Source organism: Microvirga arvi (genome assembly GCF_016892765.1).
Taxonomy (GTDB): Bacteria; Pseudomonadota; Alphaproteobacteria; order Rhizobiales; family Beijerinckiaceae; genus Microvirga; species Microvirga arvi.
The window spans coordinates 57672-114101 of record NZ_JAFEMD010000012.1 but is presented as its reverse complement, the minus strand read 5'-3'; the positions used below and the strand labels follow the sequence as shown (position 1 = coordinate 114101).

The 56430-nt window shown below is 63.7% G+C and carries 55 protein-coding genes (1 of these 55 cut by a window edge); 31 read left to right on the top strand and 24 right to left on the bottom strand.

The genetic code is table 11. From position 1 onward, the window contains the following. Together ILT44_RS09940 and ILT44_RS09935 are read left to right on the top strand one after the other, a co-directional pair. Positions 1-44, top strand: the 3' portion of a protein-coding gene (locus ILT44_RS09940) for a vWA domain-containing protein (protein ID WP_204239410.1). The gene continues 1132 nt to the left of window position 1, outside the view; 44 of the gene's 1176 nt are visible here — the last part of the coding sequence; its start codon lies beyond the left edge, outside the window; its stop codon occupies positions 42-44. Between the two features lie 61 nt (positions 45-105). Continuing rightward, entirely contained in the window at positions 106-675 is a 570-nt protein-coding gene (locus tag ILT44_RS09935) for a hypothetical protein (protein ID WP_204239409.1), read from the top strand. A gap of 117 nt (positions 676-792) precedes the next feature. On the opposite strand, the gene ILT44_RS09930 is transcribed toward ILT44_RS09935, so the two are convergent. Both ILT44_RS09930 and ILT44_RS09925 read right to left on the bottom strand, forming a co-directional pair. After that, positions 793-1218, bottom strand: coding sequence for a universal stress protein (locus tag ILT44_RS09930; RefSeq protein ID WP_204239408.1), 426 nt, complete (start codon positions 1216-1218; stop codon positions 793-795). A 15-nt stretch (positions 1219-1233) separates the two neighbouring features. Continuing rightward, positions 1234-1554 (bottom strand): 2Fe-2S iron-sulfur cluster-binding protein, encoded by a 321-nt coding sequence (locus tag ILT44_RS09925; protein ID WP_204239407.1) that lies wholly within the window; start codon positions 1552-1554, stop codon positions 1234-1236. A 317-nt stretch (positions 1555-1871) separates the two neighbouring features. Here ILT44_RS09925 and ILT44_RS31615 point away from each other — a divergent pair, with 317 nt between their 5' ends. After that, complete coding sequence (locus tag ILT44_RS31615; protein WP_204239406.1) at positions 1872-6614, top strand: apolipoprotein A-IV repeat region-like domain-containing protein; 4743 nt, start codon at positions 1872-1874, stop codon at positions 6612-6614. Positions 6615-6956: 342 nt separating this feature from the next. Here the strand turns inward: ILT44_RS31615 and ILT44_RS09915 are convergent, their stop codons facing one another. Genes ILT44_RS09915 through ILT44_RS09900 form a run of 4 tightly spaced genes read right to left on the bottom strand, consistent with a single transcriptional unit; the run spans position 6957 to position 11180 of the window. Beyond that, complete coding sequence (locus ILT44_RS09915) at positions 6957-7616, bottom strand: ABC-type transport auxiliary lipoprotein family protein (protein WP_204239405.1); 660 nt, start codon at positions 7614-7616, stop codon at positions 6957-6959. Positions 7617-7640: 24 nt separating this feature from the next. Beyond that, positions 7641-9218 carry an MlaD family protein gene (locus ILT44_RS09910; protein WP_204239404.1) on the bottom strand — a complete coding sequence of 526 codons (1578 nt, stop codon included), beginning with the start codon at positions 9216-9218 and terminating at the stop codon, positions 7641-7643. 2 nt (positions 9219-9220) lie between these two features. After that, positions 9221-10027: an ABC transporter ATP-binding protein gene (locus ILT44_RS09905; RefSeq protein WP_204239424.1), complete on the bottom strand. Its 807-nt coding sequence runs from the start codon at positions 10025-10027 to the stop codon at positions 9221-9223. A gap of 4 nt (positions 10028-10031) precedes the next feature. Continuing rightward, positions 10032-11180: an ABC transporter permease gene (locus ILT44_RS09900; RefSeq protein WP_372441147.1), complete on the bottom strand. Its 1149-nt coding sequence runs from the start codon at positions 11178-11180 to the stop codon at positions 10032-10034. Between the two features lie 81 nt (positions 11181-11261). Here ILT44_RS09900 and dgcA point away from each other — a divergent pair, with 81 nt between their 5' ends. Next, positions 11262-12245, top strand: coding sequence for an N-acetyl-D-Glu racemase DgcA (dgcA, locus tag ILT44_RS09895; protein WP_204239402.1), 984 nt, complete (start codon positions 11262-11264; stop codon positions 12243-12245). On the opposite strand, the gene ILT44_RS09890 is transcribed toward dgcA, so the two are convergent. Next, positions 12215-13399 carry an MFS transporter gene (locus ILT44_RS09890; protein ID WP_204239401.1) on the bottom strand — a complete coding sequence of 395 codons (1185 nt, stop codon included), beginning with the start codon at positions 13397-13399 and terminating at the stop codon, positions 12215-12217. The genes dgcA and ILT44_RS09890 overlap by 31 nt on opposite strands. Positions 13400-13513: 114 nt before the next feature. Between ILT44_RS09890 and ILT44_RS09885 the strand changes: the two genes are divergently transcribed. The 4 genes from ILT44_RS09885 to ILT44_RS09870 all read left to right on the top strand — a co-directional run bounded on the left by ILT44_RS09885 (position 13514) and on the right by ILT44_RS09870 (position 16239). After that, entirely contained in the window at positions 13514-14059 is a 546-nt protein-coding gene (locus ILT44_RS09885) for a hypothetical protein (protein ID WP_204239400.1), read from the top strand. A gap of 116 nt (positions 14060-14175) precedes the next feature. Then, on the top strand, positions 14176-14427 hold the full coding sequence (locus tag ILT44_RS09880; protein WP_204239399.1) for a CBU_0592 family membrane protein: 252 nt from the start codon (positions 14176-14178) through the stop codon (positions 14425-14427). A gap of 145 nt (positions 14428-14572) precedes the next feature. After that, a complete protein-coding gene (locus ILT44_RS09875) occupies positions 14573-15505 on the top strand; it encodes a DMT family transporter (protein ID WP_204239398.1) in 933 nt (310 codons plus the stop codon). A 116-nt stretch (positions 15506-15621) separates the two neighbouring features. Next, a complete protein-coding gene (locus ILT44_RS09870; protein ID WP_204239397.1) occupies positions 15622-16239 on the top strand; it encodes a helix-turn-helix domain-containing protein in 618 nt (205 codons plus the stop codon). A gap of 36 nt (positions 16240-16275) precedes the next feature. On the opposite strand, the gene ILT44_RS09865 is transcribed toward ILT44_RS09870, so the two are convergent. The 6 genes from ILT44_RS09865 to uraH all read right to left on the bottom strand — a co-directional run bounded on the left by ILT44_RS09865 (position 16276) and on the right by uraH (position 20645). Next, positions 16276-17208 carry a c-type cytochrome gene (locus ILT44_RS09865; RefSeq protein WP_204239396.1) on the bottom strand — a complete coding sequence of 311 codons (933 nt, stop codon included), beginning with the start codon at positions 17206-17208 and terminating at the stop codon, positions 16276-16278. A 60-nt stretch (positions 17209-17268) separates the two neighbouring features. Continuing rightward, complete coding sequence (locus tag ILT44_RS09860; protein WP_204239395.1) at positions 17269-17706, bottom strand: c-type cytochrome; 438 nt, start codon at positions 17704-17706, stop codon at positions 17269-17271. Between the two features lie 138 nt (positions 17707-17844). Further along, on the bottom strand, positions 17845-18162 hold the full coding sequence (locus tag ILT44_RS09855; RefSeq protein WP_204239394.1) for a rhodanese-like domain-containing protein: 318 nt from the start codon (positions 18160-18162) through the stop codon (positions 17845-17847). A gap of 66 nt (positions 18163-18228) precedes the next feature. Further along, positions 18229-18675: a peptidoglycan-binding protein LysM gene (lysM, locus tag ILT44_RS09850; RefSeq protein ID WP_204239393.1), complete on the bottom strand. Its 447-nt coding sequence runs from the start codon at positions 18673-18675 to the stop codon at positions 18229-18231. 78 nt (positions 18676-18753) lie between these two features. Then, positions 18754-20193 carry an allantoinase PuuE gene (gene puuE / locus ILT44_RS30755; protein ID WP_239468043.1) on the bottom strand — a complete coding sequence of 480 codons (1440 nt, stop codon included), beginning with the start codon at positions 20191-20193 and terminating at the stop codon, positions 18754-18756. 2 nt (positions 20194-20195) lie between these two features. Further along, on the bottom strand, positions 20196-20645 hold the full coding sequence (gene uraH, locus ILT44_RS09835; protein WP_307826402.1) for a hydroxyisourate hydrolase: 450 nt from the start codon (positions 20643-20645) through the stop codon (positions 20196-20198). 109 nt (positions 20646-20754) lie between these two features. Between uraH and ILT44_RS09830 the strand changes: the two genes are divergently transcribed. The 7 genes from ILT44_RS09830 to ligD all read left to right on the top strand — a co-directional run bounded on the left by ILT44_RS09830 (position 20755) and on the right by ligD (position 29725). Beyond that, positions 20755-21981 carry a urate hydroxylase PuuD gene (locus ILT44_RS09830; RefSeq protein ID WP_204239392.1) on the top strand — a complete coding sequence of 409 codons (1227 nt, stop codon included), beginning with the start codon at positions 20755-20757 and terminating at the stop codon, positions 21979-21981. 44 nt (positions 21982-22025) lie between these two features. Then, a complete protein-coding gene (locus ILT44_RS09825) occupies positions 22026-22460 on the top strand; it encodes a GlcG/HbpS family heme-binding protein (protein WP_204239391.1) in 435 nt (144 codons plus the stop codon). A 170-nt stretch (positions 22461-22630) separates the two neighbouring features. Continuing rightward, on the top strand, positions 22631-24223 hold the full coding sequence (locus ILT44_RS09820; RefSeq protein WP_204239390.1) for a peptide ABC transporter substrate-binding protein: 1593 nt from the start codon (positions 22631-22633) through the stop codon (positions 24221-24223). A 111-nt stretch (positions 24224-24334) separates the two neighbouring features. Then, positions 24335-25255, top strand: a complete 921-nt coding sequence (locus ILT44_RS09815) for an ABC transporter permease subunit (RefSeq protein WP_204239389.1) — start codon at positions 24335-24337, stop codon at positions 25253-25255. Positions 25256-25264: 9 nt separating this feature from the next. After that, positions 25265-26407 carry an ABC transporter permease subunit gene (locus tag ILT44_RS09810; protein WP_204239388.1) on the top strand — a complete coding sequence of 381 codons (1143 nt, stop codon included), beginning with the start codon at positions 25265-25267 and terminating at the stop codon, positions 26405-26407. Position 26408: 1 nt separating this feature from the next. Next, on the top strand, positions 26409-28043 hold the full coding sequence (locus ILT44_RS09805; RefSeq protein WP_204239387.1) for an ABC transporter ATP-binding protein: 1635 nt from the start codon (positions 26409-26411) through the stop codon (positions 28041-28043). Positions 28044-28141: 98 nt separating this feature from the next. Then, the gene (gene ligD / locus ILT44_RS09800) at positions 28142-29725 is read left to right on the top strand and encodes a non-homologous end-joining DNA ligase (RefSeq protein ID WP_204239386.1); all 1584 of its coding nucleotides are present in this window, start codon (positions 28142-28144) and stop codon (positions 29723-29725) included. 3 nt (positions 29726-29728) lie between these two features. On the opposite strand, the gene ILT44_RS09795 is transcribed toward ligD, so the two are convergent. Beyond that, the gene (locus tag ILT44_RS09795) at positions 29729-30364 is read right to left on the bottom strand and encodes a glutathione S-transferase family protein (RefSeq protein WP_204239385.1); all 636 of its coding nucleotides are present in this window, start codon (positions 30362-30364) and stop codon (positions 29729-29731) included. Between the two features lie 138 nt (positions 30365-30502). On the opposite strand from ILT44_RS09795, the gene ILT44_RS09790 reads away from it, so the two are divergent. From ILT44_RS09790 to ILT44_RS09780, 3 genes are all read left to right on the top strand, one after another. Then, positions 30503-31327, top strand: coding sequence for a polyphosphate kinase 2 family protein (locus tag ILT44_RS09790; RefSeq protein WP_204239384.1), 825 nt, complete (start codon positions 30503-30505; stop codon positions 31325-31327). Between the two features lie 96 nt (positions 31328-31423). Then, positions 31424-32260 (top strand): universal stress protein, encoded by an 837-nt coding sequence (locus tag ILT44_RS09785; RefSeq protein WP_204239383.1) that lies wholly within the window; start codon positions 31424-31426, stop codon positions 32258-32260. Between the two features lie 18 nt (positions 32261-32278). Further along, entirely contained in the window at positions 32279-33193 is a 915-nt protein-coding gene (locus tag ILT44_RS09780) for an SMP-30/gluconolactonase/LRE family protein (protein WP_204239382.1), read from the top strand. Positions 33194-33241: 48 nt separating this feature from the next. Here the strand turns inward: ILT44_RS09780 and ILT44_RS09775 are convergent, their stop codons facing one another. Beyond that, the gene (locus ILT44_RS09775) at positions 33242-33697 is read right to left on the bottom strand and encodes a PaaI family thioesterase (protein WP_204239381.1); all 456 of its coding nucleotides are present in this window, start codon (positions 33695-33697) and stop codon (positions 33242-33244) included. A gap of 83 nt (positions 33698-33780) precedes the next feature. Here ILT44_RS09775 and ILT44_RS09770 point away from each other — a divergent pair, with 83 nt between their 5' ends. The 7 genes from ILT44_RS09770 (at position 33781) to greA (ending at position 40195) form a co-directional block, all read left to right on the top strand. Further along, positions 33781-34716 carry a DMT family transporter gene (locus ILT44_RS09770; protein ID WP_204239380.1) on the top strand — a complete coding sequence of 312 codons (936 nt, stop codon included), beginning with the start codon at positions 33781-33783 and terminating at the stop codon, positions 34714-34716. A 108-nt stretch (positions 34717-34824) separates the two neighbouring features. After that, entirely contained in the window at positions 34825-36015 is a 1191-nt protein-coding gene (locus tag ILT44_RS09765) for a substrate-binding domain-containing protein (RefSeq protein ID WP_204239379.1), read from the top strand. Positions 36016-36043: 28 nt separating this feature from the next. Then, on the top strand, positions 36044-36811 hold the full coding sequence (locus ILT44_RS09760) for an ABC transporter ATP-binding protein (protein WP_204239378.1): 768 nt from the start codon (positions 36044-36046) through the stop codon (positions 36809-36811). Further along, positions 36804-37529, top strand: a complete 726-nt coding sequence (locus ILT44_RS09755) for an ABC transporter ATP-binding protein (protein ID WP_204239377.1) — start codon at positions 36804-36806, stop codon at positions 37527-37529. The genes ILT44_RS09760 and ILT44_RS09755 overlap by 8 nt, the downstream gene beginning before the upstream one ends. Next, on the top strand, positions 37526-38548 hold the full coding sequence (locus tag ILT44_RS09750; RefSeq protein ID WP_204239376.1) for a branched-chain amino acid ABC transporter permease: 1023 nt from the start codon (positions 37526-37528) through the stop codon (positions 38546-38548). Before ILT44_RS09755 ends, ILT44_RS09750 begins: the two co-directional genes overlap by 4 nt. Then, positions 38545-39684, top strand: a complete 1140-nt coding sequence (locus ILT44_RS09745) for a branched-chain amino acid ABC transporter permease (protein ID WP_204239375.1) — start codon at positions 38545-38547, stop codon at positions 39682-39684. Before ILT44_RS09750 ends, ILT44_RS09745 begins: the two co-directional genes overlap by 4 nt. A 40-nt stretch (positions 39685-39724) precedes the next feature. Next, complete coding sequence (greA, locus tag ILT44_RS09740; RefSeq protein WP_204239374.1) at positions 39725-40195, top strand: transcription elongation factor GreA; 471 nt, start codon at positions 39725-39727, stop codon at positions 40193-40195. An 18-nt stretch (positions 40196-40213) separates the two neighbouring features. On the opposite strand, the gene ILT44_RS09735 is transcribed toward greA, so the two are convergent. The 8 genes from ILT44_RS09735 to ILT44_RS09700 form a co-directional block, all read right to left on the bottom strand. Then, on the bottom strand, positions 40214-41950 hold the full coding sequence (locus tag ILT44_RS09735; protein WP_204239373.1) for a mechanosensitive ion channel family protein: 1737 nt from the start codon (positions 41948-41950) through the stop codon (positions 40214-40216). Positions 41951-42086: 136 nt separating this feature from the next. Then, the gene (locus ILT44_RS09730; RefSeq protein ID WP_204239372.1) at positions 42087-42530 is read right to left on the bottom strand and encodes a RidA family protein; all 444 of its coding nucleotides are present in this window, start codon (positions 42528-42530) and stop codon (positions 42087-42089) included. A gap of 13 nt (positions 42531-42543) precedes the next feature. Further along, on the bottom strand, positions 42544-43728 hold the full coding sequence (locus ILT44_RS09725) for an acyl-CoA dehydrogenase family protein (protein ID WP_204239371.1): 1185 nt from the start codon (positions 43726-43728) through the stop codon (positions 42544-42546). A 1-nt stretch (position 43729) separates the two neighbouring features. Beyond that, on the bottom strand, positions 43730-44566 hold the full coding sequence (locus ILT44_RS09720) for an enoyl-CoA hydratase family protein (RefSeq protein WP_204239370.1): 837 nt from the start codon (positions 44564-44566) through the stop codon (positions 43730-43732). Further along, positions 44563-45072 (bottom strand): MarR family winged helix-turn-helix transcriptional regulator, encoded by a 510-nt coding sequence (locus ILT44_RS09715; protein ID WP_204239369.1) that lies wholly within the window; start codon positions 45070-45072, stop codon positions 44563-44565. The genes ILT44_RS09720 and ILT44_RS09715 overlap by 4 nt, the downstream gene beginning before the upstream one ends. Position 45073: 1 nt before the next feature. Beyond that, positions 45074-45835 (bottom strand): SDR family NAD(P)-dependent oxidoreductase, encoded by a 762-nt coding sequence (locus ILT44_RS09710; RefSeq protein WP_204239368.1) that lies wholly within the window; start codon positions 45833-45835, stop codon positions 45074-45076. Positions 45836-45842: 7 nt separating this feature from the next. After that, a complete protein-coding gene (locus tag ILT44_RS09705; RefSeq protein ID WP_204239367.1) occupies positions 45843-48197 on the bottom strand; it encodes a bifunctional salicylyl-CoA 5-hydroxylase/oxidoreductase in 2355 nt (784 codons plus the stop codon). Between the two features lie 81 nt (positions 48198-48278). Then, entirely contained in the window at positions 48279-49928 is a 1650-nt protein-coding gene (locus tag ILT44_RS09700; protein ID WP_204239366.1) for a benzoate-CoA ligase family protein, read from the bottom strand. A 377-nt stretch (positions 49929-50305) separates the two neighbouring features. Here ILT44_RS09700 and ILT44_RS09695 point away from each other — a divergent pair, with 377 nt between their 5' ends. The 6 genes from ILT44_RS09695 to ILT44_RS09670 all read left to right on the top strand — a co-directional run bounded on the left by ILT44_RS09695 (position 50306) and on the right by ILT44_RS09670 (position 55861). Further along, entirely contained in the window at positions 50306-51481 is a 1176-nt protein-coding gene (locus tag ILT44_RS09695) for an ABC transporter substrate-binding protein (protein ID WP_204239365.1), read from the top strand. 138 nt (positions 51482-51619) lie between these two features. Beyond that, on the top strand, positions 51620-52540 hold the full coding sequence (locus ILT44_RS09690; RefSeq protein WP_204239364.1) for a branched-chain amino acid ABC transporter permease: 921 nt from the start codon (positions 51620-51622) through the stop codon (positions 52538-52540). 10 nt (positions 52541-52550) lie between these two features. Continuing rightward, positions 52551-53582, top strand: a complete 1032-nt coding sequence (locus ILT44_RS09685; protein WP_204239363.1) for a branched-chain amino acid ABC transporter permease — start codon at positions 52551-52553, stop codon at positions 53580-53582. Continuing rightward, positions 53575-54330 (top strand): ABC transporter ATP-binding protein, encoded by a 756-nt coding sequence (locus ILT44_RS09680; protein WP_204239362.1) that lies wholly within the window; start codon positions 53575-53577, stop codon positions 54328-54330. Before ILT44_RS09685 ends, ILT44_RS09680 begins: the two co-directional genes overlap by 8 nt. Further along, entirely contained in the window at positions 54330-55028 is a 699-nt protein-coding gene (locus tag ILT44_RS09675; protein ID WP_204239361.1) for an ABC transporter ATP-binding protein, read from the top strand. The genes ILT44_RS09680 and ILT44_RS09675 overlap by 1 nt, the downstream gene beginning before the upstream one ends. Positions 55029-55039: 11 nt before the next feature. After that, on the top strand, positions 55040-55861 hold the full coding sequence (locus ILT44_RS09670) for an alpha/beta hydrolase (protein ID WP_204239360.1): 822 nt from the start codon (positions 55040-55042) through the stop codon (positions 55859-55861). Between the two features lie 18 nt (positions 55862-55879). Here ILT44_RS09670 and ILT44_RS09665 read toward each other — a convergent pair whose 3' ends face one another. Continuing rightward, a complete protein-coding gene (locus ILT44_RS09665; RefSeq protein ID WP_204239359.1) occupies positions 55880-56419 on the bottom strand; it encodes a transglutaminase-like cysteine peptidase in 540 nt (179 codons plus the stop codon). Positions 56420-56430: the final 11 nt, after the last annotated feature.

Here is a 56430-nt window from a genome sequence, read left to right as displayed (position 1 = left end):
ATCTCGAAGGCATAGACCACGCGATGCGCGAACTGGTACGGTGAGCATCATCCGGCAAAGTGAGAGCCGGTTTGCCGAAAAGATGATGCGTAGATAAGAAGCCTCATGTCCCAGACCTATACTCACAGCCCCAAGCCCTTCGGTGGGCCGATTTCCTTCACTCTGAAGGGCAGCACGCTCACGGTGGATTCGGGCCGCAAGGTGCATGAGGTCCAGCTCGGCGCCGTCGACACGGTGCGCATGACCTTCGAACCTGGACGGCTGGCCCAGAAATCCTTCCGCACGAAGGTGATCATGAAGGACGGCAAGTCCTTCACCTTCCATTCGCTTGACTGGAAGAGCCTCGTGGAGGCGCAGGAGATGACGCGGGAATACCGCGCCTTCGTGAAATCCCTCTGCGACGCCATCATTCGCGCCAATCCCGAGGCTAGGTTTGTCGCTGGAAAGCCGATGGGCCTGTGGCTTCCGAGTTCGGCCCTCGCCGGTGCATCCCTCCTGGCCATGGCCTATCTGATCTGGCAGGCGTTCCAGATGGGGGCCACCCCAGTCGCGTTGCTGGGAATTCTCCTCGCCATCGTCGGCTTCTGGCAGATCGAGCCCATGATCCGTCTCAACAAGCCCCGCCCCTTCCACTCGGAGGCGTTGCCGGAAGAACTGCTGCCGAAGGCATCTTAAGCCTTAAACGTCCCTATTCCCCGTCATGCCCGCACTTGTTGCGGGCATCCACGTCTTCAGCCACTTGAAGACGTGGATGGCCGGGACGAGCCCGGCCATGACGACTCAGAAATGGAATTAAGCCCTTACCACCAGGACCGAACACCGGGCGTGGCGTACGATGGTAGAGGCGTTGGAGCCGAGCAGGTACGTCGCCATGGTGGGCCGGTGCGAGCCGACCACCACAAGATCGGCGCCGGTCTTCTCTGCCTCGTCCAGAACCTCGGCATAGACGGAGCCAAGGCGGACAACTGCGGAGACACGCTCGGCCGGAAGAGCAACGCCCGCTGCAACATCGGCGAGCTTGTCCTCCGCCTCGCCCTGCTGCTCCTCATCGAAGGCCGGTGGCATGAACTCCATGTAGGTCACCGGCACGATGGCCCGCACATAGATCAGGCGAAGGGCTCCGCCCGAGGTGCTGGCGAGCTCGACGGCCTTGTCGATGGCGGGCTTGGCGGCTTCGACCTCACCGAGATCCACGGGGACGAGAATCGTCTTGAACATGGGGCTTCCTCCGGATCAGCCCTGGCGGGTCGGGGTGTGGACGACGAGGCCGTCGAGCTCCGGTCGAACCCGGATTTGGCAGGACAGCCGGGAGTTCGGGCGCACGTCGTAGGCGAAGTCGAGCATGTCCTCCTCCATCGGCTGCGGCTGGCCGGTCGCAGCCTCCCACTCCTCCGCGACATAGACGTGGCAGGTCGCGCAGGAACAGGCGCCGCCGCACTCGGCCTCGATCCCCGGAACGCCGTTGCGGATGGCGGTTTCCATGACGGTAGCGCCCTCCTCCGCTTCGACGGTGCGGGCTGTCCCTTCGGCATCGATGAACGTGATCTGGATCATTGCGGACCTCTGCTTGTCGGCGCATACTTATGACAGACTGCGCCGGAAGACGAGAGACAGGCGCGTTGCATGCCGTCTTTTTGCCACATTGCGCCCGGTAGAGCAGGTTACTAAGCCGTTAACGACGTTCACAAGTGATAGGGGACATCTGGTTTCCTTGTTTCAGATCGGCCGCTAGACTTGCTTGGTAAATGACAGATTACCGTGCGGAAATACCTTCAATGGTTAATCCGTCGCGCTGAGGCCATGCATTCACCTTTCTTTTCGTGAATCGAGTGCGGCTTCAGGCATCATCAGTTGCGTCACGAGGGCGGATCATGGCGACCGAGAACAAGAAGATGAAAGACCCGGCTGAGGCAGCCCTGACGGCTGTGGAGCAGGCGCTCAACCTTGACGAGACTTTCGTGATCCACACCCCGCCGCGCCCCGGCGACAGGTCCTTCGGCGACGAGCCCAAGCTTCCGGATATCGACGATCACGACTTCACCAAGGGCCCTTTCGGCCTTGGATCCGATTCACTCTCCGCTCATGCGGACGACCATGATCCCAGGCTCGACGACATGGTCCGTTCCGGCTTCATCGCCCCCAACCGGAACGCCGTCGCCAACGATGACCGCCAGAATGTCGGCGTGATGCTGCAGGCCCTTCAGGCTCGCCCCTCCCGCCGGGCTTACGTGCTGGCGACGCTCGCCTCCCTGCTCTGGGTCGGCGGCATAGGCGCCCTCGTCTATACGCAGGGGATCACCACACCCGAGCAGTTGTTCGCCACCTTCTCGACCTCGCAGCTGGCATTGGGCGCCTTAGGCCTCCTAGGCCCGGTCTTCCTGTTTTTCATCGTCGCCATGCTCACCGTCCGATCGCAGGAGATGAAGATGGTGGCCCGGGCGATCAGCGAAGTGGCCGTGCGTCTGGCCCAGCCCGAGAGCTTCTCCACCGATGCGGTCCTCTCCGTCTCTCAGGCCGTGCGCCGTGAGGTGGCGGCCGTCGGCGACGGCGTCGAGCGGGCTCTTGCCCGCGCCGGCGAGCTTGAGACCCTGGTGCGCAGCGAAATCTCCACGCTGGAGCGCGCCTATTCCGACAACGAAATCCGCATCCGCTCGCTCATCGACGAGCTTGTGGCGCAACGCGAGGCCATCGTCTCGAATGCCGAGCGCGTGCGCGGCTCGATCACGGGTGTGCATCAGAACCTGATCCAGGATCTCGACGGCGCCAGCGAGCGCGTCGTGTCTGCCGTCAGCGGCGCGGGCGACAAGGTCACCTCCTCCCTTCAGACGCAGGGCGATCACATCACCCAGGCCCTCGGCCGCGCCGGTGAGCGCGTCGTCGAGGAGATGGCGAGCCGCGGGGTTGAGCTGGTCGATCGCCTCTCGGGCTCCAGCGAAGAGATCAAGAACGGCATCGCCGAGGTCGGCACGACGATCACCGCCGCCCTCGAAGGCAAGGCGCAGGACATCACGGGCGCCTTCGAGCGGACCGGCGATTTGCTGACCCGCCACCTGCAGGAAGGCGCGAGCCAGGTCACCCGCACCCTTGCGGAAACCGGCCGCGGCGTGATCGATGCCCTCGCCCAGCAGGGCAACGACGTGCGCGAGGCTTTCGAGCAGACCGCCCGCAGCCTGGAGGACAGCTTCGCCCAGCGCGGATCCGAGATCACCGAGAAGCTGGCGGCCACCGGCGGCGTGATCGCCGACGACATCTCGGCCCGCACCGCCGAAATGCGCGATCAGATCGCGGCGGCCGGCGCTTCCGTGAGCGAGGAGATCCTGGCCCGCGGCAAGCAGGTGCGCGAGCAGCTCTCCGAGACCGGCACCTCGCTCGTCCAGGAACTCGCCACCAGCAGCGGCAGCCTGCGTGAGGAGTTCGCCCTGACGGCTGGCTCCCTCATCGAGGAGCTTTCGACCCGCGGCAGCTCCCTGCGCGAGCAGCTCGCCAGCACGGGCACCGGGGTCGTCGACGAGATCGTGCTGCGCGGCGGCGAGGTGCGCGAGCACTTGGAGAGCGCCGTGCGGCTCGCCGACGAGTCGATCGGCACCCGCGTCGAGGATCTCGCCAGCCGTCTCGAGACCGCGAGCCAGCGTGTCAGCGAATCCGTCACGGTCCAGGGTCAGGCCCTCGAGACCAGCCTCACCCAGGCGGGCGAGCGCCTCTCGGCTCTCATGGGCACCCAGGTCGAGGAGTTCCGCGCCTCGTTCGAAAACCGTGGCCAGGAATTCTCCGAGACCCTGTCCCTGCACACCGAAGACGCGCAAAATCGGCTCGCCAGCACGGCCAAGGATATCGTGCTTGCCATCGCTTCCCAGGGCTCGCGCGTCAACGAGGCTCTCAACCGTACGGCAGAGAACCTGTCCACAACCGTCGACAGCCGCACCCGCGAGATGGAGGAGACCCTCGTCGCCCGCCTCACGGCTCTCGAGGACGTCACGACCCGCGGCAGCGAAGTGGCCGAGCGGATCTCCCGCGATGTGGGCAGCCTGACCGACACGATCACCGGCCGCCTCGAGGAAATGGACCGCCTGATTACGGTCCAGGGCCGCACCGTCGCCGAGTCCTTCACGGACCGTGCCCGCGAGGCCACCACCGCCATCGAGACGCAGCTTGCCGCCCTCGAGGAGCATGCCACCCGCCGCACCTCGGAGATCACCGCCAACTTCGATACCATCGTCGAGCGGGTCGACAGCGTTCTCGGCGCCCGCTCCACCGCCCTCAACGAGGCTCTCGTGGTGCGCACCGGCGAGATGGCCCGCGTCATGGCGGAAGGCGGACGCGACGTGGCCACGTCCCTCCAGGCCCGCGTGGACGAGATCAGCCAGGCGATCACGGCAAAGACCAATGCCATCGCCGAGACCCTGTCCTCCAGGGCCGAGCATATCAGCCAGTCCCTCGACAGCCGCATCGCCTCCATCAACGAGGTGCTTGGCAACCGCGCCGACGAGATCACCGAGACCCTCGGCACCCGCGCCTTCGAGATCAATCAGACTCTGGGAAGCCGCGCGGAGGAGATCGCCTCGACCCTCGGCAGCCGCACCGAGGAGCTTGCCGCCGCTCTCAACCAGAGCGTGACGATGCTTGAGGACCGCGTGGTCAACCGCCTGAGCGGCGTCGCCGAAACCATCGACGAGCGCGGCCAGTCGGTTCTCGGCTCGCTCACCGGCCGCATCGGCGAGATCCGCTCGATCTTCGACACCCAGGGCGCCTCTCTCGTCGAGAGCCTGGGCAGCCGCGGCGAGGTCATCGGCCGCGAGGTCGCCGCCATCAGCGACGCGACCCTGCGCAGCCTCGAAGAGCGCAGCAGCGCCGTGATCGAGAGCCTGCAGGATCGCAGCGCCACCCTCCTCTCGTCGCTCCAGGAGCGCACGATGGAGCTTACCGCCTCCTATCTGCAGTCAACACAGGCCGTGCGCAGCGCCCTCGACGAGGGCACGCAGCAGAATGTGGAGGCCCTCACCGGCGCCAACGAGCGCCTGCGGGGCGAGCTCGGCGAGGTCCTCGGCCGCCTCACCGATGCCAACCGCATGCTCCAGCAGGTAGCGGCTTCCGCCAGCAGCAATCTCGGCGCCGTCGAGGACGGGCTGGCCGGGCGCGTGCAGCATATCGAGGCGCTCCTCTCGGAGATCGCCACCCAGACGGGCCGCGCCTCCGACCAGGTCGCCGATCAGGTCGACGCCCTGCGCCACGTGTCCTCCGGCGCGATCCAGCAGGCGCTGGAACTGGCCCGGAGCCTCGAAGAGCGCGGCCAGGCGCTCACCAGCACCACCAGCGAGCAGATGCGGACCCTCACCGAGGCCGCGAGTGCCCTGGAGCATGTGGAAGCGCGTATGAACGAGGCCCTCTCCAGCCGCCAGCAGGCTCTGGACGAGCTCCTGACCCGGATCAGCGCCCGCTCGCAGGATCTCGAGTCGGTCACCCGCTCCTTCACCACCGTCGTGGAGGGCTCCCTTCAGAATGCCGAAACCAAGGCGCGCCAGATCGGCTCGGTCTTGGCCGCTGCGGCCGAGACCACCACGACCGCCATCGGCGAGCAGTTCGAGCGCATCCGCGCCACCACCGGCCAGGAGAGCGAGCGGACGGCGGAAGCCCTGCGCGCCAGCTACGAGCAGGCGACCGGTGAGATGGCCGAGGCCCTCGGGAATGCAACCGCCAAATTCCGCGAGGCCATGGGCGAGCTGCGCGGCATGACCGGGCAGATCCAGCGCGAGCTGGAGGCCACCCGCGCCGAGCTCCGCCGCGGCGTCGTCGAACTGCCGCAGGAGACGCAGGAGACGACCGCCAACATGCGCCGCGTCGTCGCCGACCAGATCAAGGCCCTCAACGAGCTGTCGGCCCTCGTATCCCGCTCGAACCGCCTCGTCGACGCGGCCCCTGCGGCCCAGCCGCGAAAGGCCGCCGTCAACGAGACCCCGGTCGCTGCGACCATGGCGGCCGTGGCCGCCGCGGTCGAGCAGCGGATCGCCCAGACACCTGTCGCCGCCCCAACACCCGCTCCGGTGGCCCGCCAAGCGGAGCCCAAGCCCGCTCCGGCTCCGGCCCCCGCTCCTGCACCCGCGCGTCAGGCTCCGCCGGCGGCCGAGCGTCCCGCACCCCGCCGGGAGGAGGCCCCTGCCCGCGAGGCCGGCGCCCGCGGCGGCTGGCTGTCGGATCTCCTGAACCGGGCCTCCCGCGAGGACAATGTGGAGCCGGCCCGCAGCACCGCAGGCCGCACAGATCGCACCCGCGTCAACAGCCTCGAGTCGCTCGACTCGATCTCGGTCGACATCGCGCGCATGATCGACCATGACGCGGCCGTGGAATTGTGGGACCGCTACCGCCGCGGCGAGAGCAACGTGTTCACCCGTCGCCTCTACACGCTGCAGGGTCAGCAGACCTTCGAGGAGATCCGCCGCAAGTACAGCCGTGACGACGAGTTCCGGCAGACGGTGGACCGGTACGTGGAAGAGTTCGAGCGCCTGCTCGCCGAGGTCTCCCGCGACGACCGTGACTCCATGCTGACGAAGACCTATCTCACCTCGGAGACCGGCAAGGTCTACACCATGCTCGCCCATGCGAGCGGCCGGTTCGACTGAGGCGGCTCAAGTTTCAGCTGAATAAAAACGCGGCCCGAGAGCCGCGTTTTTTGTTGGGTTACTCCACTGTCATTCCGGGGCGGCCAAGGGCCGAGCCCGGAATCCATAACCACTAACGGTGCAGAAAGAGACGCAGCGCTGATCGATCTTTCTTGAGGCGTCGTGTTTATGGATTCCGGGCTCTCGCTAACGCTCGCCCCGGAATGACACCGTCACCTCAGGCCGGGCCTGTCCCGGCCATCCCGATCAGGAAAAGTGTTGCACCTCTCAGAAACGAGATCACCGGCACAAGGCCGGTGATGACGAAGAGGATGCTGATCGATATTTGAATTGAATACGCGTCTAAGCCGGTGCCCGGTTTTCACCCGTCGCAGCAGTGCCCGGATCTTCGCGCCGGGGCAGATGGCTGCCGCTGACCCAGCGCACGATGTCGAGCATGACGACGGTGAGGGCTTCGTCCAGGGCACGGGCCGCGTTCGGCGCGTCGACGGCGCTGGCCGGAACGCTGGCGCGGAAAATACGGCCGTTGACGATGCGGCCGTCCCGGTCGCTGACGATCTTCACGGAAATCTCGGCGACGGCCTGATTGTCGGGGGTCGCGATCTCGAACCGCCGCAGCTCGGAGACGAGCTGAACGTCGGCCACCGCTCCACTGCTCGGCCGGGAGACTCCCCGCAATTGGGAGGAGTTTTCGAAGGTATTGATCAGGCGGGTCTGGATCAGGCGGGGCAGATTGTCGGCCCACTGCCCTCCTCCGATGAACGAGACCGAGCCGCTGGCGTCCTTCACCAGGATCTGCTGGGTGGCGAGGGTCTGCAGGGCTGCGGGCTCCGCCACCAGAACCTGAACGCCTGAGGCGCCCCTGATCCGGGAGGTGGGGGCTGAAAGGTCGTACGTGGCTGGTGCAGGTCCCGACGAACAGGCACCGGTCAGGGCAGCCATAACCGCCACCGGGGCTAGGCGCCGGAGCAGGCAGGCTCGATCGTTCAGGGGATTCAACACGGAGGATCCACGCATACTGGTTACTTAACGGCGTCCATTGTACTCGGGGAGGTTCGAACGGCCACCGAAAAGAAACTGCTGTGGATTACGCTCGATGCTGCGGACCGCCCGGCTGATGTCTCCCAGCGTCCGGCGGCCTTCGACGGCCAGAGCCTCGTACTCCCGCAGGCCTGAATCCGTGAAGCGGCCCACACCGGACAGGACACCCTGGATGCCTTCGGTGCGTTGATTGAGGTCCTCGGCAAGCTCCCGCACGGAGACTGCAGCAGCGCGGATCTCATCGAAGGCTCCCTTGCCGGCCTCACCGGAGGCCGAGCCCAGGAACTTCTCGGCCCCTGCCAGAACGCCGTCGATCCGGTCGGCGGACTTGTTGAGCTTCTCCGTGATTGTGCGGGCTTCCTGGATCGCCTTGTCCACATCCGGGCTCCGGCGGCTCAGGGTCTGAGTGAAGGTGTCGATGTTGTCGATCGTACGTCCAACCTTGGCAGGGTCGACCGCCTGCGCCAGCTCGGCGATCTCGCTGACGGCGCTGTCCAGCTTGGGCGCAGTCTGGTTGAGACGCGCGATCAAGCTCGCCGCATCCCGAAGAGCGCTGTTGATGGCTTCGCGGTTCTCGCCGAGCGACTGGGCGAACTTGTCCGTATTCTCGACGATCCGGAAGACACGCTGCGCGTCGATCGAGTTGGCCACTTCCTCGACCTTGTCGACGGTGCGGCCCACTTTGGCCGGGTCGATGGCCTTCGCGATGTTCGAAATATCGCTGACCACGCTGTCCAGTTTCGGAGCGGTTTCGTTCAGGCGGGTGACAAGGGTTTCGGCATTGCGGAAGGTATTGTCGATGGCCTGCCGGCTTTCACCCAGAGCCTGGGTGAAGCCCTCTACATTCTCGACGATCCGGGTCACGCGCTGCGGCTCCACCGCGCGGACCACAGCGTCGACATTCGTGGCGAGCGTCTCAAGCTTTTCCGCCAGAGGGCCGACTCTCTCGGCCGCTTGGCCCACCTGGGCCAGGAAGCGGTCGATGCCCTCCGCGTTCTCGCCGAGAGCCTGGGAGAAGCGCTCCACGTTCTGGATCGTCCGGCTGATGCCCGCCTCATTGTCGGTCACGACACGACCCACCCGCTCCAGCACGTCGTCGGCCCGGCGAGCAATGTTGCGAGCGGTCTCGATGAGATCCTGGAAGTCGGACCGGTCGGCGAAGATGGTCGGCATGGGCTGTCCGGGGCCTGCCACCAGCGGGGGTGCGCTGGGCTCGCCGCCCGACAGGCCGACATTCGCGACGCCGGTCAGGCCCTGGTATTCCAGGCGGGCGCGGGTGTCGGAGCGGATCGGCGTGCTGCTGTTGACCGAAGCGATGGCTACCACCCGGCGCGGATCCTCCGGCAGAAGGTCGAGGCTTGACACCTCGCCGACCCGCAGGCCGTTGAAGGACACGCTCGAGCCCTGCGAGAGCCCTGAGACGGAGCCGGAAAACACGATGCGGACGCTCTGACGGGCCTGCCCCCGCTCACCACCTGAGAACCAGTAGACAAAGCCGAAGGCGGCCGCGATCACAGCGATGGTGAAAAGGCCGATCAGGGCATAGTTTGCACGCGTTTCCATCGTTACCCTTGCGCGCCGCCGGCCATGACCGCGCGTGCCCGCTTCCCATGAAAATAAGAACGAAGCCACGGATGGTCCGAGGCCAGCATCGCCTCGATGGGACCTTCCGCGAGAATCTTGCCCTCGCCCAAAGCCGCTATCCGGTCGCAGACCGAGTAGAGGCTGTCCAGGTCATGGGTTACCATGAATACGGTCAGCCCTAAAGTCCGCTGTAACGTCGCGATAAGATCGTCGAACTCGCCGGCGCCGATGGGGTCGAGGCCCGAGGTCGGCTCGTCGAGAAAGACGATCTCTGGGTCGAGGGCGAGCGCTCGGGCGAGCGCCGCACGCTTGATCATGCCGCCCGATAGCTCGGAGGGCAGCTTGTCGGCGGCGTCCGGGTTGAGCCCCACCATCTCGATCTTGAGCATGGCCAGCTCGTCGAGCAGCCGGTCCGACAGGCGCAGGTATTCGCGCATGGGCACCTGGATGTTCTGCTTGACGGTCAGCGCCGAGAACAGCGCCCCCTGCTGAAACAGCACGCCCCAATGGCGCTCCAGCTGCCGGCGCTCGTTAGACGAAAGCTCATCGAGGTTCTGGCCCAGCACCTCGATGGTGCCCGCCCTCTTGGGCACGAGCCCGAGGATGGCGCGGGTCAGAACCGACTTGCCCTGACCGGAACCGCCGACGAACCCTAGGATCTCGCCGCGATACACGTCGAGGTCGAGCCCTTTCAGGATCGTTTTCTCGCCGAAGCCGACCTCGACACCGCGGGCGCGGATGATGATCTCGCGGTTCTTCGTCGGATCGGGGTGGCGGCGCTCGAGCATCATCTCAGTAATTGATCGCTGCGAAGAACATGGCGAAGAGGCCGTCGAGCACGATGACCATGAAGATGGACTTCACCACAGAGGAGGTCACATGGCGGCCGAGCGACTCGGCGGATCCGGCCACCGCCAGCCCTTCCAGGGTCGCGATGATGCCGATGACCACCGCCATGAAGGGCGCCTTCATGATGCCGACCAGGAAGGTGTTCATGCCGACGGCAGATCTGAGGCGCTCAAGGAAAATATCGGGGCTGATGCCGCCATAGACCCAGGTCGTCAGCCCTCCCCCCACGAGCGCCGCGATGGACGCGATGAAGGTCAGGAGCGGCAGGCCGATGATCAGGGCGAGGATGCGCGGGACGATCAGGACCTCGATGGGATCGAGGCCCATCACCCGCAGGGCATCGATCTCCTCCCGCATCTTCATGGACCCGATCTCGGCCGTGAAGGCCGAACCGGAGCGTCCGGCGACCATGATGGACGTGAGAAGCACGCCCAGCTCGCGCAGGACCAGGATGCCGATCAGATCGATGACGAAGGGCGTGGCCCCGAACTTGATCAACTGGAATATGCCCTGCTGGGAGACGATGCAGCCCACCAGGAACGAGATCAGCACGATGATCGGCACGCCCCGGTAGGCGATCTGCTCCAGCTGGTTGATCACCGCAGTGCCGCGGAAGCGCCGGGGATGAACGATCACCCGCACAAGCCCGGCGACGAGTTCGCCGAGGAAGCCGATTCCGCCGACCAGATCCTTGCCGGCGCCGGCAACGCTCTGTCCCACGTCAACGAAGAAGTCCACGGTCCGGAACAGCCGGGGTTTTGGCTTGTCCTCGAAGTCGCGATAAGCGGCCTCCTCGAGGAGGATCTTCTGCTCTGGAGACGCATTGGCGAAATCCGCCTGGCCCTTGGCCGACAGCTCGTGCTTGGTGCGGCCGAGCGTCCAGGCGCCCAGGGTGTCCAGACGCTCAACACCGCTCAGGTCGAAGCGGACGGGAAAGTGATCGGTTTCGGTTGCGATCTCGTCGACAAGAGCCTCGACCCGCTGGGCATGCGGCGCCGTCCAGGGACCGGACAGACGGATCGTCGTCTCTCCCCCGGTGCGCTCGATTGTCATGTCCGGCCCTTGAGCCAAGGTGCCCTGCGCCACGATCATCCCTTCGGCATTGATTCCGCTTGGTGATAGCGTGTCATTGCGCCACAAGTCGAGACGAAGTTCATAAGAGAAGCCAAGAGAATGCGTCAGCTCACCGTTTCCATCGACCGTTTCCCCATTGCCGGCAAGTTCACCATCGCCCGGGGCTCCCGCACCGAGGCGGTGGTCGTCACCGCAACGATTGCCGAAGACGGAGCCGTCGGCCATGGAGAATGCGTGCCCTACCCGCGCTACGGCGAGACGGTTGAAGGCGTGGCGGCGGCGATCGAGGCCATTCGGCCGCAGATCGAAGCCGGGCTGACCCGGGAAGCGCTCCAGAACCTGATGCCTGCAGGCGCGGCCCGCAACGCGGTGGACTGCGCCCTCTGGGATCTCGACGCCAAGCGTTCCGGCATCCGCGCCCATATGACGGCCGGCCTCACCCGCTGGCCGCCGGCGACCACGGCCTACACGATCAGCCTCGACACCCCCGAAGGCATGGCCGAGGCCACCGCCAAGGCCGCGCATCGGCCGATCCTCAAGGTCAAGTTCGGGGCCCCCGACGGGGACATTGAGAGGATCAAAGCCGTGCGCCGGGCGGCGCCCCAGGCGACCTTGATCGCGGACGCCAACGAGGGCTGGACCGAGGCCAACATCGAACAGCACCTCGCGGCCTGCGCCGAAGCCGGCTACGCCCTCGTGGAGCAGCCTCTGCCCGCCAAGGAGGACGGCTATTTGAGCCGGATCCCGCGTCCCGTTCCGATCCTGGCCGACGAGAGCGTGCATGACCGTGCGAGCCTCGACCGGCTGGTGGGGCTCTACGATCTCGTCAACATCAAGCTCGACAAGACGGGCGGCCTCACGGAGGCCCTGGCCCTCGCCGATGCGGCGGAGGCCAAGGGTTTTTCCCTGATGATCGGCTGCATGGTCGGGACTTCGCTTGCCATGGCCCCGGCCCTGGTGCTCGCGCCGCGTGCCCGCTTCGTCGATCTCGACGGCCCGCTTCTGCTGGCCAAGGACCGGGAACCCGGCCTCCGTTACGAGGGCAGCATCGTCTACCCGCCGGAGCCCGCGCTCTGGGGCTGATCCTTCTTCAGGCGGACGACCACCAGCATCAGCACGAAGCCGATGGCTCCCAGGGGAGCCATCGCGGCGAACACGCCCGCCCCCACCTCGCTGTAGATCATGCCGCTGACCATGGTGGAGACGGCCGTGGTCAGGGCGGCAAGGGAGCCGTAGATGCCCTGCGCCCGCCCCCTTGCCTGCATGGGAGCAAGAGCCGTTAACGCCGCCATGGTGCCGATATGGGTCGCGGCGAAGGACAGGGCATGCATGGCCTGGAGCACGAGCATGACCTCCGCTCCGGGCTGGAGGGACATGATCGTGAAGCGGATGACCGCCGCTGCCGACCCGAGCAGGATGAGGCCCACCCCCGATCCGCGCCCGACCGCCCGGCCGAGGACGATGAAGACCAGGATCTCCGCGACGACGCCTGCGGCCCAGAAATAGCCGATGACCTCGTCGGAGAAGCCGATGGAGCGCCAATAGATGCTGGCGAAGGCATTGAGCGCGCCATGGCTGCCCTGGGTCAGGGCGCCGGCGATCAGCACCAGCCACAGGACCCTGGAGAGGCGGGCCGAGGCTTTGTCCGTCTCAGGCTCGTCGTTCTGTATCGTGGTCTCGGGCTCCTCGTGCGGCACGACGATCAGTGTCGCGGTGATGCCGAGGATCGGGATGAGCGTCAGGGCGACGATCACCACATCCGCGCCGAAGGCTCCGACCAGATAGCCGCCCACGATATTGGTGATGAAGAAGGCCACGGAGCCGGCGCCCCGGATCCGGCCGTAGTTCAGGCCCGGATGGCGCTGGACCGCATTGGTCGAGACGAGGTCGTTGCCCGGGATGATGCAGGATTGTGCAACGGCGACTAGGGCTACGAGAGCGATGATCACGGCGCTGCTGTCGCTGAGCAGGAACAGGGGAAACCCGATCAGCTGCCCCAGATGGCTCGCCAGCAGCAGCCGACGCGCTCCGAAGGAGCGGTCCGCGAGGCTCAGGAGCGGCGCGGTCGCAAGGATACGGACGATGATGGGGATGGCGACCACGAACCCGATGAGCGTCGGCGACAGGTTCTTGCTCTGCAGCCAGAGCGGGAAGAACGGCAGATACATCCCATGGCTGGCGAAGCTAGCGGCCTGCAGGGCGCCAAGTCGGAATTCGAGAGCTTTGAGCGGACGCATCGAGGAGAGGGTCTTCCAGGGTCGAAAATGGCCTAAATCAACAAAAACGGCGTGCAAGACCCTATCTCTAAAGCGTTAGAGGGGTTGAGCCGGCACCCGCTTTGGACTCATCTGATGGGAGAGTGGAATCAAACCCTGGCGCAGATGGATTTCGTTACCATGCCCGATGAAGAGACAAACGTCACGTTCGGCGACCTGGATTTCGACACCATCGAAGCCGCCGTCATGGAGACCGCCCGCGGCCGCTGGTTCCTGAAGGAATATGCAAGGCGCAACCGCAATTCGGACACGCAAGCCGTGCTGGACGCCGTGAACCGCTTAAGGGAAGTGCCGCTCGACGCGACGGCGGCCGCTCCTCTCAAGGCCTATCTGGAGGACATGGCGGCCGCCATCCTGCAGACCAAAGCGGATATGCGCTCCTTCCCCGTGATCGAATCGGACGATCCCTTAAGTGCTTTGTCGGAGGCGGAGCTTCAGGAGGCCGCCGAACAGCGCATCCGGAGCATGGTCCGCACGCTTCATTTTCTGGAAAGCCGGATCCAGAACTTGATCGACCTCTGCAAGGCCGAGGCAGCCCGGACGGAAGTGCTCTTGGAGGCCGGCCCTTTCGAAGGTGAAAAGGCCCAGCGCCTCTCCCCTCATCCTGCTTTCCTGATGTAGAAGCGGCTCCCGCGCCGAGTGGGCGCTCTCCTGCCAGGTGATGGTCTCTCCAAAACCGATTCCAATACGGCCCGATTTGTCTTAGAGGCGCTGTTGCGGATCAGACGGAGACCTCGATGAGCTTGCCTGACATCATAGGGCTGGGCGGAGTTGCAGCCTATCTGGCGGCCTACGGATTGCTGCAGCTGGGTATCCTGAAGCTTGAAGATCTGCGCTATGCATTCCTGAATGCCCTCGGCGCGCTCCTGATTCTCTACTCGCTGGCATTCGACTTCAATCTGGCCTCGTTCGTCACGCAAACCGCCTGGCTGGTTCTGACCATTCTCGGCTACATCCGCTCGCGCAGCAGGCGAGCCCGGACGGTCTGAATTGCTTTGGCACCATCGGCCGGGGTCTTAAGCCCATGCGTCCGGCGCAGAGGCTGTCGATCCGAATGAGGCTTCACGCAGCCGCTTCCCCGTGGTTGTCTGCGTCCCCTCCGCCAGCGACCCCACCTATGACGATGCGCCTCCCGTGAAACCTCTCCTGGGGATATCCCTCAAAGTCCTGTCTGCCCTCGTCTTCACAATGATGTCGGCGACGCTCAAGACGATGATGATCCGCTATCCGGTCGGAGAAGTCGTCTTTTTCCGCTCTGCCTTCGCCCTCCTGCCGCTTCTGGTATGGCTGAAATGGCAAGGGGATCTCATCAATGCGGTCAGAACCCGAAACGTCATTGGCCATTTCAAGCGCGGCTTCATCGGCACAAGCGGCATGTATCTGGGCTTTGCCGCCTTGTCCTATCTGCCGCTCCACGACGCCATCGCCATCGGCTATGCCTCACCCCTGATCGTCGTGATCCTGGCAGCCCTTCTCCTCAACGAGAAGGTCCGGGCCTATCGCTGGACCGCCGTCGCCGTCGGTTTCGTAGGCGTTCTGATCATGCTCTCGCCCTATCTGAGGCTCGAGACCTTTTCCGGAGGCCTGAGCGCGGGGCCGACCCTGGGCGCCCTCTGCGCCCTGGCCGGAGCCTTCTGCTCCGCAGGCGCCATGGTGCAGGTCCGCCGCCTGACGGCGACCGAGAAGACGGGTGCCATCGTCTTCTATTTCTTCATCCTAGCTTCGACCCTTTCCCTGTGCACGATCGTCTTCGGCTGGCATATGCCCGATGCCACGGACTGGGCCCTGTTCATTGTCTCCGGCATCCTCGGCGGCATCGGGCAGATCCTGCTGACCCAGAGCTACCGCTACGCGGATACGTCGGTGATCGCACCGTTCGAATACACCACCATGATCTGGGCACTTCTGTTCGGCTGGTTCGTGTTCGGAGATCTGCCCACACCGACCGTGCTCACCGGCGCCGCTATCGTAGCCGCCACCGGCCTCTTCATCGTCTGGCGCGAGCACCAGCTCGGGCTGCTGCGCACCAAGGAGCTTCAGGCCGCCCCGCAGCGGCCAGGGGTGTGAAAACGCCAAACGGGAAAAGGAAAGGCCGCGACCCTGCCGGTGCTTGACCCGCCCTGCCGATTACCCCACAACCGTTTTGAGGAACGAGCGTACGGTTTTTCAGAACAGAGGCAGCGATGGGCGTCGAGGGCAAAGAGCGGAACCGGGAGCTGGAAACGGGCGCGCAGGTTCTCTCCGGCAATATGGGCAAGACGATTCAGCGTCTGCGCAAGGCCTACAACCTGTCCCTGTCGGAGCTTGCCGAGCAATCCGGCGTCGCGAAATCGATCATCAGCCAGATCGAGCGCAACGAGACCAACCCGACGCTCGCCACCATCTGGCGGCTGAGCCAGGCCCTCGATGTCTCGATCGAGCGCGTCCTCGCCTCGGGGGATGAGGAGCCGTTCATCGAAAAATCGTCCAAGGCCGACACGCCGATCCTCGTGTCCGAGGATGGCAAGATGCGGCTCGCCATCATCGGCTGGCTCAAGACCATCGAATGGCTGCAATGGTACGATGTGCAATCCGAGCCCGGCGGGGTGCTCGACTCCGACAGCCACCAGCGCGGCTCGGTCGAATGTCTGTCCGTCCTCGACGGCGAGTTCGAGGTCGAGGTGGGTGGGGTCGTGCAGCAGGCCAAGGCCGGCGAAAGCCTTCGCTACCGCTGCGACCGCCCGCATTCCGTGCGCTGCATCGGCAGCACCCCCGGACGGGCCACGATGGTGTGCATCCTCAAAGCCGCCGTGATGGATTGAGGTTTATCCCCAGGCTGTCCTCAGCCGGTTCCCACCTTATTCAGGCTTCTTGAAACCCTGCCTCGGCGGCAGGGACAGAAGGTATTCCGCCACAGCCTGACGGTCCGCATCGGGCAGTTGGGCCGTGTTGGCGACGACGGCGCCCATGGGACCTCCGACGGTGTCGAAGTTGGGCGTTTCCCCCGTTTTCAACAGAGTGGTGAGGTCACTCACGGTCCAGCCGCCGATTCCGGTCGCGTGCGGCGTGATGTTGGGGACGATCCCCCTGCCTTCCGGATCCGGGCCGCCGGCGAAGCGACGCTCGTCGATGACGGCACCAGCGAAACTGCGCTCGCTGTGGCACTCGGCGCAGTGCCCCGGCCCGTTCACCAGATAGGCCCCCCGGTTCAGGCTCGCCGACTTCGACGCATCCGGCGTGAAAACCTTTCCATCGAGGAAGGCCAGCTTCCAGAGGCCCACGCCGCGGCGGATATTGAACGGAAACGGCAGGTCATGACCGGGGGCTCGCCCTTCCACGGCGGGCAGCGTCTGCATGAAGGCGAAGAGGTCGGTGAGATCCTCGGGACTCATCCTCTGATAGGACGTGTAGGGGAAGGCCGGATAATAGTGGCGTCCGTCCGGAGATACTCCCTCTCGCATGGCGCGGGTGAAATCCGTGACGCTCCAGGAGCCGATGCCGTCCGTCTTGTGCGGCGAGATGTTTGGGACGTGGAACGTGCCGAACGGGGATTTTAGCGCATAGCCGCCGCCGAGCCGCAGCTTGTCGTCGTTGTTGGGCACGGCATGGCAGGAGGTGCAGCCTCCGGCGAAAAACAGGATGCGGCCGTTCTCGGCATTCGGGGCGTGACTGCCGTTCGGCGCCGGAGGCTCCCCGCGAATGAGGCGATGGGCCGACGGCGATGTCAGGGCCAGGAAGCCCAGAATGCCGAAAATCACCAGGGCGACCAGCCCTACGAGCGCTTTACGCATCGCCTGTTCTCCAAATGAAACGGGCGGCCCAAGGGCCGCCCATTACTCAGCATCGTCCGATCAGGAGGCCTTCTTGCGGAACTCGTTGTGGCAGGCGCCGCAGTTCTGAAGCACCTTTGGCATCTCGGCCTTGAAGGACGCTTCGTCCTTGATCGTCGTCATGGCGGTCTGAGCGTCTTGGCTCATTTTGTTGCCAGTCGCCTCGAACTTGGCCTTGTTCTCCCAGATCGTCGGCAGCGCCTCGGTCTTCTCCGCGTTCTTCGAGCTTTCCGGGAAAAGCGTGACGAACTTCTTGGGATTCTCGGCGAACACCTTCAAGCCAGCCTGCACCTTGGCGAGGTCGAAGGGCTCCTGGCCGCGCATCATGGCGCCGATGGGCCGGGTCTGAGCGCCCATCTCCTTCATCAGGGCCTGACGCTGCTCGACGACATTGCTCTGGGCAATGGCGGCGGTCACTCCGAGCGCCAGAAGGCTGGCGACGAACATTGTACGCTTCATCTATGGTTTTCCCTCGTGGGCGCGACGGACGATTTCCCTACGAACCATCGTCGGCGGGGCGACATTAGCGCATAAGTCGTCAAGCTTGAGCACTCTACTTTAGAACACATATATGTGATCTCGCCCCGCAAGAGGCTCTTATTCGACGGGCTCGCCGGCCGCCGCCCAATCCTTGAAGCCGCCCTTGTAGTGCTCGCGGATATCCCGACCCGAAGCCCGTGCGAATTCGATGGCCCGCACGGACCTGACGCCGGCCGCACAGGAAAAGACGATTCGCTTTCCTTCCGGCAGAGAGGAAGGATCGAAGGACGAAAGCGGGTGGGAGATGGAGCCCGGGATATGGCCTGCGGCGAACTCGTGCGGCTCCCGGACGTCGACCAGCAAGATTGAACCCTCTTGGAGCCCTTGCTTGATGACCTCGCGGTCGAGATCGATGACCTGCGGCGTTTCACTCATGAAAGATCCTCCCTGTCATCGCCATCTCATACCGGCATGACAGGGAGGGGTGCAATCCGGATGCGATCAGGAAAGCGGCGGGATGCGCAGAACCCAACCCGGCTGGATCATGTCGGGGTCTTTGACCGGCGGGGAGTTGGCTTTGACGATCTCCGTATATTTCGCGCCTTTGCCCTTGCCGTAGTGCTTTTCGGCAATTTCCCAAAGGGTATCGCCCTTCTGGACCGTGTACATGGTGGACTGGGCCGAGGGCTGCTGAACCTGGAGACCGGACGTATCGACCTCGGCGACGCCATAGGTATTGCCGAGAGAGAGGATGATCTTCTCGGCCTCTTCCTGGGTCATGGCCTGACCCGACAGCTTCACCTTGTCGCCTTCGACCTGGATTCCGAGCTTGCTCGCATCGAAGCCGTGGCCCTGCACCTCCTGCTGCAGTTTTTCGGGAGTGGCGGCGGCAGCGCTGCCGCCGAAGATCTTGGCGCCGGCTTCCTTGATGAACTTGAACAGACCCATGTCGTCCTCCTCTCGTCATGCCCGGCCTCTGGACGGCCAAGCTGAGACGAAGACGCGCGGGACTCCAAACGGTTCCGCTTAGGCTAAACTGGAGAACACATCCGCCAGCGAGGGCAGCCGGTCCTTCAGCCTGAGAAGCGCGATCAGCTCGATCTGCACGATGGCCGTTTCGAACTCCTGCTCGGGCTCATGCTCCAGCCGCTCCTCGAAGGCTGCGAGGATCTCGTCCTTCGATCGACCTTTCACCGCCATGATGAAGGGGAAGCCGAATTTTTCCTTGTAGAGGTCGTTTAGGGCCAGGAAGCGGTCGCGCTCCTCTTCCGTCAGGCTGTCGAGGCCGGCGGAGGACTGCTCGTTGCGGGAATCGTCCGTGAGGTCGGCGAGCTTGAGGCGCCCGGCGAGATCCGGATGGGCGTTGATGAGGGCGAGCTTCTGCCCCTGGCTCGCCCCCGAGAGCACATTCACCATGGCCGCATGAAGTCCCTCGGCCGTGTCCTGTCCGGTGGTGAGACCGGCGTCGAAGGCACGTTCCGCGATCCAAGGCGAATGCTCGAAGATGTCGCCGAAGATCTCCACGAACAGCACGCGGTTCATGGTGCTGGGTTTGACCCCCGCTGGGCGATGGTGCCGGATCCAATGCCGGGCGATGTCGATGCGCCTGGCGACCCAGACATTGTCATGGGCAGAAACATAATCCAGGAAGCGGGCGAGTGCCGCGGCCCGTCCGGGGCGGCCGACGAGGCGGCAATGGAGGCCGACCGACAGCATCTTCGGCACGGTCTCTCCCTCCGCATAAAGGGTGTCGAATGAGTCCTTCAGATAGGCGAAGAACTGGTCGCCCGCATTGAAGCCCTGCGGGGTCGCAAATCGCATGTCGTTGGCGTCCAGCGTATAGGGCACGATCAGCTGCTGCCGGTCGCCATGCGGCTCCCAGTAGGGGAGCTCATCGGCATAGGAATCGGCGCTGTAGAGGAAGCCACCCTCCTCCGCCACGAGGCGGTTGGTGTGCTCCGAGGTGCGGCCCGTGTACCAGCCCAGAGGGCGCTCGCCAGTGACCTCGGTATGAATGCGGGTCGCCTCCTTCATATGGGCACGCTCCTCGTCCGAGGAGAAGTCCCGGTAGTCGATCCATTTGAGTCCGTGGCTCGCAATCTCCCACCCGGCCTCCTTCATGGCGGCAACCGCCTCCGGGTTGCGCATGAGGGCGGTGGCGACGCCATAGACCGTGACCGGCATGCGGCGCTCGGTGAACATTCGCCACAGACGCCAGAAGCCGGCGCGGGAGCCATACTCGTAGACCGACTCCATGCTCATGTGCCGCTGGCCAGGCCATGCCTGAGCGCCGACGATCTCCGATAAGAACGCCTCGGAGGCGCGGTCGCCATGGAGGATGTTGTTCTCGCTGCCCTCCTCGTAGTTGATCACGAACTGCACGCAGATCCGGGCCCTGTTGGGCCAGCGCGGATGCGGCGGGTTGCGGCCATAGCCGACGAGGTCGCGGGGATAGGAGGTCGGCATGATCAGCTTCCTCGATAGGTGGAATAGCTCCAGGGGGAGGCGAGGAGCGGAACGTGGTAATGGCCGTCGGGCTCGGCGATGGTGAAGCGGATCGGCACCATGTCCAGGAAAGGCGGATCGGCCATGGCCGCGCCGAGCGCCCGGAAATAGGCGCCGATTTCGAAGACGATTTCATAGGTTCCGGTACGGAATGCATCGCCGATCATCAGCGGCGCATCCGTGCGCCCATCCGCATTGGTGACGGTGCGCAGGACGGAGCGACGCTGCTCGCCCTCGATGGCGAACAATTCGATGGCGACGCCGCGTGCGGGCTTGCCGTTGACGGTATCCAGAACGTGGGTGGACAGGCGGCCCATGAAGCCTCGCGGATGGAGAAGGAGCAGATCGAGCCCGGAATTCTTTCGGGCCTGCGCGCTCCGCGTCAAGCCGGATCGCTCGATCCTGTTGCGCAAAGGCAGGGTTTCCCGGACAGGGTTCCTGTTGAAAAAGCTGCGGACACGGCCTATCGCAAACCCGACCTCCGCCCTAGGCTAAGCATTCCTTCAATATCCAAGTGACTGCATGATCGACCCGCAAATCTCCGAATGGATCAGCCAGATCATCCGCTGGGTCCATGTGATTACGGCCATCGCCTGGATCGGCTCGTCCTTCTACTTCATTCATCTCGATCTCAGCCTGAAGAAGCGGGAGGGGCTGGCGGAAGGTGTGGGCGGCGAGGCCTGGCAGGTCCATGGCGGCGGCTTCTACAACATGCGCAAGTATCTCGTTGCGCCGCCGGAGCTGCCGAAGGAGCTGACATGGTTCAAGTGGGAGAGCTATTCGACCTGGATCAGCGGCTTCTTTCTGATCGTCTGGGTTTATTATCTTCATGCCGACCTCTACACCATCGATCCTACTGTCCGCGCCCTGGAGCCGTGGCAGGCGGCTGCCATAGGCATCGGCGGGATCATTCTGAGCTGGCTCGTGTATGAAGGCCTGTGCCGCTCACCCCTCGGCAGGAACGGGGTCGTCCTCGGCATCGTTCTCTTCGGCTATATTCTGCTGGCGGCCTTCGCCTTCACACAGGTCTTCAACGGCCGCGCCGCCTTCCTTCATACGGGCGCGATGATCGCGACCTGGATGTCGGCCAGCGTCTTCTTCGTCATCATCCCGAACCAGAAGAAGGTGGTGGCCGAGCTTCTAGCAGGCCGCTCACCCGACCCGAAGCTCGGCAAGGAGGCCAAGCTGCGGTCGACGCACAACAACTACCTTACTCTTCCCGTCATCTTCCTGATGCTGTCCAATCATTACCCGCTGGCTTGGTCGTCCGCCTATTCGGTCGGCATCGTCGGGCTGATCGTCATAGCAGGCGCGGTGATCCGGCATTTCTTCAATTCCCAGCATGCCGGCAAGGGCTCGCCCTGGTGGACCTGGGGTGTCGCCGCCGCAGCCATCGCTCTGGCGATCTGGCTTTCGATCCTCGGCAAGCCCGGCAATGCCAACATGGCTCAGGCTCCGGCAGACGCAACGCCCGAGGTCGTCACGGCATCCTTCGACGAGGCGGTGCTGGCGATCCAGTCCCGCTGCTCCATGTGCCATGCGGCGGAACCTGTCTGGGATGGAATCCCTATCGCTCCGAAAGGCGTGCGGCTCGATACGCCGGGGGAGATCGAGCGGCATGCGGAGATCATCCGCGTCCAGAGCGTGCTGACCCACGCCATGCCGCCCAACAACATCACCGAGATGACCCCGAACGAACGCAAGGCTGTGGCCGCTTGGCTGGCGGCACGGGATACCGTTACCCGTTAATTTCGTGAGCTGCGCACCAACGATCAAATCCATGGAGGAAATGAGTGACCGAACTCACACTGGAAACGGCACAGACGATTATCACCAACGCCCTCAAGGCCGCGCGGGAGAAATCATTCAAGCCCCTCGCCATCGTGGTCTATGACGCGCGCGGCGCGCTCAAGGCTCTCCTGTCGGAGGATGGAACCAGCATCAAGCGGGCCGAGATCGCCATGGGCAAGGCCTATGGTGCCCTGGCGCTCGGCGTCGGCTCGCGCGCGCTTCACAAGATGGCGACCGACCGGCCCTACTTCATCGCCTCGGCCACCCACGCGGTCGGCGGGCAGCTCGTGCCGGTTTCCGGCGGCGTCCTGATCAAGAATGGCCAGGGCGGGATTCTGGGATCCGTCGGCGTTTCCGGCGACACCTCCGACAATGACGAGATTGCTGCTGCGGCCGGCATCGAGGCGGCCGGACTGGTCTTCGACACCGGCGCCTGATCCATCTTCACAGGCCTAACCCTTTGTTATGCCAGGAATTACTTAATTTTTTGGATAGTACTGGACATAAACAGTTGATTGATCAACAAATAGGGCAAGGTTACTGCCCTACCGGCTCTAACCGAAGACATTCAAAAAACCCTGAGATAATCAGAAAGGGAACGCGTCAAATGTCATCATGGTTGAAACGTACCGCCCTCGCAGCTGCCGCAACGGTAGCTTTTTCGAGCTTCGCGGTCGCGCAAGTCGTCTATCACCGCGGCAACGATGGCGAGCCGGAGACGCTCGACGTCCATAAGACCTCCACGGTCGGTGAATCCAACGTTCTGCGCGACCTCTATGATGGCCTTGTCATCAAGAACAACAAGGGCGAGGTCGTGCCCGGCGTCGCCGAGAAGTGGGAGATGGCCGACGACGGCAAGCTTTACCGCTTCACGCTGCGCTCCAATGCCAAGTGGTCCAACGGCGACCCGGTGAAGGCATCGGACTTCGTGTTTGCCTACCGCCGGATCATGAACCCGGAAACCGGCGCCAAGTACGCCAACATCCTCTACCCGATCCTGAATGCCGAGAAGGTGAACAAGGGCCAGGCCAAGCCCGAAGAGCTCGGCGTGAAGGCGGTGGATGACCGTACCCTTGAGATCCGTCTCGAGCAGCCGACCCCTTACTTCATTGAGCAGCTGACCCACCAGACGGGCCTTCCGGTCCATCCGGCCTCCGTCGAGAAGTTCGGCAAGGACTACGTGAAGCCGGGCAACCTGGTGTCCAACGGAGCCTACACCCTGGCCGAGTTCGTGCCGAACTCGCACATCAAGGTCGTGAAGAACCCGAACTTCTATGACGCCGCGAACGTCAAGATCGATCAGGTGATGTTCTACCCGATCTCCGACCTCGCCGCGGCCGTTCGCCGCTTCCAGGCCGGCGAGCTTCACTCCACCCCGGACATCCCGGCCGACCAGGTGAAGGCTCTCAAGGAGCGGTTCAAAAATCAGGTCGTAATCGGCCCGTATCTCGGCGTTTGGTGCTTGCCGATCAACACGTCGAAGGCGCCGTTCGACGACGTGCGCGTCCGCAAAGCCCTCTCCATGGCGATCGACCGCGAGTTCATCGCCGAGCAGATCTGGGGCGGCACCATGCTGCCGGCCTATTCCTTCGTGCCGCCGGGCATCGGCAACTACGGCAAGCCGGCCCAGGCGGAGTACGCCTCCATGTCGCCCATCGAGCGCGAGGACAAGGCGAAGGCCCTGCTCAAGGAAGCCGGCTACGGTCCCGGCGGCAAGCCGCTGAAGGTTGAGATCCGCTACAACACCACCGATAACAACCGCAACACGGTTGTCGCCATCGCGGACCAGTGGAAGGCGCTCGGCGTCGAGACGTCCTTCATCAACACCGACTCCAAGACGCACTTCGCGCATCTGCGCGACGGCGGCGACTTCGACATCGCTCGCTACGGCTGGATTGGCGACTACTCGGACCCGCAGAACTTCCTGTTCCTGCTCGAGAGCGACAACAAGGGCTTCAACTACGGCAAGTGGAAGAACGCCCAGTATGACGACCTCATGAAGAACAAGGCCGCCAAGGAGACCGATCTCAAGAAGCGCGCCGACTACCTGCTCCAGGCCGAGCAGATCTTCATGAAGGAGGAGCCGTGGATCCCGCTGCTCCACTACAGCACGAAGAACCTGGTCTCGGACAAGCTCGTCGGCTTCAACCAGAACATCTCTGGGGTGTACCCGAGCCGCTTCCTGTCCCTGAAGCAGTAAGCATCCTCGATCCTGCCGGGCGGCCTCACAGCCGCCCGGCTCACAAACGACACGTCAGCCGCGAAGGCTGCTTCCCTCGCTGAGGGGTTGTTATCGAGCGGAGTCGATACCGTGATCCCCTTCGTTTTCCGCCGTCTTCTCTCGGCGATTCCCACTCTTTTCATCATCATCACGATTTCGTTCTTCCTGATCCGGCTTGCGCCCGGCGGCCCCTTCGACCTGGAGCGTCCGCTCGAGGCCAAGGTCATGGAGAACCTGCAGAAGATCTACGGCCTCGACCGGCCGCTCTTCGAGCAGTACGTGCGCTATCTCGCTGCCGTCGTGCAGGGTGATTTCGGCCCCTCCTTCATCATGCGCGATTTCAGCGTCGCTGAACTCTTCGCCAACGGCCTGCCGGTTTCCATGCGGATTGGCGGATTGGCGTTGGGCTTTGCCATCATTGTCGGCGGTACGCTCGGCTCCATCGCGGCGTTTCGCCAGAACAGCATAATCGACTACATGGTGAGCGGCCTCGGCACCTTCGGCCTGACGATCCCCACCTTCGTGATCGCCCCGGTGCTTCAGATCGTATTCGGCCTCGCCTTGGCCCTGTTGCCCGTTGCGGGCTGGGCGGGCGGCGCACCGCGCAATCTGATCCTGCCGGTCATCACCCTTTCGCTGCCACAGATCGCCATCATCGCGCGCATGACCCGCGCCGCCATGATCGAGAACCTGCGTTCGAACCACATCCGCACCCTCCGCTCGCTCGGCCTGCCGTCCTGGGTCATCGTGCGGCATGCGCTGCGTGGCGCAGCCCTGCCGGTTGTATCCTATCTTGGACCCGCCGCCGCAGCCCTGCTCACCGGCTCCGTCGTGGTGGAAACCATCTTCGCCCTGCCTGGCGTCGGTCGGTACTTCGTCGAGGCCGCGCTGAACCGCGACTACACGCTCGTGATGGGCACCGTCGTCGTGGTGGCAGTGTTCGTGCTCATCTTCAACCTGATCGTCGACATCCTCTACGCGGTGATCGACCCCCGCGTCCGTTACGAATGAGGCACCACCATGGCTGAAGGCGCCGTCATTTCCGACATTCCCGTGACCGGGACCATCTCCGGTCGCTCGCTCTGGGCCGATGCGCGGACCCGGCTCCTGCGCAACAAGGCGTCAGTCGCCAGTATGATCATCCTGGCACTGATCGCACTCGCCTGCATCTTCGGGCCATTCCTCACCGGTCATCCCTTCGATCGGGTGTACCCGGACTATGTGCGCGCACCGGCGAGCCTGACCGCCTATCCGAAAGCGGAGCAGATCATTCCGCAGGCAGAGCGCATCGGTTCCCGCGTGAGAGCCAAGCCCGAGAACATCGAGATAACCGGCGACGCCGTGCGCATGGCTCTCGTCAGCACGAGCGAGCGGCCCGTCGACGAGCGGCTGCTGGCCTATTTCGAGCGCTCGGATCTGTTCGGCACCGCAAAGGTTGTGGAACGGCAGGACGAGGGCCGCCGCCTTGTGGTCGAGGTACCTATCGATAAGCAGTACTTCTTCTTCGGCACCGAAGCCAATGGACGCGATCTTCTCACACGCACCATGAAGGCCGGACAGGTCTCGCTCGCCATCGGACTTCTGGCGACGTTCGTCGCGATCATCATCGGCGTGGTCTACGGCGCGACCTCAGGATATCTCGGCGGACGCGTCGACCTGGTGATGATGCGTATCGTCGACATCCTCTATTCGCTGCCGTTCATCTTCTTCGTCATCATGCTAGTCGTTTTCTTCGGTCGGAATTTCGTGCTGGTGTTCCTGGCGGTCGGCGCCGTCGAGTGGCTCGACATGGCGCGCATCGTCCGTGGCCAGACGCTCTCGATTAAGCGCCAGGAATATGTCCAGGCCGCCGAGGCGCTCGGCGTCGAGACGAAGGGCATCATCCGCCGCCACGTCATCCCGAACACCCTCGGCCCAGTGGTGGTCTACATGACCCTCATGGTGCCGCGCGTGATCCTGCTCGAGAGCTTCCTGTCCTTCCTCGGACTTGGTGTTCAGGAGCCCTATACCAGCCTTGGCGTTCTGATTTCGGAGGGCGCCAAGAGCATCCAGGATTCCACCTGGATGCTGATCTATCCCGCCCTGACGCTTGTCGCGATCCTGTTCTGCCTGAACTTCATTGGCGATGGTTTGCGCGATGCTCTCGACCCGAAGGATCGCTGACATGGCCGAGCCTGTTCTTTCCGTCCGCAATCTCAATGTCCGCTTCCGCACCGGCGACGGCATTCTCCATGCGGTGAAGGGCATAGACCTCGACATCAACGCGGGCGAGACCGTTGCGATCGTGGGCGAGTCCGGCTCGGGCAAGAGCCAGACCATGATGTCCGTGATGGGCCTTCTCGCCTCGAACGGCTGGGCCGAAGGCTCGGTCAAATACCGCGGCGAGGAGCTTGTGGGCCTTTCGCCCGGCAGGCTCAACCACTACCGCGGCTCCAAGCTGACGATGATTTTCCAGGAGCCGATGACATCGCTTGATCCGCTCTACCGGATCGGGGATCAGCTTAGCCTCCCGCTCACCACCCATGGGGGCATGAGCAAGGCCGACGCGCGCAAGCGCGCCATCGAGCTTTTGGAGCTCGTCCGCATCCCGGATCCTGCACGCCGCATCGATGCGTACCCGCATGAGCTGTCCGGCGGCCAGCGTCAGCGGGTGATGATCGCCATGGCGCTTGCCAACAATCCTGACGTGCTGATCGCCGACGAGCCGACCACGGCTCTCGACGTGACGGTTCAGGCCCGCATCCTCGATCTGCTCGCCGACCTGCAGAAGCGGCTCGGCATGTCGATCGTGTTCATCACGCACGACCTCGGCGTCGTGCGCCGCTTCGCTGAACGCACCTATGTGATGAGACGCGGCGAGGTCGTCGAAAGCGGCCGCACGGCCGACATCTTTGCGGCGCCCAAGCATCCCTATACCCAGATGCTCATCGATGCCGAACCGACCGGGCGCAAGGAACCTGTTGCAGCCAGCGCTCCTGTTGTCCTGGATGCACAGAATATGTCGGTCCAGTTCACCCTGGAGAAGAGCTTCTTCGGCAAGACGACCCATGTGCTTCGCGCCGTGGATAATGTGAGCCTGCGGGTTCGCACCGGCGAGACGATAGGCGTGGTGGGGGAATCCGGATCGGGCAAGTCGACGCTCGGTCGCGCCATCCTGCGCCTGCAGCCGGCTTCAGGCCTTGTTCGGTTCGAGGATCGCAACCTCATGCCCCTCGACCGCCGTGGCATGCAGCCTCTGAGGAGGCACCTGCAGCTCGTATTTCAGGATCCTTTCGGCTCCCTCTCCCCGCGCATGACGGCGGGCGAGATCGTGACCGAGGGTCTCCTCGTCCACGAGCCGAGCATCTCCCGCAAGGAGCGCGACCGGCGCGCCGCCCAGGCCTTCGACGAAGTGCAGCTCGACCCGGCGTGGCGCAACCGTTTCCCGCACGAGTTCTCCGGCGGCCAGCGCCAGCGCATCGCCATCGCCCGCGCCATGATCCTGCACCCGAAGCTCGTGGTCCTTGACGAGCCGACCTCGGCCCTCGACCGCTCGGTGCAGAAGGAGATCGTCGAACTGCTGCGCAATCTGCAGAAGGCCCATGGCCTGGCCTATGTGTTCATCAGCCACGACCTCGCGGTTGTGCGGGCGCTCTCGGACGAGATCATGGTCATGAAGAGCGGCAAGGTGGTGGAGCGCGGCACGGCCGGGGAGATCTTCGACAGGCCTCGGGAGGAATATACCCGCGACCTGATCGCGGCAGCTTTCCTTACCGGGCGCGGCACGGTCGAGACGGCTGTTCAGCCACTGGCCTCCTAAAGGCTGGAACCGGAAAGCCTGGCGCGGATTTGATCTTTGTTTGCCGCATGATCGTGCGGTGAACCGGTATCCACTTCACCGGATCAAGCTCTGGCACCATGGCAAAGCTCGCAGCCTATCGCGCCAAGCGCGACTTCACGAAAACTTCGGAGCCGGCAGGCAAGGCCTCCCGGCACCGGGGCGCCTCTTTCGTCGTGCAGAAGCACGATGCCTCTCGCCTGCACTATGACTTCCGCCTCGAACTCGAGGGTGTCCTGAAGAGCTGGGCCGTCGCCAAGGGGCCCAGCCTCGTCAAAGGCGAGAAGCGTCTGGCGGTCGAGGTTGAGGACCATCCGCTCGCCTATGGCGACTTCGAGGGCACCATCCCCGAGGACCAATATGGCGGCGGCATTGTCCTGCTGTGGGACCGGGGGACCTGGGAGCCGGAGGGCGATCCCCACGAGGGTTACGAGAAAGGCCGCCTCACCTTCCGTCTCGACGGCAAGAAGCTCAAAGGCACGTGGCATCTCGTCCGCATGGCCAAGCGCCCGCGCGAGCGCCAGACATCCTGGCTTCTGATCAAGGCCGAAGACTCATTCGCTCGGTCAGAGGACGAGCCGGATATCCTCATGGTGGCCCCATTGTCCGTGAAATCAGGGCGCTCCATCGAGGAAATCGCGCCTGCCAAAGCAGCAAGAAGCTTGTTGAAGCCGAAGGCCCCGTCCAAGAAACCCGAGAAGACGAAGGCCAAAGAAACGGCTCCAGCGTCGAAGCGTGCCCCATCGAAAAAGGGGGCAGCCGGCACTGTCGATGTCGCGGGTGTTCCCCTCACCCATCCGGATCGCGTGCTATGGGAAGATCAAGGTGTCACGAAGCGCGAACTGGCGGAGTTCTACGCCGGCATCGGCGAATGGCTCCTGCCGCATCTGATCAACCGTCCTCTGACACTCATCCGCTGCCCGGGAGGCGCAGAGAAGAAGTGCTTCGTCCAGCGCCATTCCTGGGCCGGCATGAGCGATTTCGTTCACCGCACCATGATTCCGGATAATAGCGGCGAGCAGGAGGCCCTGACCGTCACCGACGTTCGAGGCGTGATCGCCCTCGTGCAGTCCGGCGTCCTGGAGATGCATGTCTGGAGCGCAACTCTTGCCGACCTGGAGCGGCCAGACCGCCTCATCTTCGATTTCGACCCCGGCGAGGGCGTGGAATGGCCGCGTGTGATCGAAGGTGCTTTGGCGGTTCGCGAGCGAATGAAGGCCCTGGGTCTGGAAAGCTTCGTCAAGACCACGGGCGGCAAGGGCCTTCACGTGGTCGTCCCCCTGCAGCCGAAGGCGTCGTGGAAGGACGCTCTTGCCTTCACGCGGAGCATCGCCGAGGCGATGGCGGCGGACGAGCCGGATCGCTACACCACCACGTCCGTCAAGCAGGAACGCGAAGGTCGGATCTTCATCGATTACCTGCGCAACAACCGCGAGGCCTCAGCCGTCGCGCCCTATTCCACCCGTTCCCGCCCCGGTGCGCCCGTGGCGACACCGGTGGCCTGGAAAGAGTTGTCCGCCGATCTCAAGCCCAATGGCTTCACCGTCGAGAACCTTCGCAAGCGTCTCGCTGCTCTGAAGCAGGATCCCTGGGCAGACATCGGAAGAATGGATCAGGTCCTGCCGGAGCAAAAGCCTGCGAAGCGGGCTTCGCGCAGGAAGTAGGCCTCAGAAGACCGGAGCCTTGATGCCTTCGACCTCAAGGGTCTGCTGAACGGCAGGTCGCGCCAGGACCCGCTCGGCCAAGGCGTTCAGGTTCGGCAGGCTGCGCGGCGGACGCGGCATGCCCCGGCCCCAGCGGATCAGCATGAACAGGAAGAGGTCGGCAGCGGAGAAGCGGTCGCCAAGCAGCCATGGTCTGTCACCGAGCTGATCGGAAATCACATCGAACATGCGGTTGAGCCGCTCGCCGGACGCCTGCTTCACGAACGCTGCGGCGGCCTCGTCACTCACATGCTCATGCGGATAGAACCAGGCGCGGTATTCCGCCTGCGGCGTGTTCGTCAGGTGGACCATCCATTTGTAGAACTCGGCCCGCTCCTTGGTGCCGGGAGCAGGCGCAAGGCCGGCCTTCGGAAACTTGTCGGCCAGGTGAAGGGCGATCGCCGCCGTCTCGAACAGCACGACATCGCCGTCGAGGAGAACCGGGATACGGCCGTTTGGGTTGAGCCTGAGATACTCGCTGCTCTTCTGGGCATTCTGCCCCTTGTCCACGAGGCGCAGTTCGAACTCGGCCCCGATTTCCCGCAGCATCATATGCGGCAGAAGACTTGCATTGCCGGGATAGTAATAGAGAGCGAGCATCATCAGCCCCTGGAAGATTTTATTGCTCTGTCTTGGTAGATGGTGCCGGGAGCCGCGTAAAGAGCAGTCTGTCGATGATCCCGATCTTCCTTTCACGCCTTCATGCCCTATCGTCCTGAAGGCAACCGGGAGATGAAGATGACGGATCTGGCCAAGACCTTGATCAAGAAGCTGCGGGTGGATCCCGGCGAGAAGATTCGGCTTCGCGATCGTGATCCGCGCGATAAGTCGCTTTTCGGTGACGAGCAGGAGACCAAGGCGAGCACGGCAGCTCTCGCCAAGGACATCGACACGCTTCAGGACCGGCTCTATGCCGAGGGCTCGCGGGCGCTCCTCGTGATCCTCCAGGGCACGGACACGTCGGGCAAGGACGGAACCATCCGCAGCGTCTTCAATGCGACAGGTCCCTTGGGCGTCTCCGTTCATGCTTTCGGCCCGCCTTCGAAGCTCGAACTGGAACACGACTACCTCTGGCGCGTGCATGCCGTCTGCCCCCGGCGCGGCACGATCGGCATCTTCAACCGCTCCCATTACGAGGATGTCCTGATCGGGAAGGTCAAAAAACTCGCGCCGGAGAAGGTGATCGAACAGCGTTATGAGCAGATCAACGCCTTTGAAAAGATGCTGACCGAGAACGGCACGACGATCCTCAAGTTCATGCTCCATATCTCGAAGGACGAGCAGAAGGAGCGACTGCAGGACCGTCTTGAGGAGCCAGCCAAGAACTGGAAGTTCAACCCTGGGGACCTGGAGGACAGGGAGCATTGGGACGACTACCAGGATGCCTACGAGACGATGCTCCATCGCTGCTCGACCGAATGGGCGCCCTGGCACGTCATCCCGGCTGATCGCAAATGGGTCCGTAACGCCGCCGTTGCGAACATCGTGAAGGCTACTCTCGAGGAGATGGATCCCCAGTATCCGAAGGTCGCCTGGGACCCAAAGGACTACGAAGTCCGCTAGAGAACGTCCCGGTTCGGCCGGACCGGGGGCATTCGCCCATCGTCGAATGCCCCTAAGCCCTTGCCGAGGGCGGTTTTAAGCGCGACAATAATCCTTATGAAAAGCATTCTTGTCCCGATCGAAGACCACGGCAGCATCGAACCCCAGCTGGAGACGGCGCTGCAGCTCGGCCAGATGTTCGACAGCTATGTCGAGGGAATAGCAATCACCCCCGATTATCCAGTGGTCCTGCCGGTCGACATCGCCATCGGCGTGCCCTCTCCCATCACTCCCGAAAACCGCCTCGAAATGGCCCGCGCCTGCCGCGAACGCTTCGAGACCTACATGACCACCAAGCAGATTTCGCGATCTGCAGCCGGGATCTCGGGCCTCAGCTCAGGCTGGAGGCAGGACGGGCTCATGGAGGATGCCTTTCTGGGAGCCTATGGACGGGTCTTCGACACCATCGTGGTGGGGCGCCCTGACGGATCGAACGGCCAGACGCGCCTCTCCACGGCTGAGGCGGCTCTTTTCGAGACCGGGCGTCCTGTCCTGATCGCGCCCCCTACCCCAAACCGCACCTTCGGCGAAACTGTCGTGATCGCCTGGAATCGGAGCACGGAAACGGCTCGGGCCGTGCTGGGATCGATGCCGTTGCTGAAGAAGGCCAAGCGCATCGTTGTTCTTGAACTCGATGACTGGGGTGTTCCTGGTCCCTCCGGCTCGGAGCTTGCCCGCCACTTGAGAATGCACGATCTCTCGGCGGAGGCCATGATGGCCGTCGATCCGTCCAACAGGCCCGGTGAAGCGATCCTGAAAGAGGCCGCCGCCCTCGGTTGCGACCTGCTGGTCAAGGGAGCCTATACCCAAAGCCGCCTGCGTCAGATGTTCTTCGGCGGCGCCACGAGCCATATACTGGGCAACACGACGATCCCCGTCCTGATGGCTCACTGACAGGAAATGTCACTTGCCATGTTCCGGGATGTCGCTGTCGTCCTCGATGATCGTTTCAAGCGCCTGCACATCGGGTCGGCGCGCCTGGAGAAGCTGGCGGAGGGATGCCGCTGGGCGGAAGGACCGGCCTACTTCCCGGCCGGGCGCTTCCTGATCTGGAGCGACGTGCCCAACGACCGCATGATGCGCTTCGACGAGACTTCCGGCACCGTTAGCATCTTCCGCCCCTCGTCGGGCTATTCCAACGGCAACACAGTCGACCGGCAGGGATGCCTCGTCACATGCGAGCACGGCAACCGGCGCGTGACGCGCACCGAGCATGACGGCTCGATCACGGTGCTCGCCAGCCACTACCACGGCAAGCGCTTCAACAGCCCCAATGACGTGGTGGTGAAGTCCGACGGGTCGATCTGGTTTACGGATCCTGCCTATGGGATCGATTCCGATTACGAGGGGCATAAGGCGGAAAGCGAGATCGGTGACTGTCATGTCTATCGGATCGACCCGCATACCGGCGATGTGATCATGGTCGCCGACGATTTCGTCCGCCCGAACGGATTGGCCTTCTCGCCGGATGAAAAACGTCTCTACGTCGCCGATACCGGCGCCACCCATATGAAGGACGGGCCGCGCCACATCCGCGTGTTCGACGTGGACGACAACGGCAAGCTCTCGGGCGGAGGCGTCTTCGCCACCTGCACGCAGGGCCTGTTCGACGGATTCAGGCTGGACGAGGCCGGGCGGATCTGGACCAGCGCCGGCGACGGGGTCCACTGCTATGAGAGCGACGGGACCCTCATCGGCAAGATCCTGGTTCCCGAAGCCGTCGCGAATGTCGTCTTCGGCGGGCTCAAGCGAAACCGCCTCTACATCTGCGCCACGACCTCGCTTTATTCGATCATGCTGCCGGTCAACGGGGCCAAGACATTCTAGCGTATCCGAAGATCCCAAAAGTGCCGATCCACTTTTGGGTCCGATGCTCTAGCTGCTCACTCCTTCGCGCCCCTCCACCGCCATGAGGGTGGCAGTCAGCAGCGCGATCTGCTTCTCGCGCCCCTCATGGATGGCGAACACGTCGGTTTGAGCCAGGGTCAGCGTTCTCCCGGCCTTGATGACCCTGCCCCGGGCGGTCATGCGTTCACCGATACCCGGTGCCAGAAGGTTGATTTTGAATTCGGCAGTGAGGACGCCGGCGCCGGGCTTCATCAGGGTCAGGGCCGCATAGCCGGCGGCGGAATCGGCAATGCTGGCCAGGGCTCCCGCATGCACGAAGCCGTGCTGCTGCGAGATGGCCGTCGAGGTAGGCAGGGAGATCTCGACCTTGCCGGGCGATACGCGAACCAGAGAGGCGCCCAGCGTCACCATCAATCCTTGAGCCGCGAAGCTCGCCCGAACGCGCGCCTCATAATCGGGATCTTTCGGCGTCAGCTCGTTCATTTCGGCGTCTCCAGGGGCTTTCAACCTAAGTCAGACGCCAAAAGCCTTGGAATCAAGTCATTTTTCCCTCATTGATCCGGCCCATGAGTCAATCCGCTTCGTCTTCCGCCCATAAGGTGCGCTCCGGCACGCTTGTCGGCATCGGCCTGATGCTGCTCGGCGTCTTCATGTTTGCCATGAACGACGTGATGGGAAAGTGGCTTGTTGCCACCTATTCCGTCGGCCAGGTCCTGCTCCTGCGCAGCATCGCGGCCCTTGCAGTTCTCCTGCCGCTCATGCGCCGGCAGAAGGTGCCTTTCGCCATCCCGCCGCAGCCCGGACTTCACGCCGTACGCGTTATCCTTTCAACGCTGGAGGTCGCCTGCTTCTACTGGGCGGTCACCTATCTGCCGCTCGCGGATGTGATGACCTATTATCTGGCCGGGCCGATCTATGTGGCAGCCTTCGCGGCCTTCTGGCTCGGGGAGAAGATTGACAGGCCCCGCATGCTCGCCATTGGGGTGGGCTTCGTCGGCGTGCTGATCGCCCTGCGCCCATCGACCGCCACCCTGTCCCTGCCGGCGCTCATCGCGCTTGCGGGAAGCCTGTTCTACTCACTGCTCATGATCACCACCCGCAAACTCCGGGAGACCCACGATGCCACGCTCGTGCTCGGTCAGATCCTCGGCGCCCTGATCTTCGGCACTGTTGCCGCGCCGCTCGCCTGGGTCACGCCGGGACCGCTCGACCTCGCAGGCCTGTTCCTGCTTGGCATCGTTTCCATGACCGCGCATGTCTGCGTGAACCGCTCCTTGAAGATCGCTCCGGCTTCGGTCGTCGCGCCGTATCAGTACACCCTCATCGTATGGGCCATCGTGCTGGGCTACCTGGCCTTCGGGGACGTCGTGGGATTCTGGACGCTCGTGGGCGCCGCCGTCATCTGCGGCGCCGGTCTGGCCCTTCTTCTGCTTGAGCGGGAGGCGGCCCGTCGCGGACGGGAAGCGAAGGACATCGAAACGCCGGTGCTCCCGGAGGCTTGAGAAGCCCCCGGCAGGATCATCCTTTCTGCCTAGGGATGGTTCGAGAGTCGCGCTTGACATGCTGCACTGCAAAGCCGTCAATGGCGCAACAACAGAACGGGGAGCCCGATGCGCCTAGGACTTAAGATCGCTGCCGCCACGGCAGGAATTTTCTTTGCGTCTTCAGCCTTTGCTCAAGACATCAAGATCGCTTTGATTGCCGGCAAGACCGGTCCGCTCGAGGCCTATGCCAAGCAGACCGAGGCCGGCTTCATGATGGGCCTGGAGTACCTGACCAAGGGCACCATGGCCATCAACGGCCGTAAGATCAACGTGATCGTCAAGGACGATCAGCTCAAGGCCGATCTCGCCAAGACGCTGCTGGAGCAGTCCTATAACGACGACAAGGTTGACCTCGCCGTGGGCACCACCTCGTCCGCGGCGGCTCTCGCTATGCTTCCCGTCGCCGAAGAGAACGGCAAGGTTCTGATCGTGGAGCCCGCCGTGGCTGACGCGATCACCGGCGAGAAGTGGAACCGCTTCATCTTCCGCACCGCCCGCAACTCGACGCAGGATGCCTATGGCGCGGCGGCCGCCGTGCCTGTGAGCGGCGACGTATCAATTGCGACGCTGGCGCAGGACTACGCCTTCGGCAAGGATGGCGTCGCCGCGCTGAAGAACGCGCTCGCTCAGATCCGCCCGAATGCGAAGGTAGTCTTCGAGGAATACGCGCCTCAGAACGCCACCGACTTCACCGCATCGGCCCAGCGCATCTTTGACGCGCTCAAGGACAAGCCGGGCAAGAAGATCATCAACATCATCTGGGCCGGCCAGCATCCGCTGCCGAAGATCGCCGACCTGAAGCCCGAGCGCTTCGGCATCGAGATCGCGCCCGGCGGCAACATCCTGCCAGCCATGCAGATCTACAAGAACTATCCCGGCATGGAAGGTGCGGTGTACTACTACTACGCGTTCCCGAAGAACGCGATGAACGACTGGCTGGTCGCTGAGCACCAGAAGCGCTTCAACGCGCCGCCGGACTTCTTCACCGCCGGCGGTTTCGCTGCGGCCTCCGCTGCCGTCACCGCCATCCAGAAGGCCGGCGGGACTGACACCGAAAAGCTGATCACGGCCATGGAAGGCATGACCTTCGAGACGCCCAAGGGACCGATGACCTTCCGCAAGGAAGATCATCAGGCGATGCAGGAGATGTATCACTTCAAGGTCAAGGCCAACGGCAAGGATGCGAACGACCTGCTCGATCTCGTCGCCACCATCCCGGCCGACAAGATGCCGGTCCCAGTTCGCAACAAGCGTTAAGCCTAAGCAGAGATCTGTGACAGCATCGATGACAACCACGCCCGCGCTTGAAACGCGCGGGCTTACCATTCGCTTTGGCGGCCATGTGGCCGTCAACAACGTATCGTGCCGCTTCACCCCCGGCACGCTCACGGCGATCGTCGGCCCCAACGGCGCCGGCAAGACCACCTATTTCAACCTCATCTCCGGCCAGCTGCGCGCCACATCGGGGCAGGTCATCGTCGGAGGAGAGGATATCACGCGTCTGGCCCCTTCCGCCCGCACAAGGCGCGGGCTCGGGCGTGCCTTCCAGTTGACCAACCTGTTTCCCCAGCTCACCGCTCTCGAGAATGTGCGCCTTGCCGTGCAGAGCCGGGCCGATGCCGGCTGGTCGCTGTTCAAGGTTTGGAACACCCGCCGCGATCTGATCGAACAGGCGGAAGCCGTCCTGGAAAGGGTGCGCCTTGCGGACAAGCGGCACATCGCGCCGAAAGCCCTCTCGCATGGCGACCAGCGCAAGCTCGAAGTCGCGCTTCTGATCGCCATGGAGCCCAAGGTCTTCATGTTCGACGAGCCCACCGCCGGCATGAGCGTCGACGAGGTGCCGACGGTGCTCGAGCTCATCAACGACATCAAGCAGCGCGGCGACGCCACCGTGCTCCTCGTGGAGCACAAGATGGACGTGGTGCGCTCGCTCTCCGACCGCATCATCGTTCTCCACAACGGAACACTGGTCGCTGACGGCGATCCCGCAGAAGTCATCGCATCGCCCGTGGTGCAGGAAGCCTATCTCGGCGTGGAGGTGGCCCGTGACTGAGCCTCTCCTGCAGCTCTCCGGCGTGCACACGCATATCGGTCCGTATCATATTCTTCACGGCGTGGACTTCGCCGTTCCAGCCGGTGAGCTGACCATGCTGCTCGGCCGCAACGGCGCCGGCAAGACCACCACTTTGCGCACGATCATGGGCCTGTGGCAGGCCTCTTCGGGCCGCATCCGCTTCGACGGCAGCGACATCACCGCAGGCTCGACGCCCGATATTGCGCGGGCGGGCATTGCCTATGTGCCGGAATCCATGGGCATCTTCACCGATCTGACGGTGCGCGAGAACATCGTGCTGGCCGCTCGCAGCGGCCCCATCGACAAGAGCCGCCTCGACTGGATCCTGGGCCTGTTTCCCGCTCTCAAGCGGTTCTGGAACCTGCCGGCCGGCAATCTCTCCGGCGGGCAGAAGCAGATGCTCGCGATCACCCGCGCCATCGCGGAACCCCGCCGTCTCCTGCTCATCGACGAGCCCACCAAGGGCCTTGCGCCCGTGATGGTGCGGAGCATGATCGAGGCTTTCAAGGCCCTGAAGGCATCGGGCGAGACGATCCTGCTCGTGGAGCAGAATTTCCATGCGGCCTCGGCGCTGGGCGACAACGTGGTCGTGATGGATGACGGGCGCATCGTGCATTCCGGCGCCATGAGCGAGCTGGTTACCGACAAAGCCCTGCAGCAACGCCTGCTCGGCCTTTCTCTGGATGCGCACCAATGAGTGACATGGCTGCCCAATCCTCGGCTCAGACCGAGCTGCCCCGTGCCAAGACGGACTGGCTGCCGCTCCTTCTCATTCCGGCCCTTGCCCTTCTGGCGCTGCCCTTCGTCGGCAGCCCATCGACCTGGGTGACGCTCACCGTCGCCGGTCTTGCCATGGGCATGATGATCTTCCTGATGGCATCAGGCCTCACCCTCGTCTTCGGCCTCATGGACATCATCAATTTCGGGCATGGCGTGTTCATCTCGCTCGGTGCCTATGCCACGCTGCTCGTGCTGGGGCCCCTAGCCGGCTGGGCGCAAGCCGATTCCCTTGGGCTCAATCTCGGTCTGCTGGGGCTGTGCATCCTTACGGCCATGGGCGTCACCGGGATCGTCGGCGCGGTCTTCGAGCGTGTCATCGTGCGCCCGGTCTACGGCAGCCACCTGAAGCAGATCCTGGTCACCATGGGAGGCCTGATCGTCACCGAGCAGCTGATCCACGCCATCTGGGGCGCGTCGCCGATTCCGATCCCGCTGCCGCAATCCCTGCGCGGCGCCTTCGTGCTCGGCGACATCGTGATGGAGCGCTACCGGGTTGTTGCCGTCATCATCGGATTGGTGGTGTTCATCGGCATGCAGCTGCTCCTTAACCGCACCCGGATCGGCCTGCTCATCCGGGCCGGCGTCGAGAACCCGGAGATGGTCGAGGCGCTCGGCTATCGCATCCGCCGCCTCTTCGTCAGCGTCTTCATCGCAGGCTCGGCGCTGGCCGGTCTCGGCGGTGTCATGTGGGCGTTCTACCGCCAGACGCTCACCGCCGGCATGGGCATGGAGGTGATGGTGCTGGTCTTCATCGTCATCATCATAGGCGGCCTCGGCTCCGTCGGTGGCTGCTTCGTCGGCTCTATCCTCGTCGCCCTCGTCGCCAATTATGTCGGCTTCATCGAGCCGAAGCTGGCGCTGATCTCCAACATCCTCGTCATGGCCCTCGTCCTGATCTGGCGTCCCCAGGGCCTGTTTCCGGTAGCGCGCCGATGAGCACATCTCCTGCCCTCGCCCGTCCCTTCGATGAGACCCGCAGGCGGGGCGGCTTTCTGAGTTCGCTCCTGTCGTCGGATCTCCCCCGCTCGCGGGCGCTGAGCCTCATCCTGTTCGCCATCCTCCTGCTTCTGGCCGCGACGCCTTTCCTCTTCTCCGGAAGCCAGCCTGTTGGCACGGCGGCGAAGATCTGCGTCTTCATCGTGCTGGTCGCAAGCTACGACCTGCTGCTCGGCTATTCCGGCATCGTCTCCTTCGCCCACACCATGTTCTTCGGCATCGGCGGCTACGGCATCGCCATCGCGCTCGAGCGCGTGAGCCCCACCTGGGGCTCGGTCGCCATCGGCTTGGCGGCGGCTTTGGCTCTCTCCGCCGTTCTGGCCATCGCCATCGGTCTTCTGTCGCTGCGGGTGCGCGCCATCTTCTTCTCGATGATCACCCTTGCGGTGGCGTCCGCGGCTGCCGTTCTGGCCTCGCAGCTGTCGGACATCACGGGCGGCGAAGACGGCCTGTCGTTCCAGCTGCCCCCGTCGCTTCGCCCGGCCTTCCGTCTGCTCTCGGAGCCGGTTCTCGGCACGATGATCAACGGGCGCCTGCTGGCCTATTACCTCGTCTTCTTCGTTTCGCTGGCAGTGTTCCTCGCCCTGCTGCGCATCGTGAACTCGCCTTTCGGCCGGGTGCTGCAGGCGATCCGCGAGAACGAATTCCGGGCTGAGGCGCTGGGCTACAGGGTTGTTGCGTATCGAACCGCAGCCTCTGTCATCTCGGCCCTGGCAGCGACGATTGCCGGCGCGCTCCTGGCGCTCTGGCTGCGCTATAATGGGCCGGATACGACCCTCTCGTTCTCGATCATGGTCGACATTCTGCTCATGGTCGTCATCGGCGGCATGGGAACCATGTATGGCGCCGTGATCGGCGCGGCCCTGTTCGTGCTGGCACAGAGCTATCTGCAGGTTCTGATGGGTGCTGGAAGCGCCGCGCTGGCGGGTATCCCGCTCCTGCCCAACCTGATCCATCCGGATCGCTGGCTCCTGTGGCTGGGTGCCCTGTTCATCATCAGCGTCTACGCCTTCCCAGGCGGCATCGTCGGGCGCCTGAGGCAAGTCAAAACCATAAAGGCTAAGCGGGAAACTTAGCCGACCTCGGATCGTTTCCTTCCAAGCGGAGGAAGCGTCCATGAGTCGTGCCTTTGTTCGTGAGCCCGAGGGTGGAGAAGCCTTCGAGGACCTTCCTGACCGGACGATCAGCCCCCACCATCTGGTCACGCCGGCCGGCTTGGCCCGCATGGACGCGGAGATCGAGGCTCTGGAACGGCGCCTGACCGAAGCCCAGGTTGCCGATGACAAGGCCGAAGTGGCCCGTCTCTCACGCGACCTGCGCTATTGGTCGGCGCGCAGGGTCTCGGCAGAAGTCGTCCCCCCGCCGACCGACGCGTCCCATGTCCGGTTCGGGGCCCAGGTGACCTTCGAGCGCGAGGACGGGCGCCGGCAGACCTACCGCATCGTGGGTGAGGACGAGGCCGACCCGGCGAAGGGCACCCTCTCCTACGTCTCGCCTCTGGCTCAGGCCCTTATGGGCAAGGAGGTCGGAGATACCGTCCCCATCGGGCAGCAGGGGCAGGCCGAGATCACGGCGATCGACATCTGAAGCCGCTCGATCCTCCGCTTATACGGGATCCTTCAGCGGCACGACATTGCCCGCTGCACCTGAGGCAGCCTCGGCCATGGGCGCAGAGGTCAGCATCCGATCCCGCAGCATGAGGTCGATCTCCTGCTGGATATGCAGGAAATCGCCCCACTTCGAGGTTGCGATCAGAGCGCAGATCTCGACCTTCGGCTTCTCCTCGTAGCCCTCCCGCAGCCTCGCCTGAACGGAGCCGCGCTCGATCTTCGGGTGCTCGGCCACAAGGGCGGCAATGGCCTCGATCTCATGGCGGATCGCTTGGACGTCAGTCGCCTGAAGTCCGACCACCCGGTTGTAGGGCATCCGGTCCCGGTTGGTCAGATTGATGATGTTCAAGTTCACGAAGGTTGCGTTCGGGATGGTGATCAAGGTCCGGTCGAGCCCCCTGATCCGGGTCGAGCGGATCCCGATCTCCTCTACCCTGCCCTCGAGATCCCCGAACCGGCATAGGTCGCCGACGCGGACGGGCCTGTCGGCATAGAGGATCAGGCCGCCGATGAAATTCTCCAGCGTCGGCTTGGCGGCCAGTGCAACCGCCAAGCCGCCGACGCCGAGGCCTGCCAGGACACCGGCCAGGGGAATGCCCAGGTGGGAGGCGCCGTAGATGAGAAGCGCGATGGCGATCGCAAGGCCGGCGATGCGAACGGCGGCCCTTGCAAGGCTTGCATCGATGCTCTGCGTCGCAGACAGGTAGAGCCTTCCGGCAAGGGCGTTGGAGAAGGCAAGCACGGCCCAGATCATTGCGATGTAGGCAATTCCTACGGCAAGTTCCTCGACCGTATCGTTGACCCAGCCCGTCAGGTTGATCTGGTAGTCGGCCATGTAACGCACGAACAAAGCCGCTACGGCCACAGCACCCGGCACGATCACGTTCGCCAGGACCTGGATCGTTCCGCCTTGAGGGGATCTGGAATCGTGTGCCAGAGAATGCACACCGAAGACCGCTGCGACGGCAAGGCACGTCACGAGCACGAATGCGATCCACTGCCAGACCGCCTGTCCCTCGACCTCCACCTTCAGGGGAGCAGGCAGGGCTTCGATCACGCTGAACCATTTCGGCGGCAGCAGATGACCCGGCGACTGGCTGAAGAAGTCATAGAAATCGACCTGAGCGCCATTCTGGTTGGGCTGGTTGCGGATCAGGCGGTAGAAATCCTCGAGCCGCAGCACCGTCTCACGGGAGAACAGGTATGCCCCTGCCTGCGGCCCATCGGCGATGCGCACAAGCCGGATTTCCGTTCCCGGCACATTCCAGCTCGGCAGCGACTGTCGCGAGATCTCATCCTCGCCAGGGACGTCGCTCCTGTCCGGCAGCGGGATACGGTCGAGGATCTCCTTCAGGAGCAGGACGGATTCGAGCCGCCGGTGCTCCAGTTCGACCGGGGGGATGTCCCGCAGATCCAGGGTCCGGGAGGCCCTGCCCAGCAGGGCCTCGGCTTCCGCGACCTTTTCGGTGACGCTCTCGTTCCAGAACAGGCCGGGTTCGGACGTGTTCTCCCGATAAGCGTCCATGAGCAGGCCTGTGGCCTGCGAGACGTCGGTCCGAAAGCTCTCCAGAGTAGCCCGGGGGCTCGACGTCTGCGCCGGAGCGATGAAGCCGAGGCTTCCCCGGGCCCGAGGCGCCCCAAAGAACTGGAGAGCGAAAAACAAGGCAACCAGGAGCGCAGTGACCACTGGAACTGCCGCCTCGCGAAGGGGTCGTCGCGGAGAGATGGTCATGGCGCTTTCCCCGATTATCGATAGGGCCAAGGTGACCGATGTTAGGTCATCCTAGTCCAACGGATGGAGCCTTCCAACACATGGCCGGCTTCACTCTCTCATCGACGCCTTGGGAGGACAATCGAGCCCCTATGACTCATCTCCCATGAGGAACGACGGCGGTTGCTTCGATTTCGAGCCGAGCCGCCTTTTCGACGAGGCGCACCACCTGGACGAGGGCCATGGCCGGGTAATGGGTGCCGAACACCTCCCGGTACGCCCGGCCAAGCTCCCGCAGGTTCGCGAGGTACTCGTCGATGTCGACCACATACCAGGTCAGCCGCACCAGATGGCGAGGCTCGGCGCCTCCTTCCGCCAGGATAGCACGGATGTTCTCGAAGATCTGGCGGGCCTGCGCGACGAAGCCATCGGCGAAGGAGCAGGCCTCATCCCAGCCGACGATGCCGCCGGTGACCACGATCCTGCCTTCGGCCATCATGCCGTTCGCATAGCCTTTAGGGATCGGCCAATGCTTTGGATTGAGCGCCTCAGGCCCGTGATCGGCAGCAGGCAAAGGGGTATCCCCAACAGCAGCTGTCATCGGCATCCACTCCTTAATGCTTGGATTGCTGTGCGAGCATCTTCAGGAGCTCACGCGCAATCACGATCTTCTGGACCTCCGTGGCTCCTTCGTAGATCCGCAGAGCCCTGATCTCCCGGTAGAGCTCCTCGACCTTGACGCCTTTGGTCACGCCGAGGCCGCCGAAGATCTGGACGGCCCTGTCGATCACACGCTGCGCCTCTTCCGTGGCGTACATCTTCGCCATGGCAGCCTCGCGGGTTACGCGTTCCGCACCCTGGTCCTTGGTCCAGGCGGCCCGGTACACGAGAAGCGCGGCGCTGTCGACACCGGTTGCCATATCCGCCAGGGCTGCCTGCGTCAGCTGCAACTCGCCCAAAGGAGCCCCGAAGAGCTTGCGGGACGAGGCGTGTTGCAGCGCTTCGGCCAGAGCGCGGCGGGCCAGTCCGAGCGCGGCGGCACCGACTGTCGCGCGGAACACGTCGAGGGTCGCCATGGCGACCTTGAACCCCTCTCCCGGACCTCCGACTCGCTGCGTGAGCGGCACCCGGCAGCCTTCGAACCGGATTGTGGCGAGCGGATGTGGCGCGATGACATCGATCCGGTTCTCAATCGTCAATCCGGGCATCTGCGCATCGACCACATAGGCCGAAAGGCCTTTCGCGCCGGGCGCTTCGCCGGACCGTGCAAAGACGACATAATGATCCGCGATGCCGCCATTCGAGATCCAGGTCTTCACCCCGTCGAGGCGGACATAATCCGGCCCGTCCATCACGGCCGTTGTGCTCATGGCGGCCACATCCGATCCGGCGTCCGGCTCCGACAGCGCGAAGGCTGCGATGGCCTCCCCGCGCGCGACCGGCGGTAGATACCTTTCCTTCAGCGACTCGGACCCGAACAGGGTGATCGGTCCCGTGCCGAGGCCCTGCATGGCAAAGGCGAAATCCGCCAGACCATCCTGACAGGCCAGAGTTTCGCGGGCCAGGCACAGGGTCCGCACATCGAAGGCCGGCGAGAGGCCGCCATAGGCCTGCGGCACGACAGCCTTGAGCCATCCGCCTTCGCCCAGACGGCGCACGAGACGGCGGCAGGAGGCATCCACATCATGATGCTCGATAAGGGGATGAACCTCCCTTGCAGCCCATTCCCGCAAGCCTTCGGCAAACTGCCGGTGATGGGCCTCGAAGAACGGCCAGGAGAGAAAGCTCGCGTCGATCACGTCAATCTCCCTTGAAGACCGGCTTTTCCTTCGCGGCGAAGGCGCGATAGGCGCGGGCGAAATCCTCCGTCGTCATGCACAGAGCCTGTGCCACGGCCTCGGCCTCGATGGCCTCCTCCACCGACATGGCCCATTCCATGGCGAGCATGCGCTTCGTCATGGCGTTGGCATAGGTTGGGCCCGTGCCGATCATCTGAGCCAGATCGCGCGCCTCATCCAGGAGTTGTCCGGCTTCGACGAGCCGGCTGAAGAAGCCCCACCTCTCGCCTTCCTCCGCACTCATGAAGCGCCCCGTGTAGAGCAGCTCCGAGGCTCGTCCCTGCCCGATGATGCGGGGAAGGATGGCGCAGGCACCCATGTCGCAGCCCGCAAGACCCACCTTGTTGAACAGGAAGGCCACCTTGGCTCCGGGTGCCGCAAGGCGGATGTCGGACGCCATGGCGATGATGGCGCCTGCTCCGGCACAGATGCCCTCGACAGCAGCGATCACGGGCTGCGGCGCCGCCCGCATGGCCTTGACCAGCTCCCCGGTCATGCGCGTGAAGGCAGTCAACCCCTTGGTGTCCATCTCGACCAGCGGGCCGATGATCTCGAAGACGTCGCCACCGGACGAAAAATTTCCTCCTGCGCCGGTCACGACGATGGCTTTGACATCCTCGTCTTTCGCGCAGGCGTGGAAGAAGTCCGTCAGTTCGCGATAGCTCTCGAAGGTGAGAGGATTCTTCTTATCCGGTCGATTGAGCGTGACCGTCGCTACGGGCCCGTCCAATGACAACAGGAAGTGGCGCGGCTCATAGGTGTTGAGCGGGAGCGTGACGGAATTGGCGAACTGGATCACTGGGCCTCTCCCTTGATGGCGCGGCGCGCCGACAGCTTGGTCTTTCCAAGAAGCCGCATGAGGTCGCCCCGGTCTCTGGCCGTGAGATCGCCGAACAGGTCGGCAATCCAGAATTCATGCTCAGCCGCCATGGTGCGGAACTCCGCACGACCGCTGTCCGTCAGGCTAATGACAGTAGCCCTCCGGTCCGTCGGAGAAACGGTGCGCACGACATGACCGGAGGCGACGAGCCGGTCCACAAGCCCGGTCAGATTGCCGTTCGAGACCATCATCCGTTTGGAGAGATCAGACAACGTCATGCCGTCCGGCACCTTGTCGAGCTGCGCCATCAGGTCGAAGCGAGGCAAGGTGACATCGAACCGCTCGCGCAGGCGGCGGCGCACGTCCCCTTCGATGAGGGTGGTGCAGGTGAGAAGGCGCAACCAGAGGCGCAGCTCCTCCCTGTGATCCTCCGGCATCTCGACCGCCTTCGTTTCGGCATCGAGCGGAATGGCCTGATCGTCCATCCTAGATCTCTCCCCCGGCCACAACGATGGCCTGCCCGGTTACGGACCGTGCTCCCTCGCTGCAGAGCCAGAGCACTGCAGCGGCCACTTCAGACGGGTCGATGAGTCTTCCCTGCGGGTTGTGCTTTACGAGCTCGTTTAATGCCTCGTCACGGGTCCGGTTGGTTTTAGCCATGATCCTTTCAAGACTCTCTGCCACGAGATCCGTGTCCGTGAAACCGGGGCAGACGGCGTTCACGGTGATGCCGGTCCTCGATGTCTCGAGAGCCAGGGCCCGAACGAAGCCGACAACCGCATGCTTGGCCGCGCAATAGGCGCTGACATAGGGATATCCCTTGAGGCCCGCCGTCGAGGCAACGGCGATAATACGCCCGAAGCCGCGCTCCGTCATGGAGCCGAGCACGGCCTGAGCCACGTTCGTGACGCCAAGCAGGTTCACGTCCAGCATCTGCCGGAAGATCTCCGGACCTGACTTCATGAAGGGCGCCGAAGCCGCTGCTCCTGCATTGGCGATCATCAGATCAATCGGCCCGTAACGCGAGACGGCTTCCTGCAATGCGGACTGAACCTTCTGCGCATCCGTGACATCGGCCACCGCTGCGGCATGCGCATCGCCCTGCATGATGGCCTGCTCGAGCTGTCTGGGGTTACGCCCGACGATGGTCACGGTCGCACCAGCCTTCACGAGGCACGATGCGATCGCCCTGCCGATTCCGCGACCGCCGCCAGTAACCAATGCATGCCGCCCCTTGAGATTTGTCATGGTTCTCTCATTCCGCCGCGAGAGGCTTCTCACCGGCCTCCATCTTCAACTCGGCCCGGGTCTTAGGCTTCGCCTTCACCTTCAGTTCTTCCAGATCCTGCCGATCCCGCACGGAGTTGCGGAAGATCTGATCCCTTCCGGCGTGATATTGCGGCGGGCAATGAATGTTGGCGGCGCCGTACCAGGCTGCCGCCTTCATGGTGAAGAACGGATCGACGAGATGCGGCCGGCCAAGTGCGACGAGATCCGCCCGGCCTGCGGCGAGGATCGTGTTCACCTGATCGGCCGCCGTGATGTTGCCGACGCACATCGTGGCAACCCGCGCCTCATTGCGCACCTGATCGGAGAACGGCGTCTGGAACATACGACCGTAGATCGGCCGCGCCTCGCGCACAGTCTGTCCCGTCGAGACATCGACGAGATCGACCCCATGCTCCGCAAAGGCACGAGCGATCTCGACCGCCTCCTCGCCGGTGACCCCGCCCTCTGCCCAGTCGGTTGCGGAAATGCGCACGGACATGGGCTTGTGCGCAGGCCAGACCTCACGCATGGCATCGAACACCTCAAGCGGATACCGCAGCCGGTTCTCGAGGGAGCCGCCATATTCGTCGGTCCGATGGTTGGTGAGCGGCGAGATGAAGCTCGCCAGCAGATATCCGTGGGCGCAGTGGAGTTCGAGCATGTCGAAGCCGGCCCGCTCACCCCTTCGGGCGGCCTCGACGAACTGCAGCTTGATGGTTTCCAGCTCGGCACGCGTGGCTTCGCGCGGAACCTGGCTGTCCGGAAAATAGGGAATGGGCGATGCGGAGCAGATATCCCAGGCGCCCTCCTCCAGCGGCCGATCGATGCCCTCCCACATGAGCTTGGTGGCGCCTTTCCGGCCTGAATGGCCGAGCTGCAGGCAGATCTTCGTCCCCGAGTTTGCATGAACGAAATCGACGATCCGCTTCCAGGCGGCCTCCTGCTCGTCGTTCCACAAGCCCGTGCAGCCGAGCGTGATGCGGGCCTCGGGTGACACGCAGGTCATTTCCGTGAAGACCAAGCCCGCGCCGCCTGTCGCGCGCGAACCGTAATGAACGAGATGGAAATCGTTCGGCACCCCATCCTTCGCCGAGTACATATCCATCGGCGACACCACAACCCGGTTGGCGACGACCATCTCGCGCAGGCGGAAGGGCTGAAACATCGGCACGTTCGGATTGTCGACCGATACGTCGAACCCGTGCCGGCGCACCTGCTTTGCAAAGGTCCGGTCGACGGCGGCCACGAATTCGGGCGCCCGCAGGCGGAGGTTGTCATAGGTGATCGCCTTGGCGCGGGTCATGACGCCGAAGGCGAACTGGACGGGGTCGAAATCCCAGAAGCGCGCCACATGCTCGAACCAGACCAGCGATACGTCGGCCGCATGCTGGGTCTTCTCGACCTCCTCGCGCCGCCCCGTCTCGTAGAGCGCCAGCGCACCCTCGACGCCCGGATCGCGCCGGAAGGCCTCATAGAGCGCGATGGCATCCTCCATCGCGAGCTTCGTGCCCGAGCCGATGGAGAAATGCGCCGAGGCTTTGGCGTCGCCGAGCAGCACCTTGTTGCCCATGACCCAGCGCTTGTTGCGGATCATCGGGAAGTTGCGCCAGATCGAACGGTTGGTGAGGATCCGGTGCCCACCGAGGAACCAGCCAAAGATCTCTTCCATGAGCGCTGCAGATTCCGCCTCGCTCTTGTCCTTCAGCCCAGCCCGCTCGAAGGTCTCCGGGTCAGTCTCGAACACCCAGGTCGAGCGGTTCGCCTCATATTGATAGGCGTGCGCGATGAACGGCCCCCACTCGGTCTCCTGGAAGATGAAGGTGAAGGCGTCGAGTGGCTTGGTTGATCCCATCCAGGCGAACTTGTTGGGCCGCAGATCCACCTCAGGCTGGAAATGCTCCGCATACCGGTCCCGGAACCGGCTGTTGATGCCGTCGGCCACGACGACGAGGTCGGCATCCGCGAACAAGCTCTCGTCATCGACATCCACATCGTAGCGCAGTTCGACGCCGAGCTCCTCCGCCCGGTCCTGCAGGATCAGGAGCAGCGTGCGGCGCGAGCAGCCGCAGAATCCGTTGCCGCCGATCCGGTGCTCGGTTCCCCGGAAGTGGATCGCGATGTCATCCCAATAGGCGAACTCACGGGTGATGCGCTGATAGCTCGGAAGATCGTACTTCTCGAAATTGTCCAGGGTCGCATCGGAGAAGACGACGCCGAACCCGAAGGTCTCGTCGGCCCGGTTGCGCTCATAGACCGTGATGTCGGATTCCGGCCTGAACTTCTTCAGCAGGATCGCGAAATAGAGCCCTGCAGGGCCGCCGCCGATGATCGCCGTCTTCATGAGGTCCCTACCCGAGTTGCGAATTTATTTTAAGCTTAAAACAATTACCAATCAACCTGCGCAGTCGCACCGGCTCGGGGGTCAGGCGCTCATCGCCTCCTGAGGCTTTGGAGCCTCCTGAGCGATGCGGCGCAGTTCGAAGCGCTGAAGCTTGCCGGTCTGGGTCCGAGGCAGGGCATCCACATACTCGATGATGCGAGGGTACTTATAAGGAGCGATCTCCGCCTTTACGTGGTCCTGGAGCGCCTTGGTTAGATCGGCGCCTGGGGCATGGCCGGGGTGCAACACCACATAGGCCTTGACGACCGTTCCGCGCCCGTCATCGGGCGCGCCCACCACGCCGCATTCGGCCACCGCCGCATGCGTGAGAAGCGCTGCCTCGACCTCTGGACCCGCAATATTGTAGCCTGCGGAGATGATCATGTCGTCGGAGCGTGCCTGATACCAGAAGTACCCGTCCTCATCCATGAGGTAGGTGTCGCCGGTGACGTTCCAACCATCCTGCACGTATTTGCGCTGCCGCTCGTCGGCGAGGTAACGGCAGCCAGTCGGACCGCGGACGGCCAGGCGGCCGAGGCTGCCGGGCGGCAGGTCGCGCCCCTCCTCGTCGATGACCTTCGCCTCGTATCCCGGGACGGGCTTGCCGGTGGCTCCGGGGCGGATCTCCTCCTCGGTGGCGGCGATGAAGATGTGCAGCATCTCGGTCGCACCGATTCCATCCATCAGCCGAATGTTCGTCGCATCCCTCCAGGCCTCGAAGGTGCCTTTCGGCAGGGGCTCGCCGGCGGAGACGCATTTGCGCAAGGATGAAATGTCGTAGCCTTCCAGTTTCGACAGCATGGCGCGGTAGGCCGTTGGTGCCGTGAAGCATATGGTGGCCTTGTACTGCATGATCGCCGGCAGAAGATCGTCGGGACCTGCCTTCTCCAGCAGCACGGTCGAGGCCCCCACCCTCATGGGGAAGAGTACGATGCCGCCGAGCCCGAACGTGAAGGCGAGCGGCGGTGAGCCAATGAAGCGGTCGGTCGGCCCGGGCCGCAGCACATTGCGGGAATAGGCATCGCAGATCGCCAGCATGTCGCGATGGAAATGCATGGTGCCCTTCGGCTCGCCGGTCGTGCCCGAGGTGAAGCCGATCAGGCACACGTCGTCCGCCGCCGTGTCGACGGCGGTGAATTCAGGCGAGGCCTCGGCGATCAAAGCCTCGAGACTGTCGGGCGTGCCAGTACCCCAATACACCACGTGCTGCAGATCAGGCGCCATGGTCCTGGCGCGTTCCATATCCTCCGCGAGGCGATGGTCGCAGAGAGCGATGGTGATCCTGGCCTTGGTCAGCGGAAACGCGATCTCCCTCGCGCGCAGCAGGGGCATGGTGGCGACCACGACGCCGCCGGCCTTCAGCACGGCGAGATAAGCCGCCACCATCATCGGATTGTTGGCGGAGCGCAGGAGAACCCGGCTGCCCGGCACGAAGCCGAGCCGCTGGACCAGCACGTTGCAGATTCGGTTCACCCGATCCTGGAGCTCACGATAGGTCAGTGTCTCGGCCGGACTGATCAGGCAGGGCTCGTCGCCCCTGCCCTCATTGACCCATCGATCGAGGAAAGCCACGGCACAGTTGAGCCGCTCCGGATATTGCAGCTCGGGACGGTTCAAGATGAATGTCGGCCACTGATCCCGAGGCGGAAGGTTGTCTCTCGCGAAGGTATCCACATGTGCCGTGTCCGCCATCGTCCGCTCCTCCGTTCGATTGTGGAGCAGGAGAGCAAGGCTGCGCATTCGACGGGCCGGGCCCAATGCTTGGAGGCCATGAAGGCGCTCCTCGGGCTCCCTCGTCCCGCTCCTCACGCAGCTGTCATCCCACCGACCTTCCTCTGCGAAACAATCCGCTTGAAGAAGCCGGAAATTATTTTAAACTTAAAACAATACTTGGCAATCCCAAAGTTTGAGGATGCCAGTGCGAAGGCTCCAACAAAGGGAGTGTTCGGCAGAAACGTTTTGCGGCACAGTAGCGCCGCCCCTTCCGTCGAGGCGCCTCGCGTCCCGCCGGATACAATCACTCAAAGCACGGCAAACGTGCGCAGGGAACAGCCACCCGGGAGACCATGATGAACGGAACGATCAAAACCCTTGGCCTTGCAGCGGCCGTGACTTTGGCTGCAGCGCCGGCCATGGCGCAGGAAAAGCTGAAGGTCGGCCTGCTGCTGACCCTCTCCGGCCCCTCGGCCGTGCTCGGCCAGCATGCGCGGGACGGCTTCCAGCTCGCCGTCAAGGATCTGGGCGGCAAGCTCGGTGGACGCGATGTCGAGGTGATTGTCGTCGACGACGAGTTGAAGCCTGATGTTGCCGTGACGAAGGTCAAAGGCCTCATCGAACGCGACAAGGTGGACTTCGTCGTCGGCCCGATCTTCTCGAACGTGGCGGTCGCCACCCACAAGCCGATCGTCGATTCCAAGACATTCTACATCAGCGTGAATGCCGGCCCGTCGAACCTCGCCGGCAAGAGCTGCAACCCCTACTTCTTCGCGACATCCTATCAGAACGATCAGAACCATGAGGTTCTCGGCAAGGTGGCGCAGGACCGCGGCTATAAGAAGGTCTATCTGCTAGCGCCGAACTATCAGGCCGGCAAGGATGCGCTGGCCGGGTTCAAGCGCCATTACAAGGGCGAGATTGTCGAGGAATCCTACACTCCTCTCAACACCCTCGACTTCCAGTCCGAGCTTGCGAAGATCGCCTCCATGCAGCCGGATGCGATCTTCACCTTCATGCCGGGCGGCATGGGCGTGAACCTCGTCAAGCAATACCGCGCAGCGGGTCTTGCCGACCGCATCCCGTTTCTCTCCGCCTTTACCGTGGACGAGACCAACCTGCCGGCGCAGCAGGATGCCGCCATCGGCATGCTCAGCGGGTCGAACTGGGCTCCGAACATGGACACGCCGGAGAACAAGAAGTTCGTGGCCGCCTACGAAGCCGCCTACAACGCGGTTCCGGCCTCCTATGCCATGCATTCCTATGATGCAGCTCTCCTGATCGATTCCGCCCTCAAGGCCACCGGCGGCAAGACGGACAACAAGGATGCTTTGCGCGCCGCCATCCAGAAGGCCGAGTTCAAATCCCTGCGCGGCGACTTCAAGTTCGGCGCCAACGGCTTCCCGGTCCAGGACTTCTATCTGGTGAAGGCGGCCAAGCGTCCAGATGGTAAGCTTCAGACGGAAATCGCCGAGAAGGTGTTCGACAACTACACGGACGCCTACGCAAAGGAATGCGCGCCGACGAACTAAGTCTATTTGGCTGACGCGGCCTGTCTCGGAGAATGCTGGGACAGGCCGTCTCTTTCAATGCACCTTTCATGATGCCCTCGCCTGAGGGCATGCGAGCGGAGGCTCGGTTGATGCAGGCCTGCAGCCAGTGACGCGCCGATGACAGCAACCCTCTTCTTCGTCCAGGCTCTGAACGGCCTTCAGTTCGGCCTCATTCTCTTCCTCATCGCCGCCGGCTTGACCCTGGTCTTCGGGGTGATGGACTTCATCAACTTGGCTCACGGCGTGCAATACATGGTCGGCGCCTATCTGGTCGCGGCGTTCAGCGCCTGGACCGGGAGCTTCGGCTGGGCCCTTTTGCTTGCCCTTCCCTCTGCGCTGGCTTTCGGTCTCCTGCTTGAGGTCCTGGTGTTCAGACACCTCTATGACCGCGATCACCTCGACCAGGTGCTGGCAACCTTCGGCGTGATCCTGTTCCTGAACCAGGGTGTCAGGTTCGTCTGGGGCGCGGCTCCCTTAAGCGTCCCCGTGCCCGAACTGCTCTCCGGCTCGGTGGAGATCGCCAACGGCCTGCTCTATCCGGTCTATCGCCTTGCCATTATCGCGGCCGGCCTCGTGGTCGCCGCCCTGCTCTATGTTCTGGTCAATCACACGCGCGTCGGCATGCTGGTGCGCGCTGGCGCCAGCAATGCTGCCATGGTCTCGGCGCTCGGCGTCAATATCCAGCGGCTGTTCATGGTGGTGTTCGGGTTCGGCGCCATGCTTGCGGGCTTCGCTGGCGCCATGGTGGCTCCGATCCTGTCCGTCGAGCCCGGCATGGGCGACAACATCCTCATCCTCGCCTTCGTGGTCATCGTCATCGGCGGCATCGGCTCGATCCGCGGCGCCTTCCTGGCCGCTCTCCTGATCGGCCTGGTCGATACGGTCGGCCGCTCCTTCGCGCCGAACCTGCTGCGCCTCGTCCTAGATCCAGCCGCCGCGAGTCAGACCGGACGCGCCATCGCACCGATGCTGATCTACATCTTCATGGCAGCCATCCTGTTCTTCCGCCCCTCCGGGCTGTTTCCCGTAAAGCGCTGAGGGCGCAGCCATGACTGAGATCGCCGAGACCCAATCCGCTCCTGCCACGTCGTTCACGACGCGGTTCGAGATCGTTCCCCTCGTGCTCTTTGCCGCCTTCGCAGCAGCGCCGCTCCTCGCCACCTTCTCCGGTGCGGAAGGCTATGTCCTGTCCCTGCTGACGCGGGTGATGATCTTCGGCATTGCTGCCATGGCTCTCGACCTCATCCTCGGCTACGGCGCCCTTGTGAGCTTCGGCCATGCGGCGTTTCTCGGCCTCGGCGCCTATACGGTCGGCATCCTGGCAAGCCATGGTTTCGAGGATGCCCTCGTTCAGATCCCCGTCGCCCTCCTCGCGTCAGCCGTGTTCGCATTATTCACGGGCGCCATCTCCCTGCGGACCAAGGGCGTCTATTTCATCATGATCACCCTCGCCTTCGGGCAGATGCTGTATTTCCTAGCAACATCGCTCGCGGCTTATGGCGGCGACGATGGCATGACCCTGGCATCCCGCAGCCTTGTCGCCGGAACCGACTGGCTTGAGAACGATTTCACCTTCTACTGGCTCTGCCTGGTCTGCCTAGTCGGAGCCTACGCTCTCTCGCGGTCGATCGTCGCCTCCCGCTTTGGCCGGGTCCTGCGCGGGACGCGGGAGAACTCCGTCCGCATGGAAGCCATCGGCTTCCAGCCCTTCCGCTTTCAGCTCGCGGCCTATGTCATCAGCGGCATGATGGCGGGATTGGCCGGATGTCTTCTGGCCAATCAGGCGGAGTTCGTCAGCCCTGCCTTCATGACGTGGCAGCGTTCGGGCGAGCTGATCTTCATGGTCGTGCTCGGCGGGCTCGGCTCTCTGCATGGAGCCATCATCGGTGCCGCCGCCTTCCTGCTGCTGGAAGAGTTCCTGCCCGAGATCCTGCATGCTTCGAGCTTCTTTCTCGGCGAGGAAACGCGAGCGCATCTCGCCGAGAACTGGAAGATGGTGTTCGGGCCCCTGCTCATCCTGATCGTGCTGTTCGTCAGAGGCGGGATCATGGGCCTGCTGCGGAGGCCGCATCATGGCTGAACCGCTGCTCGAGCTTCGCAGTCTGCGGAAGAATTACGGCGCCCTCGTCGTCACCGACGATGTCAGCCTTTCGGTTGCGCCTGGCGAGCTGCATGCCATCATCGGTCCCAACGGTGCGGGGAAGACGACCCTCATCCACCAGATCTCAGGGATGCTGCCATCCAATTCGGGGCAGATCCTGTTCGCTGGCGAGGACATCACGCACCTCACCATGCCGCAGCGGGTCAATTGTGGATTGGCTCGATCGTTTCAGATCACGTCCATCCTGCCCGGATTCTCAGCCCTGGAGAACGTCGCCCTTGCGGCTCAGGCCCGCTCCGGCTCAAGCTTCCGCTTCTTCGGCAATGCCTCGCAGGAGAAAAAGCTGAACGATCCGGCGATGGAATGTCTCAGCGAGGTCGGGCTTGGGGCACGCGCCCACATCCCCGCGGGCCTTCTCTCACACGGGGAGAAGCGCCAGCTGGAGCTCGCCATCGGCCTTGCGACCGAGCCGAAGCTGCTCCTGCTCGACGAGCCCCTGGCCGGAACCGGGCATGACGAATCCCAGCGCGTCGTCGAGACCTTGCGCCGCCTGAAGAATCGCTTGACGGTCGTTCTCATCGAGCATGACATGGACGCGGTCTTCTCCCTCGCCGACCGCGTCTCCGTTCTTGTCTATGGGCGCCTCATCGCCACCGATACGCCGGAGCGGATCAGAGCTAATCCCGAGGTACGCGCCGCCTATCTCGGCGAAGAGGAGTTGGTCTGATGCTTTCGGTCCGGCAGCTTCAGGCCTCCTACGGCGCAGCCCAGGTCCTGTTCGACATTTCGCTCGATGTCGGTGCCGGCGAGGTGGTGACGCTGCTCGGCCGCAACGGCATGGGCAAGACCACCACCGTGCGATCGATCATGGGCCTCCTGCGCCCGCGCGGCGGCGAGGTGCGCTTCGACGGCGCTGTCGTGACGGGGTTTGCGCCTTATCGGATTGCGCAGACCGGCATCGGACTGGTGCCGGAAGGACGGCAGATCTTCCCGACCCTGACGGTCGAGGAAAACCTCGTCGCTACGGCCTCTGCACGCAGGGGTTCGCGCCGCTGGACACTCGATACCGTCTACGACCTGTTCCCGCGCCTGAAGGAGCGACGGAGCAATCTCGGGACGCAGCTGTCAGGGGGCGAGCAGCAGATGCTGGCCATCGGACGCGCCTTGATGACGAACCCGAAGCTGCTCATCCTGGACGAGGCGACCGAAGGACTGGCGCCGTTGATCCGCGCCGAGATCTGGACCTGTCTCAAACGCCTCAAGGGTGAGCGCCAGTCGATCCTCGTCATCGACAAGAACGTGGGAGTGCTGGCAACCTTCGCCGACCGCCACGTAATCGTCGAGAAGGGCCGCTCGGTCTGGACGGGAACCAGCGAAGAACTCATGACCGATACCAGCCTGAAGGACCGGTATCTGCACGTCTAGGGATGAATGCTATGGCATCCGAAGATCTCGACCTCGAGGCCGAGTACAACAACCGGGCGCGGGTGCCGGAATATCCCACACATATCGCAGGCTGGCAGCGGGATGCCGCTGCGTATCGCGAGATGGCACGCTGCGAGCTCGATGTTTCCTATGGAACCAGCGAGCGGCACCGGCTCGATCTCTTCCACTCGCAGAGCGGCGATGCGGGCGGTCCGGTCGTGCTTTTCATTCATGGCGGATACTGGCAAGCCTTCGACAAGTCCTCCTCCAGTCATCTCGCCCGTGGTGCCAACGAGCGTGGTCTAACGGTGGCGGTGCCGAGCTATACGCTCGCCCCAGCAGCCAAACTCGCCGATATCGTCTCCGAGATCGAAAGGGCAGCTGATTTTGTCATGCAGCGAACGGGCCGCCCCATCGTCGCTACGGGGCACTCGGCTGGCGGACATCTGGCGGCCTGTCTGATGGCGCGGCTCAACCCGCAGCAGCGTCCCATCCGCGCGGCGATGCCGATTTCCGGATTGTTCGATCTTCCGCCCCTTGTGCCAACCTCGATCAACAGGGCTCTCGGACTCACGATCGAGGAGGCGCACCGCCTGAGCCCGCTCGAGTGGGCGCCGCCTGAAGGCGGCCATCTCGTCGCCGTTGTCGGCGGTGCGGAAAGCAGCGAATTCCTGCGCCAGTCCCGTGCCATCGTCGACACCTGGGGTAAGGCAGGAGTGACAGCCCGCTATCACGAGGTGACGGGCGCTCACCATTTCGATGTCATCGCAGGCTTGGCGGACCCGGCAGATTCGCTGGTGGATATCCTCGTCGAATTGAGCGCACAGGCCTGACAGGCCGGCGTCCAGGAATCAGCCGCGCCTTCCACGCGTGATGATCTGCGCAACCGGCAGATCGGCAACCGGCTCGCTTGTCCTCTCTCCTGACGCCGAAATCCAGCCGCGGCCCGATTGCCTTGCGTGGAACACATGGCCTGTCCGCTCAGGGCTGAGGATCGACGAGGTGAGATTGTCGAGGATATACTGCCCTTGCGCGGTCGACACCATCAGCACCGCATGAGCCTCGCCCTGCGCCGTCGCTCCAACGGTGATGGACAGAGCTGACGAGGGCCAGCCGCGTTCAACCAGCATCTTGCGCTTCAGAAGCGCGAAGTCCTCGCAATCTCCCTTGCCGCTGGTCGGCAGCGTCCATACATCTTCGCGGCCATACTGCTCCAGATCCGAGACCTCGCGGATGGTGCTGTTTACATGGCTGTTGATCTGCTGCAGCTGCGACATCCGCTCGGAGGTCAGAACGAACGGGTGGACAGGCCTTGCCAGCGCAGCGTCAGCCTGAAGGATCGCGAGACCTGTGACGAGGCCCATAGCGGCCATACGTGTGATGGATATCATTGAATATGCCC

Bases quoted from the DNA above. Each gene is read 5' to 3' on its own strand.
- ILT44_RS09855 (WP_204239394.1), bottom strand. From the start codon at position 18,162: ATGAGTGAAACGCCGCAGGTCATCGATCTCGACCGCGAGGTCATCAAG.
- ILT44_RS09810 (WP_204239388.1), top strand. From the start codon at position 25,265: ATGGCTGAAGGCGCCGTCATTTCCGACATTCCCGTGACCGGGACCATC.
- ILT44_RS09870 (WP_204239397.1), top strand. From the start codon at position 15,622: ATGGGCGTCGAGGGCAAAGAGCGGAACCGGGAGCTGGAAACGGGCGCG.
- puuE (WP_239468043.1), bottom strand. From the start codon at position 20,193: ATGCCGACCTCCTATCCCCGCGACCTCGTCGGCTATGGCCGCAACCCG.
- ILT44_RS09780 (WP_204239382.1), top strand. From the start codon at position 32,279: ATGTTCCGGGATGTCGCTGTCGTCCTCGATGATCGTTTCAAGCGCCTG.
- greA (WP_204239374.1), top strand. From the start codon at position 39,725: ATGAGTCGTGCCTTTGTTCGTGAGCCCGAGGGTGGAGAAGCCTTCGAG.
- ligD (WP_204239386.1), top strand. From the start codon at position 28,142: ATGGCAAAGCTCGCAGCCTATCGCGCCAAGCGCGACTTCACGAAAACT.
- ILT44_RS09905 (WP_204239424.1), bottom strand. From the start codon at position 10,027: ATGCTCGAGCGCCGCCACCCCGATCCGACGAAGAACCGCGAGATCATC.
- ILT44_RS09880 (WP_204239399.1), top strand. From the start codon at position 14,176: ATGAGCTTGCCTGACATCATAGGGCTGGGCGGAGTTGCAGCCTATCTG.
- ILT44_RS09745 (WP_204239375.1), top strand. From the start codon at position 38,545: ATGAGCACATCTCCTGCCCTCGCCCGTCCCTTCGATGAGACCCGCAGG.
- ILT44_RS09820 (WP_204239390.1), top strand. From the start codon at position 22,631: ATGTCATCATGGTTGAAACGTACCGCCCTCGCAGCTGCCGCAACGGTA.
- ILT44_RS09930 (WP_204239408.1), bottom strand. From the start codon at position 1,218: ATGTTCAAGACGATTCTCGTCCCCGTGGATCTCGGTGAGGTCGAAGCC.
- ILT44_RS09695 (WP_204239365.1), top strand. From the start codon at position 50,306: ATGAACGGAACGATCAAAACCCTTGGCCTTGCAGCGGCCGTGACTTTG.
- ILT44_RS09670 (WP_204239360.1), top strand. From the start codon at position 55,040: ATGGCATCCGAAGATCTCGACCTCGAGGCCGAGTACAACAACCGGGCG.
- ILT44_RS09680 (WP_204239362.1), top strand. From the start codon at position 53,575: ATGGCTGAACCGCTGCTCGAGCTTCGCAGTCTGCGGAAGAATTACGGC.
- ILT44_RS09685 (WP_204239363.1), top strand. From the start codon at position 52,551: ATGACTGAGATCGCCGAGACCCAATCCGCTCCTGCCACGTCGTTCACG.
- ILT44_RS09665 (WP_204239359.1), bottom strand. From the start codon at position 56,419: ATGATATCCATCACACGTATGGCCGCTATGGGCCTCGTCACAGGTCTC.
- ILT44_RS09785 (WP_204239383.1), top strand. From the start codon at position 31,424: ATGAAAAGCATTCTTGTCCCGATCGAAGACCACGGCAGCATCGAACCC.
- ILT44_RS09900 (WP_372441147.1), bottom strand. From the start codon at position 11,180: ATGATCGTGGCGCAGGGCACCTTGGCTCAAGGGCCGGACATGACAATC.
- ILT44_RS09910 (WP_204239404.1), bottom strand. From the start codon at position 9,218: ATGGAAACGCGTGCAAACTATGCCCTGATCGGCCTTTTCACCATCGCT.
- ILT44_RS09790 (WP_204239384.1), top strand. From the start codon at position 30,503: ATGACGGATCTGGCCAAGACCTTGATCAAGAAGCTGCGGGTGGATCCC.
- ILT44_RS09770 (WP_204239380.1), top strand. From the start codon at position 33,781: ATGAGTCAATCCGCTTCGTCTTCCGCCCATAAGGTGCGCTCCGGCACG.
- ILT44_RS09865 (WP_204239396.1), bottom strand. From the start codon at position 17,208: ATGCGTAAAGCGCTCGTAGGGCTGGTCGCCCTGGTGATTTTCGGCATT.
- lysM (WP_204239393.1), bottom strand. From the start codon at position 18,675: ATGGGTCTGTTCAAGTTCATCAAGGAAGCCGGCGCCAAGATCTTCGGC.
- ILT44_RS09885 (WP_204239400.1), top strand. From the start codon at position 13,514: ATGGGAGAGTGGAATCAAACCCTGGCGCAGATGGATTTCGTTACCATG.
- ILT44_RS09690 (WP_204239364.1), top strand. From the start codon at position 51,620: ATGACAGCAACCCTCTTCTTCGTCCAGGCTCTGAACGGCCTTCAGTTC.
- ILT44_RS09750 (WP_204239376.1), top strand. From the start codon at position 37,526: ATGAGTGACATGGCTGCCCAATCCTCGGCTCAGACCGAGCTGCCCCGT.
- ILT44_RS09735 (WP_204239373.1), bottom strand. From the start codon at position 41,950: ATGACCATCTCTCCGCGACGACCCCTTCGCGAGGCGGCAGTTCCAGTG.
- ILT44_RS09935 (WP_204239409.1), top strand. From the start codon at position 106: ATGTCCCAGACCTATACTCACAGCCCCAAGCCCTTCGGTGGGCCGATT.
- ILT44_RS09860 (WP_204239395.1), bottom strand. From the start codon at position 17,706: ATGAAGCGTACAATGTTCGTCGCCAGCCTTCTGGCGCTCGGAGTGACC.
- ILT44_RS09925 (WP_204239407.1), bottom strand. From the start codon at position 1,554: ATGATCCAGATCACGTTCATCGATGCCGAAGGGACAGCCCGCACCGTC.
- ILT44_RS09890 (WP_204239401.1), bottom strand. From the start codon at position 13,399: ATGCGTCCGCTCAAAGCTCTCGAATTCCGACTTGGCGCCCTGCAGGCC.
- ILT44_RS09730 (WP_204239372.1), bottom strand. From the start codon at position 42,530: ATGACAGCTGCTGTTGGGGATACCCCTTTGCCTGCTGCCGATCACGGG.
- ILT44_RS09705 (WP_204239367.1), bottom strand. From the start codon at position 48,197: ATGAAGACGGCGATCATCGGCGGCGGCCCTGCAGGGCTCTATTTCGCG.
- ILT44_RS09830 (WP_204239392.1), top strand. From the start codon at position 20,755: ATGATCGACCCGCAAATCTCCGAATGGATCAGCCAGATCATCCGCTGG.
- ILT44_RS09775 (WP_204239381.1), bottom strand. From the start codon at position 33,697: ATGAACGAGCTGACGCCGAAAGATCCCGATTATGAGGCGCGCGTTCGG.
- ILT44_RS09765 (WP_204239379.1), top strand. From the start codon at position 34,825: ATGCGCCTAGGACTTAAGATCGCTGCCGCCACGGCAGGAATTTTCTTT.
- ILT44_RS09795 (WP_204239385.1), bottom strand. From the start codon at position 30,364: ATGCTCGCTCTCTATTACTATCCCGGCAATGCAAGTCTTCTGCCGCAT.
- ILT44_RS09710 (WP_204239368.1), bottom strand. From the start codon at position 45,835: ATGACAAATCTCAAGGGGCGGCATGCATTGGTTACTGGCGGCGGTCGC.
- dgcA (WP_204239402.1), top strand. From the start codon at position 11,262: ATGCGTCAGCTCACCGTTTCCATCGACCGTTTCCCCATTGCCGGCAAG.
- ILT44_RS09805 (WP_204239387.1), top strand. From the start codon at position 26,409: ATGGCCGAGCCTGTTCTTTCCGTCCGCAATCTCAATGTCCGCTTCCGC.
- ILT44_RS09760 (WP_204239378.1), top strand. From the start codon at position 36,044: ATGACAACCACGCCCGCGCTTGAAACGCGCGGGCTTACCATTCGCTTT.
- ILT44_RS31615 (WP_204239406.1), top strand. From the start codon at position 1,872: ATGGCGACCGAGAACAAGAAGATGAAAGACCCGGCTGAGGCAGCCCTG.
- ILT44_RS09675 (WP_204239361.1), top strand. From the start codon at position 54,330: ATGCTTTCGGTCCGGCAGCTTCAGGCCTCCTACGGCGCAGCCCAGGTC.
- ILT44_RS09715 (WP_204239369.1), bottom strand. From the start codon at position 45,072: ATGGACGATCAGGCCATTCCGCTCGATGCCGAAACGAAGGCGGTCGAG.
- ILT44_RS09700 (WP_204239366.1), bottom strand. From the start codon at position 49,928: ATGGCGGACACGGCACATGTGGATACCTTCGCGAGAGACAACCTTCCG.